This is a genomic window from Nonomuraea sp. PA05 (assembly GCF_008086045.1).
Taxonomy (GTDB): Bacteria; Actinomycetota; Actinomycetes; order Streptosporangiales; family Streptosporangiaceae; genus Nonomuraea; species Nonomuraea monospora.
In genome coordinates, this window is sequence record NZ_VSEY01000020.1 from 54,861 (window position 1) to 110,323 (window position 55,463).

Consider the following 55,463-nt stretch of genomic DNA (forward strand, 5'->3'; position numbering starts at 1 on the left):
CGAACCCGCCGAACAGGTCGAACTGCCCGACCAGCCCGAAGTCCGGCGCCGCGACCAGCGACTCCGGCATGCGCGGCGCGACCACGCCCCACGCCGCCGGGTCGATGGTGTTGACCGAGTTGACCAGGATGGCCAGCGCCGCCGTCACGGCGATGCTGATCAGGATGGCGGCGGGGACGCGGCGCACGTACAGGAGGATCATCAGGAGCAGGCCGAAGCAGAAGACCGCGACCGGCCAGCCCGTGAGGTGCCCGGTCGCGCCGAGTTGCACGGGGGTGCCCGAGCCCGGCGCGACGAAGCCCGCGTCCACCAGGCCGATCAGCGCGATGAACAGGCCGATCCCGACGCTGATCGCGTGCTTGAGCGCCAGCGGGATCGCGTTCATGATCAGGGTGCGCAGGCCGGTCACGGCCAGCAGGATGATCACGGCGCCTTCCAGCACGACCAGGCCCATCGCCTGGGCCCAGGTCATGTGCGGGGCCGCCTGGTAGGCGACGACCGCGTTCAGGCCGAGCCCGGCGGCCAGCCCGAACGGCGCGTTGCCGACGAAGGCCATGAGCAGCGTGGAGATCGCCGCGGCCAGCGCCGTGGAGGTGGTCAGCTCCGCGATCGAGAGCCGGGCGCCGGTGACGTCCCTGGCCCCCGCCAGGATGATCGGGTTGAGCAGGATGATGTAGGCCATGGCCATGAAGGTCGTCAGACCGCCACGCACCTCGCGGCCTGCGGTGGTGCCTCGCCCCGTCAGCTCGAAGAATCTGTCGAGCACCGCCATTCCCCCCTCGTGATCAGGGGGAATGCCGGGTTGCCTACCCCGCCGTGGGCGAGATCACGCCTTCTCGTGGCGGCCGTGGCCCACCAGGGCGACGAACTCCTCCAGCTTGATCGTGCCGTCGCCGTCGCTGTCGGCCGAGGCGATGAACGCCTCGACCTCGCTCTCGGACGCGCCCTGCCCGCCCAGCGCGTCGTTGGCCTGCCGGATCTCGTCAGCGGTCAGCCGGCCGTCGCCGTCGGTGTCGAAGCGCTTGAACTCCGCCTCTGCCGCCTCGCGTGCGGTTGTCATCGCGGTGCCCCCTTGTCTAGCCCTTGTCGAACAAGGCGATATCTTCCGGCCTAATCGGAACGCGAGTCAACCGAAGTCCCGTAGCCGCTCTGACGGCGGCGGCGATGGCCGGGGTGGAGGACAGCGTCGGAGGCTCGCCCGCCCCGCGCAGCCCGTACGGGGCCGCCGGGTCAGCGTTCTCCAGGATCTTCAGCGTCATGGGCGGCATGTCCAGGATCGTGGGGATGAGGTAGTCGGTGAACGACGGGTTCAGCACCTGGCCGTCGCGGACCTGGACCTCCTCCATCAACGCCAGCCCCAGCCCCTGCGCCGAGCCGCCGTGGATCTGGCCCTCCAGCGCCTGCGGGTTCAGTATCCGCCCGACGTCCTGCACCGCCGCCAGCTCCACCACCTTCACCAGGCCCAGCTCCACGTCCACGTCCACGACCGCCCGGTGCACGCACAGCGCGAGCTGCGTGTGCGAGTCGCCCTGGCCGGTGAGCGGGTCCATCGGGTACGTCGGCCGGTGCCGGTACTCGCGCGTCTCCTCGATCGGCCCGAACCGCTCCAGCGCCTCCCCGGGCGTCAGCCCCTCGAACCGCTTGCGCACCGCCTCGCAGGCGGCCTTGACCGCGCCGCCCGTGACGTACGACTGCCGCGAGGCCGACGACGAGCCCGCCGACCCGACCGAGGTGTCGGCGGTGGCCACCGTGACGTTCGCGATGCCCAGCTCGGTACGCGCGATCTGGGCCTGCACGGTCACCAGGCCCTGCCCCACCTCGGCGGCGGCGGTGTGCACGGTGACGTGCGGCTCGCCGCCGATCAGCTCCGCCCGCACCCGGGCCGTGGAGTAGTCGTCGAAGCCCTCGGAGAAGCAGATGTTCTTGATGCCCACGCCGTAGCCGACGCCGCGCCGCACCGACTCGCCGTGCGTGGTCTGCGAGACGCCGCCGGGCAGCCCGCGCAGGTCACCGTCCGTGGTGGCCGGGGGCAGCGGCATCGCCTCCAGGTCGCGCAGCATCTCCGCCAGCGGCGCAGGAGAGTCGATCACCTGCCCGGTGATCAGGTGGGAGCCCTGGGAGACGGCGTTGCGCATCCGGATCTCGATCGGCGACAGGCCGCACGCCTCCGCCAGCCGGTCCATCTGCGTCTCGTAGGCGTAACACGCCTGCACCGCGCCGAAGCCGCGCATCGCGCCGCACGGCGGGTTGTTGGTGTAGACGCCGGTGGCGTCCACCCGCACGTTCGGCACCTCGTACGGGCCCGCGCCCAGCGACGCCGCGTTGCCGACCACGGCGGGGGAGGACGAGCAGTACGCGCCGCCGTCGAGCAGGATGTCGGCCTTGACGTACACCAGCCTGCCGTCGCGGGTCGCGCCGTGCTCGTAGCGCATCCGCGCCGGGTGGCGGTGCACGTGGCCGAAGAACGACTCCTCCCGGCCGTACACGATCTTGACGGGGCGGTTCAGCCGCAGGGCCAGCATGCAGGCGTGGACCTGCATCGACAGGTCCTCGCGGGCGCCGAACGCGCCGCCCACGCCCGACAGCGTCAGGCGCACCTTGTCCGGCGGCAGGGCCAGGCAGGGCGCGAGCTGGTCGCGGTCCACGTGCAGCCACTGGGTGGCGATGTACAGGTCCACGCCGCCGTCCTCGGCGGGCACCGCCAGGCCGGACTCGGGGCCGAGGAAGGCCTGGTCCTGCATGCCGACCTCGTACTCGCCCGTCACGACGACGTCGGCCTCGAACGTGTCGCCGCGGCGTACCGGCTGGTGGCGCACGAAGTGCTGCGACTCGCGCGGGTCGGTGATGGCCGGGCGGGGCTCGTACGCGACGACGATGGCCGCCGCCGCCCTGCGCGCCGTCTCCGGATGGTCGGCCGCCACCAGCGCCACCGGCTCGCCCTGGTAGCGCACCTGGTCGATGGCCAGCACCGGCTGGTCCTTGTGCTCCAGGCCGTAGTACTTCTCGCCGGGCACGTCCTCGTGCGTCAGCACGGCCCGCACGCCGGGGATGCGCAGCGCGGGCGCCACGTCGATCGAGCGGACCCACGCCGACGGGTGCGGGCTGCGCAGCGTCGCGCCCCACACCATGCCGTCCAGCCACAGGTCGGAGGCGTAGGCGAACTCGCCGGTCACCTTGAGCGTCGCGTCCGGACGGCGCGCGCTCTCCCCGACACCGTGCAGGAGCGCATCAGAGGTCTGCGTCATTCTCCGAGTGAAGCACCGCGCCCGGGGCCCGTCCTATCCGCGCGACGTCAAATCGAGGTCATCGCTCGCAACATTGGGCTTGTACATTCCTACAGGTGCGCATCTCCGACCTGCTGACCATCGACGATCTGCGCCTGCGGCTGCTCACCGGCGACCCGGCCCGCGAGTTCAGCACCGTGCACATCACCGACCTGCCCGAGCCGGGCCGCTACCTCAGCGGCGGCGAGCTGGTGCTGACCGGGCTGATGTGGTGGCACGCGCCCGGCGACTCCGCCCGGTTCGTGGCCGCGCTGGCCGAGGCGGGGGTCGCCGCGCTCGGCGCCGGGCAGGCGTGGCTCGGGCACGTCCCCGGCGACCTGGTGACCGCCTGCGCCGACGCCGGGCTGCCGCTGGTCGAGGTGCCGGTCGAGGTCTCCTTCCGCACGCTGGCCGAGACCGTCGTGCCCCGCCTGGCAGGCGACGTGCGCGACGCGCTCGGCCGCCACCGCAGGCTCGTCGCCGCCATCGCCGAGGGCGCCGACCTGCGCGAGCTGTTCGAGCTGACCGCCGCCGAGCTGGGCGTCACCGGAGCGGTGGTGACCGCCTCCGGCGAGATGATCGTCGGCACGGCCGCCGACCCGATACGCCTGGCCAGGGCCTACCTCACCGCGCCGCGCCTGCCGGTCAAGGTCGGCGGGCACACGCTCTTCGCGGTCGGGCGCGGCCACCGCGCCGCCGGCTGGGCGCTGGCCTGCGACGGCGACCTCATGGACCGCGCCGACCTCGGCTACGAGCTGGCCGCCTGCGTCGGCCTCGAACGCAGCCGCGTGGAGGAGGGCCGCCGCGTCGAGCGCCGCCTGACCGAGCAGCTCGTCGTCGCCGCCCTCGGCGGGGCCGACGTGGCCGAGCTCAACGCCCGGCTGCGGACGTGCGGGGTGGACGCGGCGGAGCCGTACGCGATCGTGAACATCACCGCGCCCCGGCCGGGCGCCACCCGCGGCCCCGACCCCGCCACCCTCGGCGGGCAGGTCGTCGAGGAGCTGCTGGGCCGTGAGGTCGTCGCCGCGGCCGGCGCGGACGGTGCCGTCGCCGTCGTCCCGCTGCGCCGGAGCACCACCGCCGAGCTGGCCGACCGGCTGCGCGCCGGCGCCGCCGTCCTCGCCGCGCTGCCCGACACCCGCCTGTGCGCGGGGCTCAGCGGCGCGCTGACGGGCGCCGCCGCCGTCAAGGGCGGCGTGGAGGAGGCCGGCCACGCCAGGCGGCTGGCGGAGGCCCGTGGCGGCGGGGTGGTGACCAGCGACGAGATCTACACGCACGCGCTGCTGCTGGCGACGGTGCCGGGCGACGTCCGCCGCTCGTTCGCCGCCCGGCTGTTGTCGCCGCTGCTCGACTACGACCGCAGGCACCAGTCGGAGCTGGTGCGCACGCTCGGGATCTTCCTTGACTGCGCCGGGTCGTGGAACGCCTGTGCCGAGCAGCTCCACGTGCACGTCAACACCGTGCGCTACCGGGTGCGCAGGATCGAGGAGCTGACAGGGCGGGACCTGTCGACGATGGCCGACCGGGTGGACTTCTTCCTGGCGCTCAGGGACACGGCACCGCCGCGCTGAGGCCGGACCTCACGCGTGGACCGACCGCTGTCCCATCGCGGCCTCGCGCTCCCCCGCCGCCCGCTCCAGCCAGTACGCGCTGCCCATCCGCTCGGCCAGCACGAGCGCCTCGATGCTGTACCGCATGGCCTCGCTGGTCCGGCCGACGAGCCGGTAGGCACGCGCCAGATGCACCAGGCAGCTCACCTCGGTCATCTTCATGGACGTGGCGCGGGACGGCTCAAGGGCGGCGGCGAGCACGGCCAGAGCGGCGTCGTGCCGGCCCAGTTCGAGCAGGACGTGCCCCTGCGCCACCGCGAACTCCGCCTGCCGCAGGGCATCGCCCGCCTGCTCGGCCAGCGCCGAGCCCTCCTCCAGCGCGCGCGAGGCCTCCTCCAGCCGCCCCAGGCCGATGCAGGCCCGCCCCACCATGAGCAGGGCGAAGCGCTCTCCGGGCCCCGACGCTATCTCGCGGGCGATCACGCGCTGGGCCAGCGCGTGCTCCAGCGCCTGCGCGCACTGGTCCCACTTCAGCAGGGTGCCGGCCAGGTTGCCGCGCGCCCGCTGCTCGTTGAAACGGTCGCCAAGCAGGCGCGCCAGGCGCAGGTGCCCCTCATGGTGCTCGATGGACGCCGCCCAGTCGCCCTTCAGGTACAGCCCCGTGGCGAGGTGGGCGTGCGCCTCCATCGTGATGACCCGGTCGTCGAGACGCGTGCCCGTCGCGAGCAGCCGCTCACCCAGCGAGACCATGCCCGCCACCCGGTACGCGCCCTGCTGGTACCACCACAGGGCCAGCCCGATCCCCGCGCCGGCCCGCGCGATGTCGTCGTCCGGATCGGCCATCGCCTGGAAGGCGGCGGCGAGCAGAGTGGCCTCCTCCCTCCTGAGCCAGGCGCCCGCCTCCTGCGCGCCGCCGAAACCGCGGCCCCGCGCGTCGAGCTCCGGATACAGGCAGTGGACCCGGTGCGGATCGCTGGTCCGCGCCGCGGCCCTGGTGGACTGGGCGTAGTAGCCGATCGTCCGCTTGAGCGGCGCGTTGCGCTCGTCCGCGGGCAGCAGGTCCGCGGAGAAGAGCCGGACCAGATCGTGCGGGTGGTAGCGGCCCGGCTCGCCCGCCTCCAGCAGGTGGGCGTCGCAGAGCCGGTCGAGCGCTCGTTCGACGTCGAACGGCGAGGTGCCGGACAACGCCGTGGCCGCCTCCACGGTCACGTCGGGCACGTGCAGCAGGCCGAGCAGGGCCAGCAGGCGGGCCGCCTCCCCGTCGATCTCGCGGTTGCTGCCGCTGAGCGCGTTCCAGCTCGCCGCCAGGCTCGACCGCACCGCCAGGTCGCCCGCCTCCAGCTCCCGCAGCCGGCGCCGCTCATCGGTGAGCCGCGTCGTCAGCGCGCCGACGGTCCAGTCGGGACGATCGACCAACCGGGCCCCGGCCACCCGGAGCGCGAGCGGGAAACCGTCGCAGAGCCTGATGAGGCGGGTGGTCTGGCCGAGGTCGGCGGCGACGCGATCGGCCCCGACCAGCTTGGACAGCATGGCCGTGGCTTCGGCGTCGGAGAGGGGGTCGAGCCGGAGCTGGACGCAGTCGTCGCCGGCCGCCAGCGACTCCCGGCTCGTCACCAGCACCGCGGTGCCCCTGGGCGTCGCGATGAACGGCTTGACCTGGGCCAGATCGGCGGCGTTGTCCAGGACGAGAAGCAGCCGCCCGTCCTGCAGCCTGCTCCGCCACAGGGCCGCCGCCTCCTCCTCGTCCTCGGGCACGGCGCTGTCCGGCGTGCCGATGCCGCGCAGCAGCCGGCTGAAGATGTCGTAGGTGGACGGCCTGGGCACGTTCGGCGTGCCACCGCGGAGGTTGACGTAGAGCTGCCCGTCGGGGAACCGGTCGCGCACCATGTGCGCGGCCCGGACGGCCAGCGCCGACTTGCCGACCCCCGGCGGCCCGCAGATCACGACGAACGGGTGCGGAGGCTCGTCAGCCCAGGGATCCAGCAGGGACTTCAGGCGGACCGTCTCCCGCGTGCGCCCCACGAAGACGATCAGATCCCCAGGAAGCTCGCGCGGGATCACCTTGCCGGGGACCGAGGGCCGCTCGCTCCCGGCCAGGACGATGCCGTGCGCCCGCCGCAGGCCCTCGCCGGGGTCCACGCCCAGCTCCTCCGACAGCGCCTGCCTGGCCTGTTCGAAGACCGTCAGCGCCTCGGCCTGGCGCCCGCAGCCGTGCAGGGCCAGCATGAGCAGCTCGTACGGGCGCTCCCTGAGCGGATGGTGGTGGATCAGGTCGTAGAGCTCCGCGAGCGCCTCCTCGGAACGGTCGAGCCGCAGCAGGACATCGGCCCGCGCCTCCACGGCCATCAGCCGGGCCTGTTCGAGCCGGGCGCGCTCACCTTCCGCGAAGGGCCCGGGAACCCCGCTCAGCGCGGGGCCGCGCCATAAGGCCAGCGCCTCGTCGATCTCGCGTAAGGCGCCGGCGAGGTCCCCGGCCTTCCTGTCCCTGGCCGCCGCGTCCAGCCGGGCGGTGAAGACGTGCGCGTCGACCTGGAGGGGGTCGAGCCGCAGCAGGTAACCTCCCGAGGACCGGGAGATCGTGCTCGGCGGCTGGCGCCTGCGCCGATCCGGCTCGCACGTGCGGCGCAACCCGGCGACATAGGTGTAGACGCTCTGCGTGGCGCTGGGCGGGGGAGCGTCACCCCACAGACCCTCGATCAACTGGCTCAACGTGACGACCCGGCTGGAACGCATCGCGAGCATCGCCACGATCGCCTGCTGGAGCGGCGGCCCCAGATCTGTCTCCTCGTCATGGAACACCCCGAGAACGGGGCCCAGGAGGCCAACGGTCAGACCGGCGGCCAGAGAACGTTCATGATCGCGAGTCGGATCCACGTAGGGAGCTTAGTCCGGATGGCCACGGCCCAGAGAGAGCGGACGCCTCATGTAGAGGGAATGTAGACGCGGCGTCTAGGCTGGGAGTGACGTGAGCCGAAGTGCGGGGGCCGAGGTGCGGGGGCCGCTCACGCGGGCTCAGACTGATCAACGACTCAGGCCGTTCCATGGACGGCAGGCAGGGGCCCGACAGACCCCTTACCTGCCAGACCACCGATGTGACGAGCACGGAGTGCGGTTCGTACCCGTCGAGCCACTTCACTTGCTCGGTTCAGCAGCAGCCGATCTCCGCTGTCGCGCTCGAGATGGAGCTCGAGAGGGAAGACGTCGTGGCACTCGCCGCCGTACCATTACCTCCAAGGGCTACCGCGGTGCCAATCGCGACAGCCAGGATTGACAGGGCAATGCGCATGCGCATGGGGGCTCTCCCTCGCCTATGTGACTTGCTCGATTTCATCTTCTCAGGGAGCGGCAGCTGTGACCACATCTGACCTAGTCGGACTCCGCATCAAGACGGTTCGACGGCAACGCGGCCTGTCGCAGGCGCAGCTGGCACATCCCGAGCTGTCGGACAGCTACGTCTCGTTGATCGAGAGCGGTAAGCGTACCCCCACCCCCGCGGTCTTGGAGCTGCTGGCCAACAAGCTCGACTGCTCGCTGTCCTATCTGATCAACGGTGTCACCGCCGAGCAGATGGAGGACATCGAGCTGGCCCTCGGCTACGCGCGGCTGGCACTCGAGAACGGCGAGGTCGCCGAGGCCCGCACCCGCTTCGCCGAGCTGCTGGAAAACAGTAACTTGGCAGGTTTGACATCGCTTCGTCAAGAAGCCGAGTTCGGCCTGGCGCTCGCCACCGAGGCCGCCGGCGATCTCGGCCAGGCGATCTCCATCATGCTCAAGCTCCGCGAGGAGGAGCTGCCCGCCGAGCGCAACATCGAGGTCGCGGTGGCCCTGTGCCGCGCCTACCGCGAGAGCGAGCAGCTCAGCGAGGCCGTCGAGGTGGGCGAGCAGCTCCTGAGCGGCAACGCCCGCCAGCCCTGGAACGATCTGCTGGTCGAGCTGGCCGCCACCCTCCTCATGGCCTACTACGAGCGCGGCGACATGCTGCGCGCCAGGCAGTTCGCGGCCGAGCTGCTCAACGCCGCCGACGCGCTCGGCACCCCGCGCTCCGTCGTGGCGGCCAACTGGAACGCCTCCATCATCGCGCGCGTCACCGGCCACACCGACGAGGCGGTGACCTTCATCGAGCGGGCCCTTGCCGTGCAGATGGAGCACGGCAAGCCGCGCAACACCGCGCGGATGCGGCTCCAGGCCACGCGCACGCGGCTCAGGACCGGCCTCCAGGACCCGGTGAGCGCCCGCGAGACGCTGCGCGCGGCGATCACCGAGTTCGAGCAGACCTCGACCAGCACGATCGACGCGGCCACCCTCTACCTCGAACTGGCCTGCGCCGAGTACATGAGCCACGACTTCGACAGCGCCGCCGAGCACGCCGGCGCCGGCAGGAGCATGCTGCCCACGTTCGGCCACGTGCTGGGGGCCGAGGCCAACCTGCTGCTCGCCCGCGTCTACGGCAGCGTCGGCCGCACGGAAGAAGGCCGTGGGTTCGCCTCCGACGTGGAGAGCTGGCTCTCGCCGCTGCCCGACACCCGCCGCTCGGCCTCCCACTGGTACGCCACCGCCGAGACCATGGAGCAGCTCGGCGACGCCGACGGCGCCGTCGACGCCTACCGGCGGGCGCTGGCCTGCGCGGGATTGTAGGGCCCGGTTTGTAGAGCGACGTCCGGACCGGGCAGCGGCGTCGGTAGCCTTGGGGGTGCCATGAAGAGATCCCCGCTCGCGGCCCTCACCGCGATTCTCGCCGCCGCCCTGTTCGGGTTCGGGCTCGTGTTCGGCTCCGCCACGCCCGCGCTGGCGCACGACACGCTCAAGAGCAGCTCCCCGGCCAAGAACGCCGAGGTCAAGTCCCTCGACGAGGTCAAGCTGGAGTTCAGCGCCAAGGTGCGCATGCCGTTCGTCATCGTGCGGGGGGAGGCGGACGCCCAGCACCAGAGCGGCAAGCCCGAGGTCGACGGCGCCGTGGTGACGCAGGCCGTCAAGGGGCCGCTGCCCGATGGGAAGTACACGATCGCCTACCGGGTCGTGTCCTCCGACGGGCATCCCATCGAGGGAGAGATCCCGTTCCGGGTGAAGGGCGCTGAGACGCCGAGCCCGTCCCCCTCCGCGGTTGAGGAGAGCGCCGCGAGCGCCTCGCCCGCCGCGTCGTCCGCTGCCCCCGCCACGAGCGCGCCCGCGCCCGCCGCAGCCACCGGTGCGGCGACCGAGCAGGCGGCGGCCGAGCAGGGCGCCACCTTCCCCGTCTGGCTGATCATCGTCATCGGCGCGCTGGTCGGCATCGGGATCGGGTTCCTGCTGAGCGGACGGAAGAAGCAGCCATGACCCGGGCGGCGCGCCTCGCGATCGTGGCCGCGGTGGCCTCGATCGCCGCCCTGGCCATCGGCATGATCGCCGGAGGCAGGGCGTTCCCCAGGATCATCCCCGGGCTGCCCGACGCCGGCGCGGTCGTGCGGTGGGGGCTGCCGCTGTCCAAGCTGCTCATGGACGCCTCCGGCGTCATCACCGTGGGCCTGCTGCTGATGGCCGCCGCACTGCTGCCCAACGACAAGGGCGTGCTCGGCAAGAGCGCGGTCGAGTACGTCAAGGCCAGCTCGTGGGCCGCCCTGGTGTGGGCGGGGGCGGCGTTCCTTTCCATCGTGTTCGGCGTCGCCGACTCCATGGGCCGCACGGTGCCGCAGATCCTCGACCGCGCCTTCCTGACCAGCTACGCCACCCAGACCACGCAGGGCGTCGCGCTGACGCTGGTGGTGCTGTTCGGCGTGGCCATCGCGCTGTTCTCACGCGGCGCCATCACCGCGGGGGCCGCGGCGGGGCTGCTGGTGTTCGCGATGGTGACGCTGCTGCCCGCGCCGCTGACCGGGCACACCTCCTCCTCGCCCAACCACGACCTGGCCACCTCGTCGGTGTCGCTGCACCTGCTCTCGCTGGCGCTGTGGACGGGCGGGCTCGGCGTGCTGGCCCTGCACGCCCTGCGCAAGCAGCCGCAGCTCGACGTGGCGGCGGCGCGGTTCTCCCGGATGGCGCTGTGGTGCTACGCCGGGGTGGGGCTGTCCGGGGTCTTCGCGCTGGTCGCGCGGCTGGGCGCGATCTCCGACCTGTGGACCTCCGAGTACGGCCTGCTCGCCGTGGCCAAGATCGTGGCGTTCGTGCTGCTCGGCTACATCGGCTACTGGCACCGCCAGCGCACCCTCGCCGACCTGGAGGCGCGCAAGCCGCGCGCGTTCACCCGGCTGGCCGGCGGCGAGACGGTGCTCATGTTCGCCACCATCGGCATCGCCGTGGCGCTGTCGCGCACCCCGCCGCCCGAGTACAGCATCCCCGCCGACCGGGCGTTCGAGCTGCTCGGCTTCCCCATGCCGCCGCCGCTCACCATCGGCAACGTCTTCTCGCTGTGGTGGCTCGACCTGTTCTTCGCCGTCGTGGCGGCCGTGCTGGCCGGGCTCTACGGCGCGGGCGTGCTGCGGCTGCGCCGGCGCGGCGACAAGTGGCCGTGGAGCCGCACCGCCGCCTGGTTCCTCGGCGTCGCGCTGCTGGTGTTCTGCACGCAGAGCGGGCTGGCCAGGTACGCCAAGGTCATGTTCGACGTGCACATGATCGAGCACATGACGCTGTCCATGGTGGTGCCGATCTTCCTCGTCCTCGGCGGGCCCGTCACGCTGGCGCTGCGCGCGCTCAAGCCCGCCGCCCGCAGGGGCGACAGGGGGCCGCGGGAGTGGATCACCACGATCCTGCACAGCCGGTTCACCAAGGTCGTCACGCATCCCGTGGTCGCCACCGCCATCTTCGTGGCCTCGACGTACGCGCTGTACTTCACGCCGCTGTTCGAGTCGGCGATGAACGAGCACCTCGGCCACATCTGGATGACCTTGCACTTCCTGCTCAGCGGCTGCCTGTTCTTCTGGGTGATCATCGGCGTGGACCCGGGCCCGAACCGGCTGCCGCACGTCGGGCGGCTGCTGATGCTCTTCGTCACCATGCCGTTCCACGCCTTCTTCGGCATCGCGCTGATGATGATGGGCGGCGTGATCGCGTCCGGCTGGTACGAGCAGCTCGGGCGCACCTGGGGCGACACGCTGCTGCTGACGCAGCGCGACGGCGGCGCCATCGCGTGGGGTTTCGGCGAGATCCCCACGCTGATCGTGCTGCTGGCCATCGCCGTGCAGTGGTACAAGGACGACGACAGGCAGGCCAAGCGCGCCGACCGCAGGGCGGATCGCACCGGCGGCAAGGACCCCGAACTTGACTCCTACAACGACTACCTCGCCCGTCTCAACCGCGCAGACAAGGGCGAGTAGCCGATCGGACATGGCCTTCTACCTTCTGACTACACGTCTCTGGACCGGCAGGTAGCCTTTCTTGAAGGGGAGACGGGCATAACCTCGTCAGCTAGCGTGCGCAGGCCTTGAGGGGGGATGCGCACCGCGAGCTTGGGGGCGCCGGAGTGGGGACCGGCGCCGCGCCCGGGTGCCAAGGAAGGCGAGAACCAATTGTCGGAAGAGACGCGGATGCGCGGGGGGCAGAGCCTGGCCGAGGCGCTCGAAAGCTGTCTGGCCGAGTGGTCGGAGCGCACGGGAATCACGGTCGAGACGTGGGCGCTGCCCGCGACCGACGTGCCGGCCCGCGTGTCGAGCGGCGTCATGACCGCCATGGGCGAAGCCTTGTCCAACGTCGAGCTGCACAGCGGGGCCCGGGCCGTGTCGATCGCCGTGACGGTCGGGAAGAGCGGGCTGCGGATGACCGTCAGCGACAACGGGCAGGGCTTTCCCGCGGCGGGGGCCGGGCGCGGCATCGCCAGAATGCGGGCCGCCTTCGCCGAGATGGGGGGCACCCTGTCGGTGAACAGCGTGCACGGTGAGGGGACCACGGTGTCGGGGGTGGTACCCAGGCGGCGTTGAGCCGGACGGCCGTCGCACGACGACGGTGCGACGGCCGCCAGGGTGCTCATGGCAGGGTGAGGATCTCGCTGCCCGAGTCGGTGACCAGGATCGTGTGCTCGAACTGGGCCGTGCGCTTGCGGTCCTTGGTCACGGCCGTCCATCCGTCGGCCCAGATCTCGTACTCGATCGTGCCCAGCGTCAGCATCGGCTCGATCGTGAACGTCATGCCCGGCACCAGCTCCACCCGCAGCGACGGGTCGTCGTAGTGCGGCACCATGAGCCCGGAGTGGAAGGTCGTGCCGATGCCGTGGCCGGTGAAGTCGCGCACCACGCCGTACCCGAAGCGCTTGGCGTACGCCTCGATGACGCGGCCCACCACGTTGAGCTGGCGGCCGGGCGCGACCGCCTTGATGGCCCGCATCGTGGCCTCGTGGGTGCGCTCCACCAGCAGCCGCGACTCCTCGTCGACCTCGCCCACCAGGAACGTCGCGTCGGTGTCGCCGTGGACGCCGCCGATGTAGGCGGTGATGTCGACGTTGATGATGTCGCCGTCGCGCAGCACGGTGTCGTCGGGGATGCCGTGGCAGATGACCTCGTTGAGCGAGGTGCACAGCGACTTCGGGTAGCCCTTGTAGCCGAGCGTGCTGGGGTAGGCGTTGTGGTCGAGGAGGAACTCGTGGCCGATCCTGTCGAGCTCGTCGGTGGTGACGCCCGGCCGGACGTGCTTGCCGACCTCCTCAAGAGCCTGGCCGGCGATCCTGCCCGCCACCCGCATCCGCTCGATGATCTCGGGGGTCTTCACGTCGGACTCGCCGGTCCTGGGGCGCTTCTTGCCGACGTACTCCGGCCGCTCGATGTGGGCGGGGACCTTTCGCATGGGCGAAACTCGCCCGGGCTGGAGCAGTGTCGTCATGAAACACGAGTCTACGGGGCAGAATTGACCTCGTGAGCGAAGGCCAGTGGTGGTTCTGTCTCAAGCACATGCGGGTCGAGCCCGACAAGGGCTGCCCCAACAAGGACCGGATGGGTCCCTACGCCTCCGAACAGGAGGCGGCGGGGGCGCTGCAGCGCGCCGCCGACCGCAACAAGGCGTGGGACGAAGCAGACCAGGACGAGGAGTGACGGCAGCGAGCGGCGGCGGCGGGTGACGGTGGCGAGCGGGTGACGGTGGCGAGCGGGTGACGGGGCCGCCGAAGTAGGCTGAGCCGCGTGGAGATCGACCCCCGGCGGCTGCGCATCCTGTACGAGGTCGCCCGCCGTGGCGGCGTCATGCGGGCCGCGCAGGCGCTGCACCTCACCTCCTCGGCCGTCTCCCAGCAGCTCGCCCAGCTCGAACGCGAGGTCGGGCTGCCCCTCATCGACCGCTCGCAGCGCAGCGTGTCGCTCACCCCGGCGGGGCGGGTGCTGGCGGGCTACGCCGAGCGCGTGGAGGAGGAGCTGACCGAGGCGCGGCGCGAGCTCACCCGCTTCACCGAGCGGCTGGCGGGGCCGGTGCGCATCGCCGCGTTCGCCACCGTCATCAAGCACATCCTGGTGCCCGCCCTGCGGGAGCTGGCCGTACGCCATCCGAAGATCACGCCGATCGTGCACGAGATCTACGGGCAGCCCGCACTGCAGGAGTTACGCCTCGGGTCGGTGGACGTGCTCATCACCGAGCAGGACATGGGGCTGCCCGCGCTGTCGCAGCCGTCGCTGAGCACGCGGCTGCTCTTCGTGGACGAGTACCGCATCGTGCTGCCGCCCGGCTGGGCCGAACTGCCCGCCACGGTGGACGACCTCATGCGCTGCCCGTGGGTGGCCAGCGTGTCGTCCCACGCGGCCGGGCAGGCGCTCGACCGGCTGGCCGGGCTGCACGGGGCCGAGCCGCGCAAGGTGCACTTCGTCACGGAGTTCGACTCGGCGCTGGCGCTGGTGGCCGAGGGGCACGGGGTGGCGATCGTGTCGACGATGGCGCTGCTGAACGTGCCTGAGGGCGAGGTGCAGGTGAGCGACATCCGGGAGGTGGGGGCGCGCCGGGTGGACGTCGTCACGCGGGTCGGCGGCACGCGGTCAGGGGAGCCGGATCCGGTGCAGGCCGTGGTGATCGAGGCGATCGAGGAGGCCACGGCGGCGCTGGGGGCGTCCCTGCGCGGGAGGCTCGGCGAGGAGGAGCCGGTCGGCGGCCCGTGATCCTGCGGCCCGCCCCCGTGCCTGCGCCCCCGTGCCTGCGCCCGCCCCCGTGTTTGCCCGTGCCTGCGCCCCCGTGCCTGCGCCCGCCCCCGTGCTTGCCCATGCCTGTGCCCGCCCCCGCGCCCGTGCCTGCCCGTGCCCGCGCTCGGGCCTCGTGAGGCTGCGCCGCGCCCTGTGAGCCCGTGCCGCCCTTGGGTCAGTCGGTGATCTGGGGGCCGCTGACCTTGTCCAGAAGGCGGGCCAGGCGCTCGCGCAGTCGCGGGCGCTGCTCCAGCTCGCCCGCCGCCGCGCTCACCAGGTGTTGCGCCCCGTCGAACGTCACCAGCCCGTCGCGCGGCACCGCGATCGCGTCGTGCGCCAGCCCGGCCAGCTCCGGGTCGCCGCCCCCGATGCCCCCGGTGCCCTCGATCGCCAGGATGGTCGCACCCGTCCTGCGCGCGTCGTCCACGCGTTCCAGCAGCGGGACGGGAGCCTGCTGCTCCGACAGCACGAACAGCGTCTCCCCCCGGGCCGCCCGCTCCAGCCGGTCGAGGCCGACGCTCAGGTGCGCGGGCGCCCCAGGAGGAGGGTCCCACCGCACCAGGGTGGGTGTGAGCTGCGACAGGCCGGAGAGGCGGGCCTCGTCGGCGAGGTGCGCGGTCAGGTGCCAGGGCTCGTCGTCGGGCGTGCCCACCAGCAGCAGGCCCCCGGGCGAGCGCGTGGTGCGCAGGGCCAGGCCCAGCTGGCGGGCGCGGTCGAGCCAGCCCGTCTCGGCGAGGAGCTCGCGCAGGAGGGCGACCGATCCTGAGTCCATGTCTCCATGGTGCCTCACCCGAGGTGAGCGGGGTGATTGATTCGGGAGTGATGTGTTGACACGAGGTGTGTTTCTCCGTCATTTCAGGCCTTGACATTGAGTTACCCTCGGGTAACGATCGGCTCGCGGCGCCGCCGTCCCAAGTGGTTGATCCTCACGGAGAGGGGCGGCACATGAAGTCACGTGTGCGCGTCAGCATGTCCATGATCCTGTTATCGATCATGTCGCTTCTCATCGCGGCACCCGCTCGCGCCGCCGCACCAGGAGACGTCGTCTCCGCCCAGCCCACCACGGTCTACCTCCTTCCGGGCAAGCTGCTGGAGGTCCCCGTCAACGCCTGGCACCTGCGCTACAACTCCACATCCGCCACCGGCGCGCTCAACACCGTCTCCGGCACCCTCCTCGTGCCCAAGGCCGGCTACCCGCTCGGCGCCCGCCCCGTCATCGGCTACGCCTTCGGCACCCACGGGCTCGGCGACCAGTGCGCGCCGTCCGCCAGCATGAGTCAGGGCGGGGAGGCCGAGCTGGCGCTGGTCAGCCTGTTCCTGCTCAAGGGGTACGCGGTCGCGATGACCGACTACGAAGGGCTCGGCACGCCGGGGACGCACACGTACATGGTAGGGATCTCGCAGGGGCACGCCGTGCTCGACGCGATCAGGGCCGCCACCCGCGTGTCCGGCGCCGGGCTGTCGGCCCGCGCGCCCGTCGGCGTCATGGGCTACTCCCAGGGCGGCGCGTCCGCCGCCTGGGCCGCCCAGCTCCAGCCCTCGTACGCGCCCGAGCTGCGGCTGCGCGGCGTGGCGGCCGGCGGGGTGCCCGCCGACCTGCACGCCGTCGCCCAGCACCTGGACGGCGCCCCCGACTTCGGCCTCGCTGCCGCCGCCGGGGTCGGGCTCGACGCCGCCTACCCCGAGCTGGACCTCGAAGCCGACCTCAACGACCGGGGCCGCGCGCTGCTCGCCGACGCCGCCGACGACTGCGTGGGCGACCTGAGCAAGCTGGCCGGGCTCCGCTTCTCCGACCTCAGCCCCATCGACCTGCTCAACCAGCCCAAGTGGCTGACCCGCCTGGCCGAGAACCGGCTCGGCGCCACCACGCCGCGCGTGCCCATGTTCCTCTACCACGCGCGCGGCGACCAGATCATCCCGCTCGCGGTCGGGGCCACGCTGCGCACCGAGTACTGCGCGGCGGGCGCGCGGGTGCGCTGGCTCTCACTGCCGGCGCCCGACCACGTCACAGGAGCCATCGAAGGCGGCCCTGTCGCCATCGAATGGCTGGCCCTGCGGATCCTCGGCCTGCCCGCCTCCAGCAACTGCTGAGCCTTGCGGCGGATCTCGGGCCGCCCGCCACCTGCCACGGCTGAGGCCCGCCACGGACCCACCCGGCCCTCGTGCCGGGTGGGCCTGGCATGATCTGGATATGACAGACGTGAACGGACTTTCCATCGCCATCCTCGGCGGCACCGGTGACCAGGGCAAGGGGCTGGCGCGGCGGTTCGCGCTGGCCGGGCATCCGGTGCTGATCGGCTCGCGCAGCGCCCAGCGGGCCCAGGAGGCCGCCGACTCCATCGGGTCGGGCGCCACGGGCGACGAGAACGCGGCCGTCGCCGCGCGGGCCGACATCGTCATCGTGGCGGTGCCGTACGAGGGGCACAAGGCGCTGCTGGAGTCCCTGCGATCCGAGCTGGCCGGGAAGATCGTGGTCGACTGCGTCAACCCGCTCGGCTTCGACAAGCAGGGCGCCTACGCGCTGCCCGTCGAGGAGGGCAGCGCCGCCCAGCAGGCCGCCGCCGTGCTGCCGGACAGCCGGGTGGTGGCCGCGTTCCACCACGTGTCGGCCGTGGTGCTGATGGACCCGGCTGTGGACAAGGTGGACCTCGACGTGCTGGTGCTGGGGGACGATCGGGAGGCCACCGACACCGTGCAGGCGCTGGCCGAGGTGATTGCGGGGGTGCGGGGGGTGTACGGGGGGCGGTTGCGCAACGCTCACCAGATCGAGGCGCTGACCGCCAACATCATCTCGGTGAACCGCCGGTACAAGGCGCACGCCGGGCTGCGCATCACCGACATCTGACGGTCGCTCGACCGGACGCCGCACGCGTGGCGCACGCGTGGGCGAGCGCGCGCCGCACGTACGCCGCACGTACGCCGCACGTACGCCGCACGCAAGCCGCACCCATGGCGCGCACACACGCCGCGCGTGGCGTCAGGCGCGGTGCTGCTGGATGCCAGGCGTCGTTCGGGGCCGGGCTCGCAGGCGTTACAGCCAGCCCGCGTCCTCGGCGATCCGGATGGCGTCGATCTTGTTGCGGGCGCCCGTCTTCGTGATCGCCCCCGTGAGGTAGTTGCGCACGGTGCCGGGGGACAGGTGCAGGCGGGCGGCGATCTCCTCGGCCGACGCGCCCCTGGCGGCCTCCTTGAGTACCGTCGACTCCCGGGGCGTCAGCGGGCTCTCGCCGTACTCCATGGCCGAGGAGACCAGCTCCGCGTCCAGCACGCGCAGCCCGGCGGCGGTGCGCCTGATGGACTCCGCCAGCCGGTCGCCCGGCGCGTCCTTGACCAGGAACGCCTCGATGCCGGCGGCCAGCGCCCTGCGCACCTGCCCCGGCTGGCCCATGGCCGTGAGGACCAGGATCCGGCAGGACGGCAGGCGTTCGCGGAGCGTGGCGGCGGCGGTGATGCCGTCCATGACCGGCAGGTCGATGTCCACGACCGCGACGTCGGGACGGACCCGCAGTGCCTCGGGGACGATCTCGTCGCCGCGGGTGACCTCCGCGACCACCTCGATGTCGGGCTCCAGGCGGAGCAGGGCGGTCAGGGCGGCGCGGATCATGTGCATGTCCTCGGCGAGCAGCACCCTGATCATGTCGCGACCTCGACGGCCAGGAGGAAGCCGCCCTCGCCGGTCGGGGCGGCCGTGCAGGAACCGCCCGCCTGCGCCGCCCGCTCGGCCAGCCCCATCAGGCCGCTCCCCGTCAGGTTGTTTCCCGCTGGGCTGCTCCCCGCGAGGCCGGGCTCGCGGGCTGTGCTGCCGTCGGCCGCGTCACCGGTGGGGCCGGGGCCGGTGGGGGCGGGGTCGGTGGGGGCGCCGTCGTTGGCGACCTCCAGCCGCACCGTCCCGCCGTGCAGGGACGTGGTGATGGTGCAGGTGGTGGCCCGGCTGTGGCGCAGGACGTTCGTGACGCCCTCGCGTACGGCCCAGGCCAGCGCCTCCTCCGACCGCCTGGGCAGCCGCACGTCCGCCAGGTTCGCCTGCGCGCCCACCCCCGACGACTCCAGCAGCGCCACCGCCCGGTCCACCTCGCCCGCCAGCGACAGCTCCCGGTAGCCCCTGGCGACCTGCCGCACGTCCTGGGCAGCGTCCCTGGCCACCTGCGCCAGCTCGCCCACCTCCGTGCGCGCCGCGCCAGGGTCGCGGTCGATGAGGCGTCCGGCCAGGTCGCCCTTGAGGGCGATCGCGGTGAGGCTGCGACCCAGGCCGTCGTGCAGGTCGCGGGAGATGCGCAGCCGTTCCTTGAGGACCGCGGCCTCCGCCAGCTCGGCCCTGGCCTGCTCCAGCTCGACCGTCACCCGGACGAACCGGACCAGGGCGTAGATCATGGCGCCCGTGGTCGCGATGGTGGCCACGTAGAAGAACGTGACGTGCGCGGCCATCAGGCCCCACCACATCCGGGTGCCCTCGCTCAGCATCATCAGCCCGACCAGCGCGCCGCCCCAGCGCAGCGGCAGCAGCACCAGCACCGATCCGGCGAGCAGCGGCGCGGTCAGCGCCGACATGCCGCCGGGCAGGAGCAGGTCGGGCAGGTAGGTGGCGACGGCCTGCAGCACCAGCGTCGCGGGGAAGAACGGCGGGCGCACTCCGCGCAGGCCGGCCCGCATGTTCACGTAATGGGTGACGACGACCGCGGCCATGGACAGCACGGCCAGCACGCCGTAGTAGGCGCTCTGCAGGAAGTAGACGAGGGTGATCGCCGTGTACGCGCACGAGACCCCCGTGATGAGCACGCTCGCCAGGCGGCGGGCGGCGGAGGAGGAGAGCACGACGTCGATTATGACCTGCGGGGTTCCCAGCGGAACCACAGCCGTAGCGCCAGGACGCCCGCGACGGCCCAGCCGGCCAGCGCGGCGAACGGCACGAGGAGGTCGCCGGTCCTGACCGCGTCCACGACGAGGGTGGTGGGCAGCAGGTCGAGGACGGGACGCAGCCACGACGGCACCGGGATGGGCCCCATCGCGCCCGCCGACACGGCGGCGACCAGGAAGACCGGCATGGTGTAGGCGGCGGCCAGCTCCGCGCGCGGGATCGCCGCCGTGTAGGCGGCCCCGAGCAGGGCCATCACGGCGGAGCCCGCGATCGTGACGGCGGCGAACGCCAGGGGGTCGACGGGGAGCGGGACGCCGGCGGACAGCCGCACGGCCACCGTGCACGCCGCGATCAGCAGGATGGTCTGGGTGGCTGTGCTGGCGATCTGGCCCAGCAGGAGCTGTCCGTCGGTCAGCCGGGTGGAGCGCAGCCGCTTGAGGACGAGCTGGTCGCGGCGGGCCGTCAGGGCGACGGTGATGTTCATGAACGCGGTGATCGCCAGCAGGATCGCGATCGAGCTCTGGGCGAGCGCCGTGGCGTTGGCGGCGCCCTGCGCGGTGACGTGCCGCATCAGCGTGGGCAGGCCCACGGCCAGGCCGACCGGGGTGACGACCGAGGCGAACAGCATGGACTTGTCCCGCCAGAACAGGCGGGTGCCGAGCCGGTAGGTGGCGGTCAGGCTCATCGGGCGCTCATCTCCTGGAAGGTGGCCGGGCTCATCGGGCGCTCATCTCCAGGAACAGGTCCTCCAGGGTGGCGGCGCGGACCTCCAGGCCCGCCAGGCGCAGCCCGCGCTCGGCCGCCCAGGTCAGCAGGGTCTGGGCGGCCAGGTCGGGGTCCTCGGCGCGGCACACGGCGAGCCCCTGCTCGACGGTGACGGGCAGCGGCAGGGCGCCGGGGTTCACGTTCGCGGGCAGCCGGAAGGCCACCCGTCCGCTGCGGGCCGCGAGCGTCTCGGCCATCCCGCCGGAGGCCACGACGCGGCCCTCGTCCATGATCGCCATCGAGGAGGCCAGCCGCTGCGCCTCCTCCAGGTAGTGCGTGGTCAGCAGGACCGTGGTGCCCTGGCGGGCCAGGTCGCGGATGACGGTCCAGGTGGCGGCGCGCGCCTCGGGGTCCATGCCGGTGGTCGGCTCGTCGAGGAAGAGCAGGTCGGGGCGGCCCAGGAGGGCCAGCGCCAGGTCCAGCCTGCGCTTCTCGCCGCCGGAGAGCTGCCGCACCTTGGTGCCGGCCCTGGCGCGCAGCCCGGCCAGCTCCAGCGCCTCGTCGCGGGGCCTGGGCGCGGAGGTGAACTCGCGCCAGGTGTCGACGGTCCGGGCGACCGTCAGGTCAGGGAAGAACCCGGCCTCCTGCAGCATGACACCGGTGCGCAGGCGGACGGCGGCGCGGTCGGTGTGCGGGTCGAGGCCGAGCACCCGCACCGTGCCGGCGTCGGGCCGCTGGAACCCGGCCAGCACCTCGATCGTGGTGGTCTTGCCCGCGCCGTTCCTGCCGAGCAGCGCGAAGATCTCTCCCTCGGCCACCTCGAACGAGATGCCCTTCACCGCCTCGAAACCCTGATGGCTCTTGCTGAGCCCGCTCACGTCGATCGCTGTCATGCCTCCCACTGTCGCCAGGAGCGGGAACGGGCGACAGTGAAGAATTCACGACTTCCTGGAGAGTTTGAGCAGCGCGTCGGTGACGCCCTCGGGATCGACGATCTGGTGCAGGTGCATGCCGGGCACCCGGGTCACCGGCCAGCCGCGGCGGGCCGCCTCCTCGGCCACCCCGTCGTACGGCGGGCCGTACCACAGGCAGGAGCACCTGACGGAGTCCCATCCGGCGGGCACGGGGATCGGCTGCGTGTAGTAGTCGAGCGGCAGCCGCGGCTGCTCCGCGGCCACCCTGATCCGGACGACCGGGTCGGGCAGCATGGCCACCACGTCCTCCTCGTCCCACCAGTCGGTCCAGCGCGGCAGCACGCCCTCGGGGCCCGCCAGGTCGTGCAGGAACGGCAGGAACGACTCCTCCGCGGTCTTGACCAGCCCTTCGCCCGGCGGGATGTGCGCGTCCGCGAACACGCACGCCACCACCCGCTCACCCAGCCCTTCCTTGATCACCGGCAGGAAGAAGCCGGCGTTGCTGTGCACGACCAGCACGAGGGGGCCGTCGGCGGGGACGGCGGCGCGCACCGCCGCCACCACCCTCGGCCAGTAGGGCGCCCCGCCCGCCGACACGCCGGTCAGGTCGGGCACCACGGCGGCATGCCCGCGGCGCTCCAGCGACTCGGCCACCGCAGCCCACGTCGCGGGCCCGACGGAGGGGCTGTGCACGAGTACGAACGTCGTCTGCATGCATCCAGCCTTTCAGACGACGAGGGGGTGGCGGGAGACCGTTCTGCCCGCTCCGTCGTAGGAGGCCCAGGCCGCGGCCAGGTTGTTCACCGCCCGCGAAAGCTCGTCCTCGGGGAAGAGGAAGTGCAGCCGCATGTGATCGGCGTAGGCGCCCAGCGGGTCGAAGGAGCGGCCCGGCGGCACCGCGACGCCGTGCCTGAGCGCCACCTGGGAGAAGGAGTCGACGTCGCCGTGCGGGACGCGTACCCAGATGGTCTGGCCGCCGAGCGCGGGCTCGAACGTCCAGGACGGCAGGCGGGCGCGCAACTCGGCGCACAGGTGGTCGTGGCGGCGGCGCAGCGTGGCGAGCTGCCCGGCGCGCACCTCGTCCAGGCGGCGCAGCAGCGCGGCGGCGGCGAGCTGGCTGATCACCTCGCCGCCGAGGTCGTGCACGGCGCGCAGCCTGGCCAGCCGCGAGATCAGCGGCGCCGCCGCGCGGACCCAGCCGACCCGCAGCCCGCCCCACACCAGCTTGCTCAGCGAGCCGACCGTGATGACGTGCTCGCCCCGGTGGAACGCCGCCAGCGGCGCGGGCGTCTCGCCCGAGAAGCACAGCTCGGCGCGGACCTCGTCGTCGATCAGCGGCACGTCGTGCCCGGCCGCCAGCGTGGCCAGCCGCCTGCGGGACGGATTGTCCATGATCGCGCCGTCCGGGTTGCGCACCGAGGGCACGAAGTAGGCCAGCGCCGGCTGCTCGCGCACGTCCTCGACGCTCGCGGCCGGTTTGACGACCGCGGCCGCGTGCCTGAACGCCTCCAGCGCGCCGGGATAGGTCGGCGTCTCGGCCAGCACCGTGTCACCCGGCGCCACCAGCAGCCCGGTGAGCAGGGTGAGCGCCTGCTGGGCGCCCGTCGTCACGATGATCTCGTCGGGCGTCGTGGGCAGGCCGCGGCCGGTGTAGTACGCGGCCAGCGCCGCCCGCAGCTCCGGGTTGCCCGCCGGCTGGTACCCCATCTCGTGCAGCGAGGCCAGCCGGTGGGCGGCCTCGGCGTACGCCTCCTGCAGCGCGGGCGGCGGGTCGTGCGGGGCGGCGCACGTCAGGAGCTGCACGTTGTCCGGCGGATGCAGGATGTGCAGCAGCAGCGGGTTGACCGTCACGCCGTCGGCCGCGCGCGTGGCGGGCAGGTCGAGCGGGGCGACCCTGGTGCCGCTGCCCTGGCGGCGCACCAGCCGGCCCTCCTGCTGCAGCAGGTCGTACGCGGCCACCACCGTGCCCCGGCCCACCGCCAGCCGCCTGGCCAGCACCCGGTCAGGGGGCAGCGCCTCGTCCGGAGCCAGCACGCCGTCGTCGATCAGCGCCCGCAGGCGCACGGCGAGCAGCAGGTACAGCGGCCCGCGCCCGGACGCCCAGCGGCCGAGCAGATCGACCAGGTCATCGAGATTGGCCCCAATCATGGACCAATTCTGCCGCATTGGCTCTGATGTCGGATCTCCGGGCGATGGATCCTGAGAACATGAACGATTTCCGCCCCAGGACCGGAGCCGCGCACCACGACCTTCGCCCCGAGACCCGGGCCGTGCACCTTCCGCAGCCGCCCATCGAGGGCAGCCGCCCGATCGCGGTGCCGATCTACCAGACATCCGGCTTCGTCTTCGACGACCCGGCCGTGATGGCCGAGTCGATGGGGCGCCCCGACGGGGCGTACGTGTACGGGCGCTACAGCAACCCGACGGTGCGCTCGCTGGAGCTCGCCGTGGCAGGGCTGGAGGGCGGCGCGCACGCCATCGCCACCGGCTCGGGCATGGGCGCCATCAACGTAGTCCTGCTCGGCCTGCTCAAGCCCGGCGACCACCTCGTGGCCCAGAGCTCCCTGTACGGCGGCACCGCCGCCATGATCAACGAGCTGGTCGCCCGGTTCGGCGTCACCGTCAGCTACGTGCCGGAGAACGACCCCGCCGCCCTGCGCGCCGCCGTCCGCCCCGAGACCCGGCTCGTCTACCTGGAGACCATCAGCAACCCGATGACGCTGGTGGCCGATCTGCCCGGCATGTGCGAGGCCGCCCGCGACCTCGGCATCCTGTCCGTGGTCGACAACACGTTCGCCACGCCCCTGCTGTGCCGCCCGTTCGAGCACGGGGCGGACATCGTCCTTCACTCCACCACCAAGTACCTGTCCGGGCACACCGACGTGGTCGGCGGCATCGCCGTGTTCGCCGACCGGGGCCTGTACGACGAGCTGTGGCACTTCGCGATCGAGCTGGGGGCCTCGGCCGACCCGTTCGCGAGCTGGCTGACGCTGCGCGGGCTGCAGACGCTCGGGCTGCGCATGGAACGCCACTGCGCCAACGCCCGCCACCTGGCCACCCGGCTGGCCGAGCACCCCGCCGTCACGGCCGTGCACTGGCCGGGGCTGGCCACGCACTCTTCGTACGAGCTGGCGGGCAAGCTGCTGTCGGGGTTCGGCGGGGTGTTCTCGTTCGACCTGGCCGGCGGGCGGGAGGCGGGGGAGCGGTTCATGAGCTCCGTACGCCTGGCGCTGCTCGCCCCGTCGCTCGGCGGCGTCGAGACGCTCGTCCTGCATCCCGCCAGCACCTCCCACCGCTCCCTCAGCCCCGAGGAGCTGCGGCGCAGCGGCATCGGCGAGGGCACCGTACGCATCGCCGTCGGCATCGAGCACCCCGACGACCTGTGGGCCGACGTGTCCCAGGCCCTGGCATAGCCTTGACCGCCGTGACCACTGTTACCCACGCCCACGTGCGGGCGGCCGCTGAGCGGATCGCCGGGCACGTCCTGCGCACGCCCGTGATCGAGACCTCGCCCGGGAGGTTCATGAAGCTGGAGCTGCTGCAGCACTCGGGGTCCTTCAAGGTGCGCGGGGCGTTCAACCGGATGCTGTCCGCCGGTGAGGTGCCGGAGAGCGGGGTGATCGCCGCCAGCGGTGGCAACCACGGGCTGGCGGTGGCGTTCGCGGCGCGGGCCCTCGGGGTGCGGGCGGAGATCTTCGTGCCCGAGGTGACCAGCGCGGTCAAGGTGGCGGGGCTGAACGCGCTGGGCGCGCACATCACCCAGACCGGCGCCATCTACGCGGAGGCCGCCGAAGCCGCCGCGAAGCGGGCAGCCGAGACAGGGGCGCTGCAGGTGCACGCCTACGACCAGGTCGAGGTGGTGGCCGGGCAGGGCAGCACGGGGCTGGAGCTCGTGGAGCAGACCGGTGGGGTGGACACCGTGGTGGTGGCGGTCGGCGGAGGCGGGTTCGCGGCCGGGATCACCCTCGGGACGGCGGGCTCCTCCGGCGCGCCGAAGATCGTGGCCGTCGAGCCCGAGCTGATCCCGACCCTGCACGCGGCGCTCGAAGCGGGCTCGCCGGTGCAGGTGGGGGTCAGCGGGGTGGGGGCCGACGCGCTCGGGGCCAGCAAGATCGGCGGGCTGGCGTTCGAGGTGCTGGCCTCGCCGCGGGTCGAGAGTGTGCTCGTCCCCGACGAGGCGATCGTGGCGGCGCGGCGGGAGCTGTGGGAGCGGCATCGGCTGGTGGCCGAGCACGCCGGTGCCGCGGCCTATGCGGCGGTGATGTCCGGGGTCTATCGGCCGGAGCCTGGTGAGCGGGTGGCTGTGGTGGTGTGCGGCTCGAACACCGACCCGGCCACGCTGACCACCGGCTGACCGCGCGGGGTGGCCGTCCTTCAGCGCGGGACGGCCACCGGACGCGCGCCCGCCCCGCTCAGCTGTACGTGTGCTCCGCCGCCGGAAACGCCCCCGACACCACGTCGTCGGCGAACGCCCGCACCGCCCGATCCATCTCCCTGGCCAGATCGGAGTACTGCTTGACGAACCGGGCAGGCTGCGGCGTCAGCCCCATCAGGTCCTGCCACACCAGCACCTGGGCATCGGTCTGCGCCCCCGCCCCGATCCCGATGGTCGGGATCGCCAGCGACGTCGTCACCCGCTGCGCCAGATCGGCCGGCACGCACTCCAGCACCACCGAGAACGCCCCGGCCCGCTCCAGGTCCTTGGCGTCCGACATGAGCTCGTCGCCCGACTGCCCCCGCCCCTGTACGCGGTAGCCGCCCATGACGTTGACCGACTGCGGCGTCAGCCCGAGGTGCGCCATCACGGGCACGCCCGCCGAGACCAGCGCCTCGACCTGCGGCAGCACCCGCCGTCCGCCCTCCAGCTTGACCGCGTGGGCCCCCGCCTCCTTCATGAACCTCGCCGCCGACTCCAGCGCCTGCTGCGGCGAGGCCTGGTAGGAGCCGAACGGCAGGTCGGCGACGACCAGGGCGCGGGAGGAGCCGCGCACGACGGCGGCCGTCAGCGGCAGGAGGTCGTCGACCGTGACGGGGATCGTGGAGTCGTAGCCGTAGACGACCATGGCGGCGGAGTCGCCCACGAGCAGGACCGGGATGCCCGCCGCGTCGAACACCCGTGCCGTCATCGCGTCGTAGGCGGTGACCATCGGCCACCGCTCTCCGCGCTGCTTGGCGCTGGTGAGGTCGCGGACGGTGACGCGGCGCCCGGACGCGCCGCCGTACAGCGTGGTGGAAGAGGACATGCGTGAACCCTCCAGAAACGTCTCGAGGCGCCCCAGTGGCGTCCCCGGACTCATTCCGATGATGTCACGCGTGCCATAGCAGGAAAACCTGTGGCGAAACTGTCAGTGCCTCTTGCCAGAATCGACGTCGGAGGTAATCAACACCATGGCTCTCGACCCTTACCGACGTCTGCTCAAAATCCCCGGCGTCCCCACGCTGCTCCTGGTGGGGCTGCTGGCCCGCATGCCCGCCACGGCCGTGGGCATGGCGCTGACCTTGCACGTGGCGGAGGTGATGGGCCTGGGGTACGGCCCGGCGGGGCTGATCTCCATGGCCAGCACGATCGGCATGGCCGTCGGCTCGCCGCTGTCGGGCAGGTTCGTCGACAAGCACGGGCTGCGTCCGGTGCTCACGGTCACCACCGTGGCGCAGGCGGCGTTCTGGGCGAGCGCGTGGGCGATGCCGTTCCCCGTTCTGCTGGTGGCGGCGGTGCTGGCCGGGTTGCTGGCGTTGCCGGTGTTCAGCGTGACCAGGCAGTGCCTGGCGGCGATGGTGCCGGTCGAGCAGCGGCGCAGCGGGTTCGCGCTCGACTCGATGCTGGTCGAGATGTCGTACATGGTGGGTCCCGCGCTCGCGGTGGCGGGCATCACGGCGTTCGGCAGCGGTGTGACGCTGACCGCCATCGGCGTGGGCCTGACGCTGGCGGGGGTGGGGCTGATCCTGCTCAATCCGCCGGTCCGCTCGGTCGAGGAGCTCAAGGCGGAGACGGTGAAGGTGTCGAGGCGGCAGTGGCTCACGCCGGCGTTCGTGGCGCTGCTCGGCACGGCCGCGGCCGCCACCTTCGTGCTCACCGCGACCGAGCTCTCCCTGGTCGCGACCATGAACGAGGCCGGGCAGACGGTGTGGGTCGGGCTGGCGGTGGCCATCTGGTGCGTGTTCTCGCTCATCGGCGGCTTCGTGTACGGCGGGCTGTCGCGCGGCTTCTCGCCGCTGGCCCTGATCGCCGGCATGGGGCTGCTCACCATCCCGGTCGCGCTGGTCGGGGGCGGGTGGCACTGGCTGGTGCTGGCGCTCCTGCCCGCGGGGCTGCTGTGCGCGCCGGCGCTGTCGTCCACGGTGGACGCGCTCAGCCGGTGGGTGCCCAGTGCGGCCCGGGGCGAGGCCATGGGCTTCCACGGCACGGCCCTGCTGATCGGCGGGGCCGCGTCGGCTCCCATCGCGGGCGCGGTCATCGACGGGGCGGGGCCGGAGTGGGCGTTCGTGCTGGCCGGGGTGGTGGGGGTGGCCATGGTGGTGGTCGCCCTGCCGTTCTGGAGACGGCGTCCGGGGGCCGGTTCCGGGAGGTCGCTGGAGCAGGAGGTGGCTGAGCTGGCTGAGCGCGAGCCGGTCGAGCCTGTCAGGGGGATGGACGAGCCGGTCGAGCGGGGCGAGCGGGTCGGGACGGTGGAGTCGCCGCGGGAGTGAGCGGGGGCCGCTCCCGCGGCGTGCGGGCCTGCGCGGTGCCGCCGGCGGGCGAGGGGCGTCAGCGCCCCGACGGCCGGAGTTCACCGGAGATTTACGAAACGGGACCGTTGCGTATCGGAATACCTTCCGATACGGTGGCGTTGCGAAACTTACCCGTATCGAAATTAAGGACACCCCCATGGACCCGAACGCAGGACACCCCCGCCGCTGGGGCATCCTCGGCGTGCTCGTGTTCAGCCTGCTGGCGGTAGTGCTCGACAACACGATCCTGAACGTCGCGATGAAGACCATCGCCGACGAGACGGTCGGCTTGGGCGCCACCCAGAGCGAGCTGGAATGGGCGATCAACTCCTACACGCTCGTCTTCGCCGGCTTGTTGTTCACCTTCGGCGTGATCGGCGACCGGACAGGTCGCAAGCGCATGTTGTTCATCGGCATGTTGCTGTTCGGCCTGGCCTCGCTGGCCAGTGCCTACGCGCAGGACCCGATGCAGCTGATCCTGGCCAGGGCGGCGATGGGCATCGGCGGTGCGGCCATCATGCCGGCCACGCTGGCGATCATCTCCAACGTGTTCCCACCGGCCGAGCGAGGCAAGGCGATCGGTGTGTGGGCCGGTGGCGTGGGGCTCGCGGTGGCGATCGGCCCGATCACCGGCGGCCTGCTGATCGAGCACTTCTGGTGGGGCTCGGTCTTCCTGATCAACGTGCCGATCGTGGTGATCAGCATGATCCTGATCTCGATCGTGGTGCCCGAGTCGCGTGACCCGAAGCCGTCCAGGCTGGACCCGGTCGGCGTGGTGCTGTCGATCATCGGCTTGGTGGCCCTGGTGTACGGCATCATCCGCGGCGGCGAGCTGGCCACGCTGGCGAGCGCCGAGGTGCTGGTCCCGACACTGGTCGGGGTGGCGGTGCTGGGCGTGTTCGTGTGGTGGGAGCGGCGCATCGACCACCCGGTGTTCGACGTGCGCAGCTTCAGCAACGTGCGGTTCAGCTCGGCCATCGGCATGATGGGCATCGTCTTCTTCGCGATGATGGGCGGGATGTTCTTCCTCACGTTCTTCCTGCAGATCGTGCGGGGGTTCACGCCGATCCAGGCGGGCGCGCTGATGATCCCGTTCGCCGCCGCGCAGCTCATCTTCGCGCCGCTCAGCCAGCGCATCAACGAGCGGTTCGGCGCCAAGCTGTCGGCGACCGTCAGCATGGTCGTGGTGACGCTGGCCCTCGGCAGCTACGCGCTGATGGACATGAACACCCCGATCCTGCTCATCGAGATCATCTTCTTCGTCCAGGGCGCCGCGATGGCCAACATCATGCCGCCCGCGACGACGGCCATCATGGAGTCGCTGCCCAGGGAGAAGGCCGGTGTCGGTTCGGCGATGAGCAACACCGTCCGGCAGGTGTCCGGCGCGCTCGGCGTGGCGGTGCTCGGCTCGGTGCTGTCGTCCAGCTACCGGGGCGGGATGGAGCCCGCGCTGGCCGTCCTGCCCGAGGGCGTGCGGCACGCGGCCGGTGAGTCGATCATGGCGACCATGGCCGTCGTGCAGGAGCTGGGCGCGCAGGGGCAGGCGCTGGTGCGGCCCGCGTTCACCGCGTTCGTGGACGGCATGCACGTCACCGCGCTGGTGTCGGCCGTGATCGGGCTGATCGGCATCGGGGTGGTGGCCCGGTGGATGCCCGGCAAGCCCAGCTCCGCCAAGCACGCGGAGCAGAAGGAGCCGGTGCTGACGTCGTCCCGAGGATGAGGGGCGGTCCGGCCGATGGAGCGATCAGCGGGCGGCGCGTACGCGACCTGCCGCCCTGAAGTCCGGCGCGCACGCGTCGGCGAGGTATGGTGAGGCCGCGATGACCATCCAGGAATCCGGGACTGCCCGCCCCGCGGGCCGTCCGCGCAGCGAGAAGGCCGAGAAGGCGATCGTCGAGGCGGTGCTCGACCTGATCGGCGAGGGCATGGGCGTGTCCGAGCTGACCATCGAGGCGATCGCGGCGCGGGCGGGCGTCGGCAAGACCACGATCTACCGCCGCTGGGGCAACAAGGAAGACCTGGTCGTCGACGCGCTGTCCACGCTCAAGGCGCCGCTGCCGCCGCTGGCGGGCACGTCCGTGCGTGACGACCTGGTCGCCCTGGTCGACGCCATGCGCAGGGAGCACGGCCAGGCCCGCAGCCGCTGCGTGATGAACATCGCGATGAGCGAGGCCGACCGTTATCCGCAGCTCTTCGAACGCTTCCTCAAGCGGGCCGTCGAGCCACGCCGCAAGGCGATGCGCGAGGTGATCGAGCGTGGCGTCGCCTCCGGCGAGCTCCGGGCCGACCTCGACGTGGACATGGCGCAGGCCATGATCTCCGGCACCATGCTGTGGCACACCAAGTGGGGCCCCGCGGGCGACCTCTCGCCCGACCTGGCCGGGCGGGTCGTCGACGCGGCCCTGGCCGGCATGGCCCCGTGAGACCTCTGCAGAAGAAATGTAGGCGCGCGGGCTAGCATCCTGGTTCGCCCCACGAAGTCGCTCGGATGGCCGGCTTCGCGGGGCGCCATTGTTTCCGGATCTTTCGGCCTAGGCAGAACGTGAGCCTTGTTCTAATCTCCGGCCATGGGCCACTTGCGGAAGCTCGCGTCCATCGTCGCGCTCGCGTCGGGCCTGCTGGTGGCAGGCGCCGGCGCGGCCCTGGCCCACGAGGAGCGCCCGGTCACGTTCCCCGACGGCACGGGCTCGGTGCCGGTCCTGCGGCAGGGCGAGCCGGATCTGCTCGTCTGCAAGACCGACAAATCTGATTTTGAACGTCGTATCGCCCAATTTCCTGCCGACCTCAAAGCGCGCAATCTCGACTTATTCGCGAAATGTCAGGAAACAGGGCTTCGGCATGTGCAGGAGGCCGTCGACCGGGTGAACCGGCCCGGGATGACGATCGCCATCCTGCCCGGCCTCTACCGCGAGGAGCCCAGCCGCCCCGCCCCCACCGGCGCCTGTGCCCGCCTGCCCGCCCGCTGGTCCGACTGGGGCTACCAGATCCTCAGCTACGAGCAGCAGCTCCAGTGCCCGCACAACCAGAACCTGGTCGCCGTCCTCGGCAAGCAGGACCTCCAGATCGAGGGCACCGGCGCAGGCCCGCTCGACGTCGTCATCGACGCCGAGTACAGCAAGCTGAACGCCGTCCGCGCCGACCGTGCCGACGGCGTCTACTTCAGGAACCTCACCGCCCAGCGCACCACCTTCAACTCCCTGTACGTGCTGGAGACCGACGGCTTCGTCATCGACCGCGTCCTGACCCGCTGGAACGACGAGTACGGCTTCCTCACCTTCGCCAGCGACCACGGCCTCTACACCGACTGCGAGGCGTACGGCAACGGCGACGGCGGCCTCTACCCGGGCAGCGCCTCCAACCTGAACGAGGGCCGCGGCCACGATGTCCCCCGCTACGCCATCGAGATCCGCCGCTGCAAGAGCCACGACAACGCGCTCGGCTACTCCGGCACCGCGGGCGACTCGCTCTGGGTGCACGACAACGAGTTCTACGACAACATGGTCGGCGCCACGATGGACAGCCTCTGGCCGTCCCACCCCGGCCTGCCGCAGAACCACGCCAAGTTCGAGAACAACAAGATCTACGACAACAACCGCGACTACTACCGCCACACCCGCGACGGCACCTGCGCCAAGCCGCCCGCCGAGCGCGGCTACGAGCGGGGCGTGGTGTGCTCGCAGGTGGGGGTGCCGCCGGGCACGGGCGTCATCGTGGCGGGCGGCAACTACAACGTGTTCTCGAACAACCAGGTCTGGGGGCACCGGCGGGCGGGGTTCCAGCTCTTCGGGGTTCCCGCGTTCATCAGGGGTGAGGAGGACCTCGCCAAGCAGGCCGACACGTCCGACTTCAACCGCTACGAGCGCAACGTCTTCGGCGTCAGCCCGACGGGCGAGCTGCGGCCGAACGGGCTGGACGTGTGGTGGGACGGGCAGGGGAGCGGCAACTGCTGGCAGGCGGACGCGGGGCCGTCCTCGCCCGTGGTGCTGCCCGTCTGCGCCGCTACGGCGCCCGAGCTGTCGGGCGGGACGCGGCGGCTGCTGGCCGAGCCGGTCAAGCTCGTCAAGCTGTACCTGTGCGCCGACTTCAGCGCCGCGCAGGCGCGGCTGCCCGCCGGATGCGACTGGTTCGGGGCGTCGGGGCTGGGCAAGGTGGAGACGCAGCTCGCGCTGGGGGGATCGCTGGTGCTGGGGCTGGTGGCGGGGTTGTTCTGGTGGCGGTCGCGGCAGACGGTCCGGCAGGCGGCCCGGCAGGCGGTCCCGCAGACGGTCCCCCAGCGGGACGGGGGGAGCGGAGTGCGGCGGCGGCACCGGCTGATCCTGGCCGGGACCGTGGCCGGTGGGCTCGGGCTGGTGCTCGACGTCGTGGCGGCGGCCGTCGGCAGCCCGGCGCAGACCGGGGCGGCGTTGCTGCTGATGGGGGCGTGGTGGCTGTGCCTGGGGTCGGCGCTGCGGGCGGGGCGGCCGGTGTTCGGCTGGTTCACGATCGTGGTGGGGGTGCTGGCCTGCTTGGATGCGTTCGATCGACTGGTTTATCTGATTCCGGTCATTCCGCTGGGGCCTGGGTGGATCCGGGGGCTGGTCACCGGCGTCTGGGTGTTGTGGGCGGTGGTCGTGCTGGCGCCGAGGCGGGCGCGTGCGGTGGCCGAGCAGCCCGCCGAGGCCGAGGTGCCCAGGTGAGGCTCGCGCTACAGGGCCGGGCGCGGCTTATGGGCAGGGGATGGGGCGGGGGTGTGGTGGCGTGCTGCCTCGTTCTGGCGGCCCTGTCCGTCACCGGCTGCGGGCCGCTGTCGCGAACGCACCGCGACCCGGGCAACAGCCACGCGGTGGCGACCGGCGCGCCCAGCGAACGGGCGAAGGCCGAGATCACCATCGCGAACGGCCGGGTCGATCCGCCGCCCGGCTGGCTGGAGGTGCGCCAGGGGCGGCAGGTCAGCATCACCGTCACCAGCGACGTGCCCGACGAACTGCACGTGCACGGCTACGACCTCGCGGCCGAGCTGCGCCCGGGGGTGCCCGCGACGGTCCGGTTCACGGCGGACCTGACCGGCGTGTTCCAGGTGGAGACCCACCGCGCCGAACTGGTCCTCACCCAGCTGGCGGTCCGGTGACGGGCTGGCCGGCGGCGGGCGGGCCGGCCGGCGGCCGGGTGACGGCGGGCGTTGTGGTGCACGGGGTAGGCGAGCGGTCGGACCTGCCGATCCCGATCTTCTACGCCTACGCGGGCGCGTTCGCCGCGCTGGTCGTCTCGTTCCTGGCGCTCGCCCTGCTCTGGGCCGACTCCCGCTTCCGCGGCGACCACGCCGGCCGCCCCCTCACCCTGCCCGCGTCCGGTGGCAAGGCGACGAGGACGGCCCGCGTCCTGACCCTGCTGGCCGCCGTCTACACCCTGGCCTGGCTCATCCTCGGCCCCGCGACAGAGAACGCGGCCCCGTACCTGGTGTACGTGCTGTTCTGGGTCGGCCTGGTGCCCGCGTCGCTGCTGCTCGGCCCCGTGTGGCGGGCGCTGAACCCGTTCCGGCTGCTGCCCGACCGCCCGCGCCGCCCGTACCCCGCCGGGCTGGGGTTGTGGCCCGCGGCGGCGGGCCTGCTCGCGTTCACCTGGATGGAGCTGGTCGCGCCCGAGCCCGCCGCACCTCCGACCCTGCTGATCTTCCTCACTCTGTACGCCGCCGCCCAGCTCACCGGCACCTTCGTGTACGGCCACGCCTGGCTGGAGCGCGGCGACCCGTTCGAGGTGTATTCAACCCTGATCGGCCAGATGTCTCCCTTCGGCAGGCGAGCGGACGGCGGTCGGGTGCTGCGCAACCCGTTCGACGGCCTGGACGCCGTCGCCCCCGCCCCCGGCCTGGTCGCCACGGTCTGCGTGCTGCTCGGCAGCACCGCCTACGACGGCTTCTCCACCAGCCCCGCCTGGGTGAACGCCCTGCAGTCCGGCCCGTTCGGCGGGCGCGCGGGGCTGGGCACGATCGGCCTGCTGGCGGCCGTCGCCGGCGTGGCCGTGCTGTACACCGCCTGCCTCTTCGCGGCCGGAGTGATCGGCGGCGCGAAGGGGCTGGCGGGCCGCTTCGCGCACTCGTTGCTGCCCATCGCCGCCGGCTACCTGATCGCGCACTACTTCTCGCTGCTGGTCATCGAGGGCAGGCACGCGATCATCCTGGCGCTGGGCCTGGACGCCGAGGTGACCCAGAACGCCGTCGCCCCCGGGACCATCGCCACCGTGCAGGTGCTGGCCATCGTGCTCGGCCACGTCGCGGGCGTGGTGGCCGCGCACGACCGGTCGGTCAGGCTGCTGCCGCCCGCGCGGGCGGTGGCGGGCCAGATCCCGCTGTTCGTGCTGATGATCTGCTACACGACAGGCGGCCTGACCCTGCTGCTGGCGTAAGGGCTGCGGGCGGTCAGCGTGCGGCGGTCCTGCGGCGGAACAGCAGCGCCGCGACCGGTACGCAGAGCGCGACCGTCCCCGCCAGCCACGCCGTGGCCACCGCCCCCGACGACCCCATCGGCAGCCCCAGCAACAGCGACCGCATGGTCTCGATGATCGGGGTCAGCGGCTGGTTGTAGGCGAAGTCCCGAAGCACGCCCGGCATGGTCTGGGCCGGGACGATGCCGTCCGACACGTACGGCAGGAACAGCACGAAGAAGCTGAACGCCCCGGCCGCCTGGGGCGAGCTGACCAGCAGCCCCCAGACCGCCGCCAGCGCGGACATGGCCAGCACGTACCCGGTCACCAGGGCCAGCACCAGCGCCCAGTCGGCGAGGGAGGCGTCGGGACGGAAGCCGAGCAGGAGCGCGGCGGCCAGCGCGATGGCCGAGGACGCCACGTTGCGGATCACCGAGGCCACCACGTGCCCGGCCGGGACGACCCAGCCGCTGATCGGCAGGGTGCGGAAGCGGTCGATCATGCCGCCGGTCATGTCGTCGGCGATGGTCACGGCGGTGAGCGCGGCGCCGTACCCGCCGGACATGAGCAGGACGGCGGGGACGACGAAGTCGATGTAGGCCAGGCCGCTGGAACCGGTCGTGATCGCGCCGCCGAACACGTACACGAACAGCACCATGATGATCACGGGCAGCGCCGTGTTGACGATCAGGCCGTCCAGGACGCGCATGTCGCGGCGCAGGTCGCGGACGACGAGACGGCGCAGGTCGCCGGCGGCGGTGATGGGAACGCTCATGCCGCGGCCGCCGTCAGCTCGAAGAAGACGTCGTCCATGGTGGGGGTGCGCAGCTCGACGCGTTCGACCTGGATGCCCGCCCCGTGCAGCAGCTCCAGCGCGTGCCGCAGGTGGTCGGGGCCGTGGAGGGCCAGGGTCAGCTCCCCGGCCTCGGTGTCGACGTGCGCTCCCGGCAGGGCGGCGCCCGCGCGGGGCAGGTCCGCGGGGAGTGCGGGGCGCAGGGCCAGACGTTCCCTGCCGACCTGACGCTTGAGCGCGGCGGGGGAGTCGTCGGCGACGACCCGTCCGCCGTTGATGACCACCACGCGGTCGGCAAGCTGGTCGGCCTCCTCCAGGTACTGCGTGGTCAGCAGAATGGTGGTGCCGGAGGCGAGCAGCTCGCGGATCACCGACCACAGCTCCGCCCTGCTGCGCGGGTCGAGGCCGGTGGTGGGCTCGTCCAGGAACAGGATGGGCGGCGCCGACACCATGCTGGCGGCCAGGTCGAGCCGCCGCCGCATGCCGCCGGAGTACGTGTCCGCCCGGCGGTCGGCGGCGGCGGTGAGGTCGAAGCGCTCCAGCAGCTCGTCCGCCCGCCGCCTGGCCCGGTCGCGGCCCAGGTGGTAGAGCCCGGCGAACAGCTCCAGGTTCTCCCTGCCGGTCAGCAACGCGTCCACGGTGGCCTGCTGCGAGGTCAGGCCGATGGCGCGGCGCACCTGCGCGCCCTCGCGGGCCACGTCGTGCCCCGCCACCGTGGCGGTGCCGCCGTCCGGGGCGAGCAGCGTGGTCAGGATGCGCACGGTCGTCGTCTTGCCGGATCCGTTGGGGCCGAGCAGTGCGAGCAGCGAGCCGGTGGGCACGGTCAGGTCGATCCCGGCCAGCACGCTGTTGCCGCGGAACGACTTGGTGAGCCCTCTGGCAAGGATGGCATCTGTGAATACTCTACTGTGTATGACGTTCATAGTTTCAAGGTAATGCAGAATCCTAGGAGCGAGTCAAGGAGGAATGCGATGGCCGAGGACCGGTTGCCCCCCATGCTGCGGCGGATGTGGGGGCGCGAGCCGGCGCCGCGCAGGGGCCCCAGACCCCGGCTCGACCTGGCCACGATCACCGCCGCCGCCATCGAGCTGGCCGACGCGGAAGGGCTCGCCGGGGTGTCGATGAACAGCGTGGCCACGAAGGTGGGAGTGGCGGCGACCGCGCTGTACCGGTACATCGGCAGCAAGGACGACCTGCTCATCCTGATGGCCGACGCCATCGCCCCCGAGCCGCCCGACCCGTCCGGCCAGCCTTGGCGCGACTACCTCGCCCTGTGGACGCGGCTCCAGCGCGACCTCGTGCTGCGGCACGCCTGGGTGCTGCCGATCACCCAGTTCGCCCCGCCGCTCGGGCCGCGGCGGCTGCTCTGGCTGGACCGGGCGCTGGCCGCGCTCGACGGCACGGGCCTCGACGAAGGCGAGGTGATCAACGTCGCCAGCACCCTGACGGGTTACGCGATCACCGATGCGGCCATCACCCAGGCGGCGGGCAGCGGCTTCCAGGAGATGGCCGAAGCCGGCATCGAGGGCGCCTTCGACTACGGCGAGGTGCTGGTGGACCTGCTCGACCCCGCCGCCTACCCGGCGCTGTCGGCCGCCGTGCGCGGCGGCGCCTTCCGCGGCGCCGAGGGCTGGATCCACGACGAGGACTTCCGCTTCGGGCTCGACCTGCTGCTCGACGGGGTGGAGCAGCTCATCGCGCGACGCGCTTCAGGCGGCCGCGTCGGCGGGCAGTAGCTGCTCGGTGAGCAGCCGCCGCCACCTCGTCGTCCCCGTAGAGCGACCACCGCCCCAGATATGCGGCGATCTCCGCTTCGTTCCGTCCCTTGTCCGCGAGGAACGCCGCGTTGCCCCAGACGCCCCACAACACGTTTTTGGCCCGGTGCACGGCCGCCAGATCGCTGCCGTCCGGCCGGATGCCCAGCTCTGGCAGGACGTTCGCGCTCAGCCACGCCTGCGCCTCGTCCCCGGGGAACACCAGCTCCTCCGCCAGTAGCCCCAGCCCCTCGCTCAGCACGAACGACGGCGACAACATGAACCGCACGTCCTGCGCCTGCCCGAGCCGCAGCCGCGCGGCTGGGTGCGGGGACGATGTCGCTCTACGAGTACGTCCAGAGCAAGGAGGACGTGCTTGATCTGGCCCTGGACGAGGTCATCGGCGAGATCGAGATGCCCGGGGAGACCGGCGCGTCCGAGGGCGCCGGGGCGTGGCGTGACTTCCTGATCGGGCAGCTCACGCAGAGCCGCGCCGTCATGCGCCGCCACCCCTGGGTGCCCGCGCTCACCGCCACCCGGCCCCTCGTCGGGCCGCGGGCGCTGGCCCGCTCGCGGGTGTTCTACGAGGCGCTGGCGGCGGCGGGGCTGGAGGGCGAGTTGCTCACCGCCGCCGTGGGGACGTTGTCGTCGTACGTCAACGGGTTCGTCGCCGCCGAGAACATCTGGTGGCAGACGGTGCGCACCCCCGCCGCGGACGCCGAGTTCCGGGCCCGGGTCGCCGGGCACCTGGAAGGGCAGCTCGCCCAGCTCAGCCGGGTGCGGGACGGGGACTTCGACCGGCAGTTCCTGCTGGGGCTCGGGCTCATCCTCGATGGGATCGAGGGCCGGCTGGGAGGAGCAGGGCCGTGACGTTGTCCTGGCCGCCTTCGGCCAGAGCGTGGCTGACCAGGGCGCGGGCCGCTTCCACGGGGTGGTCGCGGGGTCCTGCGGTGCGGGACTGTAAGGAACCGGGGGTGGGGAGGTGGCGCCACAGGCCGTCCGTGCACAGGAGCAGGAGGCCTGGGGAGTGGGGGCGGTAGCTGCGCAGGTGCGGGTCGGGGTGGGTGGCGTCGGCGCCCAGCCAGGCGGACAGGGCTTCGTGGTCGCCTGTGTCGTCTTCTGTGAGGGTCATGGGGACGCCCTCGTGCGGGAGCCAGTAGGCGCGGCTGTCGCCTATCCAGCACGTCCAGATGCCGGCCGGGGTCGTGATGCCGGCGACGTAGGTGCAGGCGGGAGAGACCGCGAACGGGTCGCTCGGGGGTGTGGAGGCGGGCGGGGCGGTGGCCGGCGTTTCGGTGGCTCTGAGCGGGCCGGCGAGGGCTGAGACGGCGCGGCCCGCCCGGATCGCGCCCTCCACCAGCGCCGTCTCCGGCAGGGCGCCCGCGCGCAGCGACGCGACCGTCGCCGCAGCGCCCGCCTCGGCCGCCACCTGGGCGGCGCGTTCGGGGCGGGCCGACATCGACACGCCGTCGCACACCACACCGACCGTCCACTCACCCACCCGGGACAGGGCCATCGCGTCCGCGTTCACGGCCCGCCGTAAGCCACGGTCGCTGACACCGGCCGCGCCGCCGTCCGCCGTGAGCTCGACGTGGGAGCGGAAGGCCGGTTGCGAGGTGCCGCAGTCCCAGCAGTGGCCGTCGGGGGCCACGGTGCCGCCGCATGAGACACAGGGGGTCGGTTCCGTCATGGCCCCACGATCGTCTCAGATCCGGCAGAGCGGGGAAGCCGGGCGGTCAGCCGGGCTGCTTCAGGACCGTCGCGAGCATGCTGTCGAGCGCCTCCTGAGACGTCCGCAGCCGTGCGATCGACTCGGCGATCCGGCGGCGCTCCCGCCGCAGGCTGGCGACCATCCCCGGACAGGCGGCCGGCACCATCCGCTCCCCGTCGTCATGCACGCAGTCGAGCAGCCGCGCGATGGCCGCCGTGGGCAGCCCGGCGGCGAGCATCGTGCGGATGTGGCGGACGGCGGTCACGTCCGCGTCGCCGTACTCGCGATAGCCGTTGGGCAGCCGCGCCGGCCGCAGCAGGCCCTGCTCCTCGTAGTAGCGCAGCAGCCGCCTGTTCACCCCGGTCTCGCGGGCCAGGTCACCGATCCTCATGAGCTCCTTGACCTTCACATCGATGTGACGCCTTACCGTCGCGAGCGTCATGCAACGCAACAACATGAAGGAGCGGATCCATGCCTGCAGCGGTGATCGTCGGGTCGGGGCCGGGAATCGGGCGGTCTGTGGCGCGCCGGTTCGCGAAGGAAGGGCTGGAGGTGGGTCTCGTCTCGCGTAGCGGCAGCGATCTGGGGCTGGGCGGCGTGCGTACGTACCGGGCCGACTGCGGCGACGAGGGTGAGCTGCGTGCGGCGCTCGACGCGGCGGCGGGCGAGCTGGGGACGCCGGACGTGGTGGTGTACAACGCCGCGATCATCCGTCCGGACACGCTGGGGGAGGTGGACGCGCGGGCGCAGCTCGACGCCTGGTCGGTGAACGTGGTGGGGGCGCTGGTGACGGCCTCGCAGGTGGTGCCCGCGATGGCGCGGCGGGGGAGCGGCACGTTCATCGTCACCGGCGGGATGCCCGAGCCGAAGGCGGCCTATGTGAGCCTTTCGCTGGGCAAGGCCGGGGTGCGGACGGTGGTGGCGATGGTGGATGAGGAGTTCGGGCCGTCGGGGGTTCATGCGGCGAGCGTCACCGTGGCAGGGGCCGTCGCGCCGGGGACGGCGTTCGATCCGGACGACATCGCTGAGCACTACTGGCGGTTGCACGTCCAGCCGAGGCAGGCGTGGGAACGGCAGGTCGTGCACGCGGGCACCGGTGGATGAGTCAAGTGGTCAGGTGCCAGAACCAGCCCAGGGGACGCAGGCCCAGGCGCTGGGCCACCCGCTGCGACGAGTGGTTGTCCGCGCTCGTGCTGTAGAACACGGCAACCCCTTGCAGCATGCCGGCCCAGGCGGCCGTGGTGGCGGCGGCGTAGCCGCGGCCACGGTACGGCGGGGAGGTCCAGGTGCCTGCCTCGGCTCCCAGCGAGGTGAGGCGGGCGCTGTGGCAGATCGAGACCACCTGCCCGTCCTCGGCCACCATGGCCCAGGGCGTTCCCGCGCTGCAGGTGGTGAGTTTGTCCCACTCGTCGGGTTCCCAGGAGGAGGGGCGCGGTAAGGAGCGTGCGAGCCGGACGTGTTCGGCCGAGTCCGACCTGAGGACGTTCGCGGCGACGGAGGGCCTGAGGGGCGGGGTCACGAGGTAGGTGGGGCCGCCCGTCACCGACACCCGCTCGCCGCCGAGGAGCTCGCGGCAGGCCCCGAGTACGTCCGGCGGTGTGCTGAGAGCCGGGGGCGATGGCGGGGTGACGAGGGAGAGGAGGCGGGTGGCGAGCTCGTCCGGCACGGCGGATGAGACGGCCGCCGTGATGCCGTCGGACGCCACGGCGATCACCATGTCCTCGGGGCCCGGCAGGCGGCCGCGTTCGTCCAGGCGCCAGACGACGCCCAGCTCGATCCGGAGCAGGTCGATGTCCCGCGTCTCGTCCGTCACAGAACCCCTTCCGGCCGCAGGCCCCCGGCCCCGGTCAACGTGAAGGGGACCGTCGCGGCCACCCTACCGTTGACGATCACATCAAGCTCCCGCTCGCCCGGCGGCTCGTCGCGGGTGGTGACCGGGCGGAAGGAGTGGCTCTTGCGCAGGGTGAACGTGTCGCCGGCACCGCCGGCGTCCCGCTGCCCCAGGTGGAACACGCGGCGCGAGCCCGCCCGCCGCACGGCGTACTTCAGCAGCACCGGCCCCGCGGCCCCCGCTCTCACCGTGACCGTGAAGGACAGCTTGCCGCCGACGGCCACGGTCGGGGAGTCGAGGGACAGCTTGTCGACCGCGCCGCTGCCCGGCGTGGCGCCGACCAGGGTGAGGGCCTCCGGGTGGCCGGCGCGCAGCAGGCCGCGGACGGCGTGCCGGAGCACCCGTTCGACGTGGGAGCCGCCCGCCGCGCGCCACCCCGCCAGCAGCTCCAGCGCCACCTCGGGGTGGTCCTTGGCCAGGTCGTTGACGTGGTTGGCGACCGAGCGGCGGACGTACTCGCTGGGGTCGTCGCGCAGCCGGTCGAGGAGGGGCAGCGTCGGGCCCGGCGTCATCAGCCAGCCGACGCGGCCCGCCCAGGGGAGGCGGGGCCGCGAACCCTCCGAGGCGAGCCGGCGCAGGTGCTCGTCGGGCGACTCCGCCCAGCCGTACATGATCTTGATGGCGTCGTCGCGGTAGCGTTCCAGGTAGGGGCGGACGGCGAACTCACCCGTCGCGTACGGGGTGAGCGCCGCCAGGGTCTCCATCGCGGCGTCCAGGTGGCCGAGGCCCCTGGCGGCGGTGTGCTCGGTGGCGGGCCAGCCGCTCCACATGTTCAGCCTGGCCGCGCACTCCCTGACGTACGCCGCGGCCTGCGGGTAGGGCAGGGGCAGCGCGTCGTGCAGGGCCGTGGAGACGTGGGTGACGCGGGCCTTGAGCTCCAGGCCGTCGAGGCCGGTCAGGGCCTGCGAGGTGAAGCGGGCGTGGGGGAACGCGGGCCAGGCGGCGGCCAGCCCGTCGGCGAGCACCGAGACCGAGTGGGCGTTGATCATGTCTTTGAGCGGTTGAGCCACGCGGTAACTGTGCCAGGAGCCACCGACAATCCCGGGGTCAGAGGCTCTGGTAGTACTCCCGCATCGACGGGTAGTAGTCGTCGAAGCTCACCCCGCCGGAGCCGTCGCGGGAGGCGACGAGCAGGTCCAGGTAGTACTCCCAGCCGGGCCCGATCTCCCCGACGCCCTCCTCCGTCTCCAGATGCTGGACGAACCGCAGCTCCGTCACCCCGTCCACCTCCTCCAGCAGCAGCTCCAGCCGCCAGGCCCCGTGCTCGTCCGTCGACGAGACGGCCAGGCGGCGGGGTGGTTCGCAGGCGTCGATGCGCAGGTCGTACCAGGGCTGCTGGTCCTCGAAGACGAGCCGCACCTTGATCGTGTGGCCGGGCGCCGCGTCGCCCTCCCACGGCCCGAACCAGCGGGCGGTGCGCTCGGGCTCGGTGACGCCGGCCCACACGTCGCCGGCGGGGGCGCGGAAGGTGCGGGTGAGGACGAGGTCGGTGCCGTCGCCGGTCCTGAACAGCCGGCCTGTGGGGATGGGGCTCATGCGGTGCTCTCCTGTCCGGTGACGTCATGCGAGGCTGCGGTACGGCGTTCCCTGCGCGTGCGGTAGACCTCGGTTTCGAGCGCGTCGAAGCGGTGCTCCCAGCCGGTGGGGCGGGCGAACCGGCCGAGCCAGGTGATCAGCTCTGCGAGTGGAGCCGGGTCGAGAGTGTAGAGGCGCTGACGGCCGACGAGTTCGGCGTTGAGCAGCCCGCTCTGCCTGAGCACGCGCAGGTGGCGGCTGACGGCCGGGCGGGTGATCGCGAAGCGTTCGGCGATGTCGCCGGCCGGTAGCGGGCCGTCGCGCAGCAGCAGCATGAGGATCTGCCGCCGCACGGGATCGGAGATCGCCCCAGCCGTCTGGTCCAGGGGCGACGGCGACTCCGGTTGTGCCGCCTGATCCGGACGTGCTCGCTCCGCCTCGTTCACACCGGGAAGCGTAACCTACTGGTTACGCATTCTCAAGACAGTGCCCGGCCGCCCCCATCGCGGGGGCGGCGGGGCAGGGTCAGCCGGTGCTCTCCCGCCACCGGTTGGTGATCGGCAGGCGGCGGTCACGCCCGAAGTTCTTGGGCGTGATCTTCGGGCCGGGCGGATACTGGCGCCGCTTGTACTCGGCCAGGTCCACCAGCCGGATCACCCGTGTGACCAGCGCGGGATCGTGCCCGGCCGCGATCAGCTCCTGCGACCCCATGTCCTTCTCGACGTAGTCGTCCAGCAGCCGGTCCAGCACCTCGTACGGCGGCAGCGAGTCGGTGTCCCGCTGGTCGGGACGCAGCTCCGCGCTCGGCTCCTTGGTGATCGACTCCTCCGGGATCGGCCGCTCGGCGTCGAGCAGGAAGCCGGGGTCGGAGTGGGCGTTGCGCCACCGCGACAGCTCCCACACCATCGTCTTGGGCACGTCCTTGATCGGCGCGAACCCGCCGGCCGAGTCGCCGTAGAGGGTCGAGTACCCGGTGGCGAGCTCGCTCTTGTTGCCGGTGGTCAGCACCAGGTGCCCGTTCTCGTTCGACAGGCCCATGAGGATCATGCCGCGCACCCTGGCCTGGAGGTTCTCGGCGGCCAGGCCGGACAGGTCGATCTCCTTCTCGAAGGCGTTGACGATGTCGGCGATCGGCACCACCTGGGCGTTGACGCCCTGCCTGCGTACCAGCTCCTGGGCGTCGGCCAGGGAGTGGTCGGAGGAGTAGCGGGAGGGCATGAGCACCACGTTGACGCGGGAGGGGCCGATGGCGTCGGAGGCGATGGTGGCGGTCAGCGCGGAGTCGATGCCGCCGGACAGGCCGAGGATGACGGACTGGAAGCCGTTCTTGGCCACGTAGTCGCGCACCGCGAGGACCAGCGCCGAGTAGACCTCGGCGTGCACGTCCAGCGGTTCGGGGATGACGGCGGGCACGGCGGGGTAGGCGGCGACGGGCTCGGAGGACAGCACGAGGCGCTCGACCGTGATCGTGGAGCCGTCGCCCGCGTCGTACGGGTACGTGCCCGGCTCGGCCTCGGAGACCGGCAGGTCGTCGAGGTCCACGACGATCAGTTCCTCCTTGAACTGCCGTCCGCGCGCGACCAGCTCGCCCGCCGCGTCCACCACGATGGAGTCGCCGTCGAAGACCAGCTCGTCCTGCCCGCCGATCTGGTTGACGTAGACGAGGCCGCATCCGGCCTCGCGGGCCCGGCGCGCGCACAGCTCCAGCCGTACGTCGTCCTTGTCCTTCTCGTACGGCGAGGCGTTCGGCGCCACCAGCAGCCCGGCCCCCGCCTGCCCGACGACGGACACGGGGCCGCCCTCCTGCCAGAGGTCCTCGCACACCGCGATCGCGACGTCCACGCCGTGCAGCCGGAAGATCGGCAGCCGGTCGCCGCGGACGAAGTAGCGGTACTCGTCGAACACCCCGTAGTTCGGCAGGTGGTGCTTGGCTGTGCGGGTGACCACCTCGCCCTTGTGCAGCAGCGCGGCGGCGTCGAGCGGGGCGCCCTTGGGCTGGCCCACCCGGGGCGCCAGGCCGGCGCGGTCCACGTAGCCGACGACCACGGGCAGGTCGCCCAGGCCCTCGTCGTGGAGCCTGCGCGCCACCTCCTCCAGCGTCCGGATGCTGGCGTCCACGAAGGAGGTGCGCAGCACGAGGTCCTCCACCGGGTAGCCGGTGAGGAACATCTCGGTGAAGACCACGAGATGGGCCTCGCGCTCCGCCGCGTCGCGGGTCCACGCGATCAGTTTGTCGGCGTTGGCGCTCAGGTCGCCGACGGTCGGGTTCGTCTGTGCCAGGGCAATGCGGAGTTGAGCCACGTCAACAGCCTAGTACGCTCCGATTTTTATCGTCAAAGCGACGAAAAGCAGCTCATTTCCCTCCCGGGGTGACCAGGCCGGACTCGTAGGCCGCCATCACGAGCTGCGCCCGGTCGAACAGCCCGAGGTGCTCCAGCAGCGACTTCACGATCAGGCCCACCTCCTCCTCCGGCAACGCCAGGGTCTGCCCGATCTGCCGGTTGGTCAGCCCCCGGGCGACGAGTTTGAGCACGTCCAGCCGGTCGTCAGGGAGCCCGGCCAGCGCCGGCGGCGAGGCCGGGTCGGTACGCCCGGTGAACGCCGAGATCAGCCGCGTGGTCACGGCGGGGTCGATGAGCGCGTCCCCGGCCGCCGCGGCCCTGATCGCGGCCAGGATCTGCTCGGGCGGCGACGTCTTCAGCACGAACCCGCTCACCCCGGCGCGCAGCGCCGCGTACAGGTTCTCGTCGCTGCCGAACGTGGTCATCATCACCACCTTCGGCGGCTGCTCGCCGGCCAGGATCCTGCGGGCGGCGGCCAGGCCGTCGAGGCGCGGCATCTGGATGTCGAGCAGCACCACGTCGGGCCGCGTCTCGCGGACGCCGGTGATCGCCTCCTCGCCGTTGGCCGCCTCGCCCGCCAGCGCGAACCCGGCCTCGCTGTCCAGCATGGCCTTCAGCCCGGTACGCACCAGCGCCTGGTCGTCGGCCACCAGCACGCGCAGCACCCCGCCGCCGGTCACCACCACGGGATCGGCGGCGGGCTCCTCCAGGCGCTGGGCCAGCATGTCGGCCTCCAGCCGCTTCAGCCCGGCCGACAGGTCCAGCCCCAGCTCGTCCCGCCACACAGCGCGCGCCCTGCGCAGCGCCGCCAGCGCGTCGCCCTGACGCCCCATCCGGTAGAGCCCCACGGCCAGCAGCCGCCACGCCTCCTCCCGCAGCGGGTACGCCGACGCGTGCGCCTCCAGGTCCGCCACCAGCGACGTGGCCCTGCCCAGCGCCAGCCCGGCGTCCGCACGCCGCTCCACGGCGATCAGCCGCAGCTCCTCCAGCCGCCCGGCCTCGGTCGCGGCCCAGCTCAGCTCGGCGAACTCGGCCAGCGCGGGGCCGCGCCACAGCTCCAGCGCGGTGTCCATGGCCGCCCACACCTGCGCGGGCGTGCCGTCGGACTTGACCAGGCCCTCGAAGTGCCAGGCGTCCACCTGCTCGGTACGCGCGCGCAACGCGTACCCGGGCGGCGCGGACACCAGCACCCCGGCCTCCTCGCGGGGCGCGCGGCCGGGCTCCAGGGCGCGGCGCAGCCGGGAGACGTAACCCTGGATGGTGGACAGGGCCTGCGCCGGCGGGTCACCCGGCCACAGCTCGTCGATGAGGGTGTGCACGGGCACGGCGCGGCCACCGGCGACGAGCAGGCGGGCGAGCACCGCTCGCTGCCGCTGGCCGCCGAGGTCGAGGGGGGCGCCGTCGGCCCAGGCCTGGAACGGTCCGAGAGCGGTGAAGGTCAGCATGTCAGGCGTAACTGTAGAGGCAGAACGGGCCGGGGTATATGGGGAAATGTCACAGAGGTAACTCGGCGTCGACAACGGTGCCCCCTCCGTCCGCCTCACGTACGACACAGGCGCCGCCCAGCTCGGCGGCCCGCTCGCGCATCGAGCCCAGCCCGACGCCCGCCCGCGCGTCCCCCGGGATCCCGCTGCCGTCGTCGGTGACGGTGATCCGCAGCGTCTCGGCGCGCCGCAGCGCGATGGTGATCGTGGCCGCGCCCGAGTGCTTGCGGGCGTTGGTGAGCGCCTCCTGCACGATCCGGTACGCGGCCACCTCGACGGCGGCCGGCAGCCCGTCGAGCCCGCCGGAGACCTCGACCGGCGTGCCCGCCAGCTCCGCCACGGCCCCCGCCAGGCCCAGCTCGTCCAGCGCGGGCGGGCGCAGGCCGTACACGAGCTGCCTGATGTCGCCGCTCACCGCGTCCATGCCGGCGCGCAGCTCGGCCAGCAGCAGGTCGGCGCTCTCCGGCGAGCTGCGCACGGACTGGCGGGCGGCGTTGATGGACATCGCCATGCCGGTCAGCGACTGGCCGAGCCCGTCGTGCAGGTCGCGGCGCAGCCGCCGCCGCTCCTCCTCGCGCGCGGTCAGGATGCGCTCGCGTGAGCGCTGCAACGCCGCCGTCAGCCGCACCGCGTGCGCCGCGTCCGCGATGTACGGGGTGAGCGTGGCGATCACCCGCTCGTCGTGCGCCGCCGGGAACCTGCGCCGGTCGGTCGGCCCGACGAGCAGCAGCCCCACCGGCTCCCCGTGCCACACCAGGGAGATCACCCGCTCGGGAGGGCCGGGGGAGCCCGAGACGGTGGTCGTGCCGTCCAGCTCGACCGCCACGCCCGTCACCGACAGGCCCTCGCGCAGCGTGTCGAGGGTGGCCAGCAGCCCGTGCACCGGGTCGGCGTGCTGCAACCGGTGCCGCAGCCGCCTGGCCAGCGTGCCCGGCACTCCGGTGCTGCCGTACAGCAGCCGGTCCACGCCGCGCTGCATGCCGCGCCGCATCGGCTGGAAGGCCGCCCCGGCGAACACCGCCGCCGCGATCCCGGCCACCCGGTCCACCTCGGCGAGGAACAGGCTGCTCGCGGCGCTGGCGGCCACGTACACGCCGGTGATCACGATGAGCAGCCCGGTGCCGACGAGCGCGCGGCTGATCAGCGTGTCGATGCCGAACAGCCGGTAACGCAGCACCGCCAGCGCGATGGCCGCCGGGATCAGCGGGATGAACAGCGTCGCCAGCCACCAGAACGGGTCGCCCAGCATCCACGGCACCAGCAGGCCGGGCAGCGTCACCATCACCCACAGGAGCTGGCGCCGCTCGGTCGCGTCGCCGCGCTTGAACCGCACCACCAGCGACACGAACGCCAGCGCCATGGCCGCCGACACCAGCCAGTGCGCGGGGTCACGGAACGCTCTCTGGCCGCTCAGCGCGCCCGCCCAGTCGAGCGCCATGCCCAGCACGGCCGGCGCGACCACCCAGCGCCAGCGCCTCGACAGCAGCCTGCCGACCGGGTAGAGCAGGGGGAGCAGCACGCCGAGCGTGAGTTGCAGCACGTGCCAGGCGAGGTTGACGATCGGCCAGCCCGCGGCGGGGCTGCCGTACAGCAGGTGGAAGGTGTTGGCCGACAGGATGTTGGCGGCGGCGCTCAGCCCGCCGACGCACAGCAGCCAGCCGATCACCAGCCGGGGCCTGCTGTAGACGAGGATCGCGCCGAAGACGGAGAACGCCGTGCCCGCCATGTCCTCGGGGGCCAGCGGCAGCGGCGTCCAGGAGGGTTGCGGCAGTTGCGCCGTCACCCAGATGTCGGTGAGCTCAAAAATGACGGCGAGCGTGGCCATGCCGATCGCCACGCTTCGCGCCAGACCTGCGCGGCGCATCCCACCCGCCCTTCCCACCCCATGATCGAGGTGAAAATTATCGGTGGGCTGCCAACGTCCGATCAAAATTTTCTCAACGCGCTCCGCACCTGGTCAGAGCAACGATAGCGGGCGTTCCCGGCAGCCTCAGCGGCGTCTGATCGCCGGGCCGAGCAACAGCAGCCCGGCCGCCGAGACCACGCCGACCGCGGCGGTCGTGAACCACAGCGCCTTCGGCCCCAGCTCCAGCAGCGGCCCGCCGAGCAGCGGCGCCAGCACCGCCGCCAGCGACCACGCGAACCCGAACAGCCCCGAGTACCGCCCGCGCAGCTCGGCGGGCGCCAGGGAGGCCACGATGGCGCCCGCGATCCCGGCCGTGGCGATCTCCCCGGCCGTCCAGATCGCGATCGTCACCGCCAGCCCGGCCACGTTCGTCACGTACGCGGTCATCGCGAACCCGGCCGACATCACGACCAGGCCCAGCGCCAGCATGCGCGCCGGGTCCCTGCGTCCCAGCCAGCCCGACACCAGCGGCTGCACGACGACGATCAGCACCCCGTTCAGCGCCATGGCCAGGCCGAACTCCTTGGAGGTCAGCTTCACCACGTCCGTCATCGCCACCGGCAGCATGGTCATCGTCTGCGAGTAGACCAGCGCGTTGCCCAGCGCGACGAGCGTGAACCCGACCATGACCCGGTCGCGCAGCACCATCCCGAACCCGCCGGTCGCCTGCCTGACCTCCGGCCTCGTCTCCGGCACCGCCCGCCACACCAGCACGGCGAAGAGCACGCCCGAAAGCGCGTCGATCCAGAACAGCCAGAGGAACCCCTGCCCGGCCAGCCATCCGCCGGCCGTCATGCCCACCGAGTAGCCCAGGTTGATCGCCCAGAACAGCAGCCCGTACGCCCGCGGCCGCTCCTTCGCCGGGACCAGGTCGGCGACCAGCGCGGTGGAGGCAGGGCGGTAGACGTCGATCACCAGGCCGAGCGCGAACATCGAGGCCAGGATGGCGGGCAGCGAGGTGCTGTAGCCCAGCGCCAGCATGCACACCGCGGTGGCCAGCATGCCGCCCGACAGCGTCGCGCGGCGCCCGATCCGGTCCGCGAGCACGCCCGCCACGAGCTGGGAGAGCAGCGATCCCGCACCGAACACGCCCATCACCAGGCCCGCCGCGGTGATGGACAGGCCGCGGCTCTGGGTCAGGTAGACGCCGGTGAAGGGCATCACCATGGTGCCCAGGCGGTTCACCAGCGTGCCGCCCCACAGGGCCCAGAACGGGCGGGGCAGCCCGCCGATCTGGGCCTTGAGGAAGGAGGGTCTCTCGACAGTCGTGCTCGTCACGCTCATAGCGTGAGATTTCCGGTTTCGTGGTGCGAACGATTTAGCGCAGACTAAAAGCATGTCCATCACCTGGGTGCTGAGGCCGGAGGACGTGGCGCGCATCCGGTTCGCCTTCTCCCCGATGTGGGAGCTGGTGGCCAGCCTGCGCACCCTCCAGCAGCCCGCCAGGCAGTCGATCCACCTGCCCTGGCTCAAGGCCGTGCGGCCGAGGCTGGCCGGGCTCGACCTGACCGAGCTGCTCGCTCTCGTCCCGCCGACCGGCTACCTCGCCGACTTCATCACCCCGCCCCCCGACACGCCGATGCCCGACTTCGCCGCCGAGCTCGACCGGGTCAGGCGCGCCGACCCCGCACGGGCCCGCGAGGAGGCGGCCAAGGTCGAGGGCACCGACAGGGCCGTCATCGCCCGGTTCACGGCCGACCCCGAGGCGGGCGTGCTCAGGGTGGCCGACGCGCTGGAGGCGTACTGGGAGGTCGGCCTCGCCGAGTTCTGGCCCCGCGTGTACGCGCTGCTGGAGCGGGACGTGCTGCGCCGCTCACGGCAGCTCGCCCAGGGCGGCGCGCGCGAGCTGTTCGCCGGGCTCGGCCCCGCCGTGCGGTGGACGGGGGAGAAGCTGATCATCGACCGGCCCTGGTGCGACGCGGGCGGGCTGCACGGCGACGGGCTGGTGCTGGTGCCCAGCGCGTTCTACTGGCCGGCCGTGGCCGTGATGACGGCGCCGTACCAGTCGATGCTCGTCTACCCCGTGCAGGGCGTCGGCACGCTGTGGGAGCAGGGCCCGCCGCCCGCGCCCGGCGCGCTCGGCGCGCTGATCGGCAAGAGCAGGGCCGCGATCCTGATCGCGCTCGCCGAGCCCGCCACCACCTCCGCGCTGGCCACCCGCATGGCGCTCACGCCCGGCGCGGTCAGCCAGCACCTCGGCGTGCTCAGCGGCGGCGGGCTGGCGGTGGGCCTGCGGATCGGCAAGCAGGTCGTCTACCGCCGCACCCTGGCCGGCGACATGCTCGCCGCCGGCCCGGGACCTCACGCGTAACGCTGCGACTCCAGCAGCCAGTCCAGGTGCGCGCGCGGCGCCGCCAGGTACGCGCAGGCCACCTTGCTGACGTCCCTGGCCGTCTTCGGCTCCAGATCGTCCAGCGGCAGCCGCCTGGCCGCCTTGCGCATGTCCTGGCAGCGCCCGGTGATCCGGTCCAGCACCCAGGCCGTCGCCTCCCGCTCGCTCAGGCCGAGCTGCCGCATCGCCAGCACCACGAAGTTGTGCACGTCGCCGCGCTCCTTCGGCCGCGAGGCGACGTCGTTGCACCAGGCCGTGACATCGCTGCAGGCGTTCACGAGTTGCTGCCACGGGTCCGACTCGTGTACCCAGACCGGCACCTCCACCCGCAGGCACGGCTCCACCAGGTCGTACAGGTACGGGCCGACCGTGCCCCTGCGCAGCGCCGGATACTCCTCCAGCGTCGGCATCCGGCCCGCCGCCCGGTTCTCCGCCTCGGCGCGGCAGGCGTCGTACTGGCGCTGCAGCCCCACCGCGAACCTGGCCCGCCAGTGGTCGCTCATCCGCACGCTCGTCACCCGCCACAGGTCGGCGAAGGCCGACTCCAGCGGATGGCAGGAGGTCCCCTTGAGCATGCCGTGGAAGATCTCCAGCGGGCCCGAGCGCTCGTCCAGCTCGTCGTCCAGGTGGAACAGCCAGGTCAGCCACTGCGCGAACAGCGCCGCCGCGGCGGCGTCGAACTCGGCGAACGCCCGGCCGGCCATCCGGTGGTAGCCGACGCCCGGATCGGCGCGCAGGCCGGTGCGCCTGGCCCAGTCGATGACCGCGGCCTCGATGGCGTACACGGCCGGATGCATCCTGCACGGCGCCGCCATCGCGGGCACCCGCTCGGTGAGCGGCAGCAGCGCCAGCGCGGCGCAGCCGCCCCTGCGCGGCAGCGGCAGCAGGGACGACAGGGCCGAGCGCAGGGCGGTACGCACCGTGGTACGCACCGTGGCGAACACGGTGGTGGTGGCGGTCACGCTGTCCTTGGACGCGCTCTTCACTGGAGTGTTCTTCACCGTGCTGTTCACAGGGGCCCGAAGAGCCAGTTGCCGGCGGCGCTGGGGTCGTCGCCGCGGTAGTAGTCGGCCGCGGCCAGGACCAGCTCGTCCACGGTGATCGTGCCCCTGCCCGTCCGGTCCAGCCGGTCGAACGCCTCGTCCACGTCGTCGTAGGCCACCCCGAACGCGCACAACATCGTGCGGAAGTCACCCGGCCCGATCTGCCCGTCGTCGTCGCCGTCGCACAGCTCCGCCACCGCGACCGTGGCCGGTTTGAACACCGCGTCGTACTGGTCGCCCGTGACGAACGCCGCCGTCATCCCGCGCAGGAAGTCCTGCCGCACGATGCCGGAGTCGCCGTCGCGCTCCAGCGTCCGCGACAGGGTGGACCAGATGCGGTCGAAGCCGTCCACGAGACTCGCCCCGGCGACCGAGGTGGGGGACTCCCCGAAGCCCACCAGGATACGGGCGCCCAGCCCCAGCAGGTCCTCGCGCTCGACGACGCCGTTGCCGCTCGCGTCGATGTGGTCGAACGCCCGATCGAGCTTGTGATTGAGCAGGTCGATAGCCACCAATGCCTCCCCCGAGACTGACTGCGTGATCACAGTAAGTCGGGGCGGGCCCTTTGTCAGCGAGGCTCGCACCGGCACCCCCCGTAACGTGTGCGAAACACGGACACGGCATGCTGGTGTGTACGCCTGTACTGTCCGTACGAACGAGGGGAAGCCGTGGACCGCCAGCAGGAGTTCGTGCTCCGCACGCTCGAGGAACGCGACATCCGGTTCATCCGGCTGTGGTTCACGGACGTGCTCGGCTTCCTCAAGTCCGTCGCGATCGCGCCGGCCGAGCTGGAGGGGGCCTTCGCCGAAGGCATCGGGTTCGACGGCTCGGCCATCGAGGGCTTCGCCCGCGTCTACGAGTCCGACATGCTCGCCAAGCCCGACCCGGCCACCTTCCAGATCCTGCCGTGGCGCAGCGAGACGCCGGGCGCCGCGCGCATCTTCTGCGACATCCTGATGCCCGACGGCACGCCGTCGCACGCCGACCCGCGCTGGGTGCTCAAGCGCACGCTCGCCAAGTGCGCCGACATGGGCTTCACCTTCTACACCCACCCGGAGATCGAGTTCTTCCTGCTGAAGAACCGTCCCGAGCCCGGTGTGCGGCCCGAGCCGATCGACTCGGGCGGCTACTTCGACCACACGCCGCACAGCTCCGGCCACGACTTCCGCCGCCAGGCGATCATGATGCTGGAGTCGATGGGCATCTCCGTCGAGTTCAGCCACCACGAGGGCGCGCCCGGCCAGCAGGAGATCGACCTGCGTTACGCCGACGCGCTCACCACGGCCGACAACATCATGACCTTCCGCCTGGTCATGAAGGAGGTCGCGCTGGAGCAGGGCATCTGGGCCTCGTTCATGCCCAAGCCGTTCACCGAGCACCCCGGCTCCGGCATGCACACCCACATGTCGCTGTTCGAGGGCGACCGCAACGCCTTCTACGAGGCGGGCTCCGAGTACCGGCTGTCCAAGATCGGCCGCTCGTTCATCGCGGGGCTGCTGCGGCACGCGGCCGAGATCACCGCCGTCACCAACCAGTGGGTCAACTCCTACAAGCGGCTGTGGGGCGGCGCCGAGGCCATCGCCGGGCTGGGCGGCGAGGCCCCCTCCTACGTGTGCTGGGGCCACAACAACCGCTCCGCGCTGGTCCGGGTGCCGATGTACAAGCCGCACAAGGGCGGCTCGACGCGCATCGAGTTCCGCTCGCTCGACTCGGCCTGCAACCCGTACCTGGCCTTCGCGCTGATCCTGGCCGCCGGGCTGAAGGGCATCGAGGAGAGCTACGAGCTGCCGGCCGCCGCCGAGGACAACGTCTGGACGCTGACCAGCGCCGAGCGGCGCGCCCTCGGCATCCAGCCGCTGCCCGGCTCGCTCAACGACGCGATCGAGGTCATGGAGCGCAGCGAGCTGGTGGCCGAGACGCTGGGCGAGCACGTCTTCGACTTCTTCCTGCGCAACAAGCGCAGCGAGTGGCGCGAGTACCGCCGCCACGTGACGGAGTTCGAGCTGGGCCGCTACCTGCCGGTCCTCTGACAGCGGTGGGTGAGGCCCCGCCGGACGCTCCGGCGGGGCCTCGTCCGATCAGCCCCAGAACTCCCGCACCTCGATCGGCAGCGTGGCGGCGGCGGCCATCCTGCGGCCCCACGCCAGCGCCGCCTCCCGGCCGGGCGCCTGGATCACGGTGAAACCGCCGACGTGCTCCTTGCCCTCGGTGTACGGGCCGTCCACGGTGAGCACCTCGCCGTCGCCCGCCCGCAGCACGACCGCCTCCTCCGGCGGACGCAAACCGCCGGAGAAGAGCCAGGCGCCGGCGGCCTTCAGCTCCTCCTCCAGCGCGCCCAGCTCGCGCATGACCGGTTCGAGCACCTCGGGGCCGGGCGGCTCGCCGTCGGGCTGGTAGATGGTGAGCACGTATCGCTGCATCACATCGCTCCTTTCTCTCAGCCCTTGTACGAACGGCGCCGCCGCGGATCGACACCCCCGGCCGAATCGAACACGATCGCCTCCAGCAGCCCGGCCTCGGCCCGGTTCACGATGCGCGCCCCGGCCGCCGGAGCGGGGTCGCCGCCCTTGACCCGCGTGAGCAGGCTGTCCCACCTGCGCTGGTGCCGGGCGAACGTCCTGGCCGCCACCACCCGCCCCCTGGCCCGCTGCCCCGCCAGCGCCTCCTCGGCGGGCGCGTCCAGCAGGAGCAGGTGGAAGTCGGCGCCGTGCCGGCGCGCCAGCCAGGCGAAGCCGCGCAGCACGTACGGAGCGCAGCCCCGGTTGTGCGCGAGCACGGAGTGGCCCTGGGTCAGCGCCTGCCGGATGCGGGTCAGGTGGGTGACGAACACCACAGCCCGGCGCACCGGGTACGGCGCCCAGGTCAGCCTGCCGTTCCAGTGCCGTCTGGACTGCGCGGAGTCGATCACCACGGCCGTGCCCGAGTTGATGGGCAGGCTCTCGGCGCCGTCCATGCCGTACAGGCGGCGCAGCAGCGTGGTCTTGCCCGCCCCCGGCAGCCCCGTCAGGATGACCAGGGCTCCCGGCGGATACCGCAGCCTCGCCCCGTCCACAGCAACACCCTTCCCCGCCCGGTCCGCCGTCGCAATCCCTGCCGCGCCAGCATAGGCGCGTCCTACCAGCTTGACCGAGGACGGGCCCGGACGCGCACCCCTCGTGTGCCGGACGGTCCGTGATCAGCGAGAATCGGCGGATTGGTCGCGGCGGGCGGGAAACATCGTTAAGGTAGCGCCGACGCCTTGATCGGCCTCACTCCCGGAGCGGTTCGGAGTGAGGCCGATTTTCGTTGCTTCTGACCCCCGAGTCACATCCGAGCGATGTGCGGCGCCTAGCGTCTCGTTACTCGGTGGGGGGAAGTTTCGGCCCCCTTCAAGGCGTTATGGAGACGTACCGAGCTGCCACCGGACCCCCGCATCCTAGGTAAACCGGGTGTCCAGTAAAATCGGCTAGCTCTTTATGATATTTCCGGACTTTTCGCCTGGCGTGGCGATATAGGAGGGTGTGGCATGACGACGGCTGCCCTGCAGACCGTGTTGACCGTTCCCGAGCGCTTCCGTGGCCCCGTGGGCGTCGCCAACGGCGGCTGGATCGCGGGCACCATGGCGGAGGCGCTGAACGGTGGCCGATCAGCCGTCGAGGTCACGCTGCACGCCCCCACGCCGCTGGAGACCGAGCTGCGGCTGGAGCACGTGGCCAACACGGTCTCCCTCTCCCACGGCGACAAGCTGCTGGTCGAGGCGATCCCCGTGGCCGAGGAGCTGCAGGGCCCGGGGTTCGTGCCGTTCAACGACGCGGCCCGCGCCGAGGCCGGGTTCGCCGGGCTGAAGGCGCACCCGTTCGCGGAGTGCTTCGCCTGCGGCCTGCGCGAGCCGGGCGACGGCCTGCGCATCTTCCCCGGCCCGGTGGAGGGCACCGACCTCGTGGCGGCCGGCTGGCGCGTGCCGTTCACCGTGAGCGGCGAGGACGGCGTGCCCGCCTCGATCGTGGGCGCGGTGCTCGACTGCATCACCGGCTGGGCGCACTTCGGGCCTGGCGAGAGCGCGCTGCTCGGCCGCCTGGCCGTGCAGATCCACCGCCCGGTGCTGCCGGGCGGCCGCTACTCGGTGGTGGCCCGCCCGACCGGGCGCGACGGCCGCAAGATGTTCGGCCAGAGCGCCATCTACGAGGTGGACGGCACGCTGGTGGCCGCCGCCCGCGCCACGTGGATCGCTCCACGCTGACACCCCTCGCTTCAAGGCCCC

53 protein-coding genes (1 of these 53 only partly in view) are annotated in these 55,463 nt (G+C 72.4%); 23 read left to right on the forward strand and 30 right to left on the reverse strand.

All coding sequences use genetic code 11. The features are described from left to right. The 3 genes in view from FXF51_RS29460 to FXF51_RS29470 are tightly spaced (at most 54 nt apart) and all read right to left on the reverse strand, a layout consistent with a single transcriptional unit that may run on beyond the window. Positions 1-772, reverse strand: the 5' portion of a protein-coding gene (locus FXF51_RS29460) for an NCS2 family permease (protein ID WP_148437947.1). Its footprint begins 614 nt before the window's first position; the window shows 772 of its 1,386 coding nt (coding positions 1-772); it begins with the start codon at positions 770-772; its stop codon lies beyond the left edge, outside the window. Positions 773-826: 54 nt separating this feature from the next. Beyond that, complete coding sequence (locus tag FXF51_RS29465; RefSeq protein ID WP_148437948.1) at positions 827-1,060, reverse strand: EF-hand domain-containing protein; 234 nt, start codon at positions 1,058-1,060, stop codon at positions 827-829. Between the two features lie 16 nt (positions 1,061-1,076). Then, complete coding sequence (locus FXF51_RS29470; RefSeq protein ID WP_148437949.1) at positions 1,077-3,245, reverse strand: molybdopterin cofactor-binding domain-containing protein; 2,169 nt, start codon at positions 3,243-3,245, stop codon at positions 1,077-1,079. Positions 3,246-3,340: 95 nt separating this feature from the next. Between FXF51_RS29470 and FXF51_RS29475 the strand changes: the two genes are divergently transcribed. Next, the gene (locus tag FXF51_RS29475; protein WP_148437950.1) at positions 3,341-4,834 is read left to right on the forward strand and encodes a helix-turn-helix domain-containing protein; all 1,494 of its coding nucleotides are present in this window, start codon (positions 3,341-3,343) and stop codon (positions 4,832-4,834) included. A gap of 9 nt (positions 4,835-4,843) precedes the next feature. On the opposite strand, the gene FXF51_RS29480 is transcribed toward FXF51_RS29475, so the two are convergent. Continuing rightward, positions 4,844-7,687 (reverse strand): AfsR/SARP family transcriptional regulator, encoded by a 2,844-nt coding sequence (locus FXF51_RS29480; protein ID WP_148437951.1) that lies wholly within the window; start codon positions 7,685-7,687, stop codon positions 4,844-4,846. A 477-nt stretch (positions 7,688-8,164) separates the two neighbouring features. On the opposite strand from FXF51_RS29480, the gene FXF51_RS29485 reads away from it, so the two are divergent. The 4 genes from FXF51_RS29485 (at position 8,165) to FXF51_RS29500 (ending at position 12,699) form a co-directional block, all read left to right on the forward strand. Then, the gene (locus FXF51_RS29485; protein ID WP_148437952.1) at positions 8,165-9,448 is read left to right on the forward strand and encodes a helix-turn-helix domain-containing protein; all 1,284 of its coding nucleotides are present in this window, start codon (positions 8,165-8,167) and stop codon (positions 9,446-9,448) included. A 60-nt stretch (positions 9,449-9,508) separates the two neighbouring features. Continuing rightward, a complete protein-coding gene (locus FXF51_RS29490) occupies positions 9,509-10,126 on the forward strand; it encodes a copper resistance protein CopC (protein ID WP_148437953.1) in 618 nt (205 codons plus the stop codon). After that, positions 10,123-12,099 (forward strand): cytochrome c oxidase assembly protein, encoded by a 1,977-nt coding sequence (locus FXF51_RS29495; protein WP_148437954.1) that lies wholly within the window; start codon positions 10,123-10,125, stop codon positions 12,097-12,099. Before FXF51_RS29490 ends, FXF51_RS29495 begins: the two co-directional genes overlap by 4 nt. A 210-nt stretch (positions 12,100-12,309) precedes the next feature. Then, on the forward strand, positions 12,310-12,699 hold the full coding sequence (locus FXF51_RS29500; RefSeq protein WP_148437955.1) for a sensor histidine kinase: 390 nt from the start codon (positions 12,310-12,312) through the stop codon (positions 12,697-12,699). Between the two features lie 46 nt (positions 12,700-12,745). Here FXF51_RS29500 and map read toward each other — a convergent pair whose 3' ends face one another. Further along, positions 12,746-13,594 carry a type I methionyl aminopeptidase gene (gene map, locus FXF51_RS29505; RefSeq protein ID WP_148437956.1) on the reverse strand — a complete coding sequence of 283 codons (849 nt, stop codon included), beginning with the start codon at positions 13,592-13,594 and terminating at the stop codon, positions 12,746-12,748. A 32-nt stretch (positions 13,595-13,626) separates the two neighbouring features. On the opposite strand from map, the gene FXF51_RS61035 reads away from it, so the two are divergent. Both FXF51_RS61035 and FXF51_RS29510 read left to right on the forward strand, forming a co-directional pair. Continuing rightward, the gene (locus tag FXF51_RS61035) at positions 13,627-13,803 is read left to right on the forward strand and encodes a hypothetical protein (protein ID WP_187414650.1); all 177 of its coding nucleotides are present in this window, start codon (positions 13,627-13,629) and stop codon (positions 13,801-13,803) included. Between the two features lie 87 nt (positions 13,804-13,890). Beyond that, positions 13,891-14,850 carry a LysR family transcriptional regulator gene (locus tag FXF51_RS29510; protein ID WP_148437957.1) on the forward strand — a complete coding sequence of 320 codons (960 nt, stop codon included), beginning with the start codon at positions 13,891-13,893 and terminating at the stop codon, positions 14,848-14,850. Between the two features lie 196 nt (positions 14,851-15,046). Here FXF51_RS29510 and FXF51_RS29520 read toward each other — a convergent pair whose 3' ends face one another. Next, positions 15,047-15,643, reverse strand: a complete 597-nt coding sequence (locus tag FXF51_RS29520; RefSeq protein WP_148437958.1) for a hypothetical protein — start codon at positions 15,641-15,643, stop codon at positions 15,047-15,049. Between the two features lie 173 nt (positions 15,644-15,816). Between FXF51_RS29520 and FXF51_RS29525 the strand changes: the two genes are divergently transcribed. After that, positions 15,817-16,962: a lipase family protein gene (locus FXF51_RS29525; RefSeq protein WP_148437959.1), complete on the forward strand. Its 1,146-nt coding sequence runs from the start codon at positions 15,817-15,819 to the stop codon at positions 16,960-16,962. 100 nt (positions 16,963-17,062) lie between these two features. After that, the gene (gene npdG / locus FXF51_RS29530; RefSeq protein WP_148437960.1) at positions 17,063-17,716 is read left to right on the forward strand and encodes an NADPH-dependent F420 reductase; all 654 of its coding nucleotides are present in this window, start codon (positions 17,063-17,065) and stop codon (positions 17,714-17,716) included. 186 nt (positions 17,717-17,902) lie between these two features. Here npdG and FXF51_RS29535 read toward each other — a convergent pair whose 3' ends face one another. Genes FXF51_RS29535 through FXF51_RS29560 form a run of 6 tightly spaced genes read right to left on the reverse strand, consistent with a single transcriptional unit; the run spans position 17,903 to position 23,493 of the window. After that, complete coding sequence (locus FXF51_RS29535; RefSeq protein ID WP_148437961.1) at positions 17,903-18,508, reverse strand: DNA-binding response regulator; 606 nt, start codon at positions 18,506-18,508, stop codon at positions 17,903-17,905. Beyond that, positions 18,505-19,683, reverse strand: coding sequence for a sensor histidine kinase (locus tag FXF51_RS29540; protein ID WP_148437962.1), 1,179 nt, complete (start codon positions 19,681-19,683; stop codon positions 18,505-18,507). The genes FXF51_RS29535 and FXF51_RS29540 overlap by 4 nt, the downstream gene beginning before the upstream one ends. 8 nt (positions 19,684-19,691) lie before the next feature. Continuing rightward, on the reverse strand, positions 19,692-20,411 hold the full coding sequence (locus FXF51_RS29545; RefSeq protein WP_148437963.1) for an ABC transporter permease: 720 nt from the start codon (positions 20,409-20,411) through the stop codon (positions 19,692-19,694). Between the two features lie 31 nt (positions 20,412-20,442). Continuing rightward, the gene (locus FXF51_RS29550; protein ID WP_148437964.1) at positions 20,443-21,324 is read right to left on the reverse strand and encodes an ABC transporter ATP-binding protein; all 882 of its coding nucleotides are present in this window, start codon (positions 21,322-21,324) and stop codon (positions 20,443-20,445) included. Between the two features lie 45 nt (positions 21,325-21,369). Beyond that, on the reverse strand, positions 21,370-22,059 hold the full coding sequence (locus FXF51_RS29555; RefSeq protein ID WP_148437965.1) for an alpha/beta hydrolase: 690 nt from the start codon (positions 22,057-22,059) through the stop codon (positions 21,370-21,372). A gap of 12 nt (positions 22,060-22,071) precedes the next feature. Next, positions 22,072-23,493 carry a PLP-dependent aminotransferase family protein gene (locus FXF51_RS29560; protein ID WP_148437966.1) on the reverse strand — a complete coding sequence of 474 codons (1,422 nt, stop codon included), beginning with the start codon at positions 23,491-23,493 and terminating at the stop codon, positions 22,072-22,074. A 59-nt stretch (positions 23,494-23,552) separates the two neighbouring features. On the opposite strand from FXF51_RS29560, the gene FXF51_RS29565 reads away from it, so the two are divergent. Next, entirely contained in the window at positions 23,553-24,758 is a 1,206-nt protein-coding gene (locus FXF51_RS29565; RefSeq protein WP_148437967.1) for a trans-sulfuration enzyme family protein, read from the forward strand. 11 nt (positions 24,759-24,769) lie between these two features. Continuing rightward, positions 24,770-25,699 carry a serine/threonine dehydratase gene (locus FXF51_RS29570; RefSeq protein WP_187414638.1) on the forward strand — a complete coding sequence of 310 codons (930 nt, stop codon included), beginning with the start codon at positions 24,770-24,772 and terminating at the stop codon, positions 25,697-25,699. Positions 25,700-25,757: 58 nt separating this feature from the next. Here FXF51_RS29570 and panB read toward each other — a convergent pair whose 3' ends face one another. Then, a complete protein-coding gene (gene panB / locus FXF51_RS29575; protein WP_148437969.1) occupies positions 25,758-26,588 on the reverse strand; it encodes a 3-methyl-2-oxobutanoate hydroxymethyltransferase in 831 nt (276 codons plus the stop codon). A 145-nt stretch (positions 26,589-26,733) separates the two neighbouring features. Between panB and FXF51_RS29580 the strand changes: the two genes are divergently transcribed. From FXF51_RS29580 to FXF51_RS29605, 6 genes are all read left to right on the forward strand, one after another. Next, entirely contained in the window at positions 26,734-28,032 is a 1,299-nt protein-coding gene (locus FXF51_RS29580; protein WP_148437970.1) for an MFS transporter, read from the forward strand. A 178-nt stretch (positions 28,033-28,210) separates the two neighbouring features. Next, the gene (locus tag FXF51_RS29585; RefSeq protein WP_148437971.1) at positions 28,211-29,773 is read left to right on the forward strand and encodes an MFS transporter; all 1,563 of its coding nucleotides are present in this window, start codon (positions 28,211-28,213) and stop codon (positions 29,771-29,773) included. A gap of 100 nt (positions 29,774-29,873) precedes the next feature. Continuing rightward, entirely contained in the window at positions 29,874-30,476 is a 603-nt protein-coding gene (locus FXF51_RS29590; RefSeq protein ID WP_148437972.1) for a TetR/AcrR family transcriptional regulator, read from the forward strand. A 144-nt stretch (positions 30,477-30,620) separates the two neighbouring features. Continuing rightward, complete coding sequence (locus FXF51_RS29595; RefSeq protein ID WP_148437973.1) at positions 30,621-32,729, forward strand: right-handed parallel beta-helix repeat-containing protein; 2,109 nt, start codon at positions 30,621-30,623, stop codon at positions 32,727-32,729. Beyond that, positions 32,726-33,160: a hypothetical protein gene (locus tag FXF51_RS29600; RefSeq protein WP_148437974.1), complete on the forward strand. Its 435-nt coding sequence runs from the start codon at positions 32,726-32,728 to the stop codon at positions 33,158-33,160. The genes FXF51_RS29595 and FXF51_RS29600 overlap by 4 nt, the downstream gene beginning before the upstream one ends. Beyond that, a complete protein-coding gene (locus tag FXF51_RS29605; protein ID WP_262379917.1) occupies positions 33,157-34,434 on the forward strand; it encodes a hypothetical protein in 1,278 nt (425 codons plus the stop codon). Before FXF51_RS29600 ends, FXF51_RS29605 begins: the two co-directional genes overlap by 4 nt. Before the next feature lie 13 nt (positions 34,435-34,447). On the opposite strand, the gene FXF51_RS29610 is transcribed toward FXF51_RS29605, so the two are convergent. Further along, a complete protein-coding gene (locus FXF51_RS29610) occupies positions 34,448-35,227 on the reverse strand; it encodes an ABC transporter permease (protein ID WP_148437975.1) in 780 nt (259 codons plus the stop codon). Continuing rightward, on the reverse strand, positions 35,224-36,168 hold the full coding sequence (locus FXF51_RS29615) for an ATP-binding cassette domain-containing protein (protein WP_148437976.1): 945 nt from the start codon (positions 36,166-36,168) through the stop codon (positions 35,224-35,226). The genes FXF51_RS29610 and FXF51_RS29615 overlap by 4 nt, the downstream gene beginning before the upstream one ends. A gap of 48 nt (positions 36,169-36,216) precedes the next feature. Between FXF51_RS29615 and FXF51_RS29620 the strand changes: the two genes are divergently transcribed. Then, on the forward strand, positions 36,217-36,981 hold the full coding sequence (locus FXF51_RS29620) for a TetR/AcrR family transcriptional regulator (RefSeq protein WP_148437977.1): 765 nt from the start codon (positions 36,217-36,219) through the stop codon (positions 36,979-36,981). On the opposite strand, the gene FXF51_RS29625 is transcribed toward FXF51_RS29620, so the two are convergent. Beyond that, positions 36,938-37,288 (reverse strand): hypothetical protein, encoded by a 351-nt coding sequence (locus tag FXF51_RS29625; RefSeq protein WP_187414639.1) that lies wholly within the window; start codon positions 37,286-37,288, stop codon positions 36,938-36,940. The genes FXF51_RS29620 and FXF51_RS29625 overlap by 44 nt on opposite strands. Before the next feature lie 47 nt (positions 37,289-37,335). Between FXF51_RS29625 and FXF51_RS29630 the strand changes: the two genes are divergently transcribed. Next, positions 37,336-37,869, forward strand: coding sequence for a TetR/AcrR family transcriptional regulator C-terminal domain-containing protein (locus FXF51_RS29630; RefSeq protein WP_148437978.1), 534 nt, complete (start codon positions 37,336-37,338; stop codon positions 37,867-37,869). Here FXF51_RS29630 and FXF51_RS29635 read toward each other — a convergent pair. Next, positions 37,823-38,689 carry a PP2C family protein-serine/threonine phosphatase gene (locus tag FXF51_RS29635; protein WP_148437979.1) on the reverse strand — a complete coding sequence of 289 codons (867 nt, stop codon included), beginning with the start codon at positions 38,687-38,689 and terminating at the stop codon, positions 37,823-37,825. The two genes, FXF51_RS29630 and FXF51_RS29635, sit on opposite strands and share 47 nt — an antisense overlap. A 46-nt stretch (positions 38,690-38,735) precedes the next feature. Further along, positions 38,736-39,101 carry a MerR family transcriptional regulator gene (locus FXF51_RS29640; RefSeq protein ID WP_148437980.1) on the reverse strand — a complete coding sequence of 122 codons (366 nt, stop codon included), beginning with the start codon at positions 39,099-39,101 and terminating at the stop codon, positions 38,736-38,738. Positions 39,102-39,181: 80 nt separating this feature from the next. Between FXF51_RS29640 and FXF51_RS29645 the strand changes: the two genes are divergently transcribed. Continuing rightward, positions 39,182-39,814, forward strand: a complete 633-nt coding sequence (locus FXF51_RS29645; protein WP_187414640.1) for an SDR family NAD(P)-dependent oxidoreductase — start codon at positions 39,182-39,184, stop codon at positions 39,812-39,814. A gap of 1 nt (position 39,815) precedes the next feature. Here the strand turns inward: FXF51_RS29645 and FXF51_RS29650 are convergent, their stop codons facing one another. The 8 genes from FXF51_RS29650 to FXF51_RS29685 all read right to left on the reverse strand — a co-directional run bounded on the left by FXF51_RS29650 (position 39,816) and on the right by FXF51_RS29685 (position 49,132). After that, positions 39,816-40,523 (reverse strand): GNAT family N-acetyltransferase, encoded by a 708-nt coding sequence (locus tag FXF51_RS29650; protein WP_148437981.1) that lies wholly within the window; start codon positions 40,521-40,523, stop codon positions 39,816-39,818. Further along, positions 40,520-41,611, reverse strand: a complete 1,092-nt coding sequence (locus FXF51_RS29655) for a DNA alkylation repair protein (RefSeq protein WP_148437982.1) — start codon at positions 41,609-41,611, stop codon at positions 40,520-40,522. The genes FXF51_RS29650 and FXF51_RS29655 overlap by 4 nt, the downstream gene beginning before the upstream one ends. Before the next feature lie 37 nt (positions 41,612-41,648). After that, positions 41,649-42,137, reverse strand: coding sequence for an SRPBCC family protein (locus FXF51_RS29660; RefSeq protein WP_148437983.1), 489 nt, complete (start codon positions 42,135-42,137; stop codon positions 41,649-41,651). Continuing rightward, positions 42,134-42,562 carry an ArsR/SmtB family transcription factor gene (locus FXF51_RS29665; protein ID WP_262379918.1) on the reverse strand — a complete coding sequence of 143 codons (429 nt, stop codon included), beginning with the start codon at positions 42,560-42,562 and terminating at the stop codon, positions 42,134-42,136. The genes FXF51_RS29660 and FXF51_RS29665 overlap by 4 nt, the downstream gene beginning before the upstream one ends. A gap of 79 nt (positions 42,563-42,641) precedes the next feature. Continuing rightward, positions 42,642-44,417 (reverse strand): NAD+ synthase, encoded by a 1,776-nt coding sequence (locus FXF51_RS29670; RefSeq protein ID WP_148437984.1) that lies wholly within the window; start codon positions 44,415-44,417, stop codon positions 42,642-42,644. Positions 44,418-44,469: 52 nt separating this feature from the next. Beyond that, positions 44,470-45,903: a BTAD domain-containing putative transcriptional regulator gene (locus FXF51_RS29675; protein WP_148437985.1), complete on the reverse strand. Its 1,434-nt coding sequence runs from the start codon at positions 45,901-45,903 to the stop codon at positions 44,470-44,472. Positions 45,904-45,952: 49 nt separating this feature from the next. Continuing rightward, on the reverse strand, positions 45,953-47,806 hold the full coding sequence (locus tag FXF51_RS29680) for a sensor histidine kinase (protein WP_148437986.1): 1,854 nt from the start codon (positions 47,804-47,806) through the stop codon (positions 45,953-45,955). A gap of 126 nt (positions 47,807-47,932) precedes the next feature. Beyond that, the gene (locus FXF51_RS29685; RefSeq protein WP_148437987.1) at positions 47,933-49,132 is read right to left on the reverse strand and encodes an MDR family MFS transporter; all 1,200 of its coding nucleotides are present in this window, start codon (positions 49,130-49,132) and stop codon (positions 47,933-47,935) included. A gap of 52 nt (positions 49,133-49,184) precedes the next feature. On the opposite strand from FXF51_RS29685, the gene FXF51_RS29690 reads away from it, so the two are divergent. Then, entirely contained in the window at positions 49,185-50,159 is a 975-nt protein-coding gene (locus tag FXF51_RS29690) for a DUF5937 family protein (RefSeq protein WP_148437988.1), read from the forward strand. Here the strand turns inward: FXF51_RS29690 and FXF51_RS29695 are convergent. Further along, positions 50,150-51,181: a terpene synthase family protein gene (locus FXF51_RS29695; protein ID WP_148437989.1), complete on the reverse strand. Its 1,032-nt coding sequence runs from the start codon at positions 51,179-51,181 to the stop codon at positions 50,150-50,152. The genes FXF51_RS29690 and FXF51_RS29695 overlap by 10 nt on opposite strands. An 8-nt stretch (positions 51,182-51,189) precedes the next feature. After that, positions 51,190-51,735, reverse strand: coding sequence for an EF-hand domain-containing protein (locus FXF51_RS29700; RefSeq protein WP_148437990.1), 546 nt, complete (start codon positions 51,733-51,735; stop codon positions 51,190-51,192). A gap of 156 nt (positions 51,736-51,891) precedes the next feature. Between FXF51_RS29700 and FXF51_RS29705 the strand changes: the two genes are divergently transcribed. After that, on the forward strand, positions 51,892-53,253 hold the full coding sequence (locus FXF51_RS29705; RefSeq protein ID WP_148437991.1) for a glutamine synthetase family protein: 1,362 nt from the start codon (positions 51,892-51,894) through the stop codon (positions 53,251-53,253). Between the two features lie 48 nt (positions 53,254-53,301). Here FXF51_RS29705 and FXF51_RS29710 read toward each other — a convergent pair whose 3' ends face one another. Further along, complete coding sequence (locus FXF51_RS29710) at positions 53,302-53,643, reverse strand: YciI family protein (protein WP_148437992.1); 342 nt, start codon at positions 53,641-53,643, stop codon at positions 53,302-53,304. A gap of 17 nt (positions 53,644-53,660) precedes the next feature. Next, positions 53,661-54,275, reverse strand: coding sequence for an AAA family ATPase (locus FXF51_RS29715; protein WP_148437993.1), 615 nt, complete (start codon positions 54,273-54,275; stop codon positions 53,661-53,663). Between the two features lie 453 nt (positions 54,276-54,728). On the opposite strand from FXF51_RS29715, the gene FXF51_RS29720 reads away from it, so the two are divergent. After that, positions 54,729-55,442, forward strand: coding sequence for a PaaI family thioesterase (locus tag FXF51_RS29720; protein WP_148437994.1), 714 nt, complete (start codon positions 54,729-54,731; stop codon positions 55,440-55,442). Positions 55,443-55,463: the final 21 nt, after the last annotated feature.

Excerpts from the sequence above, each read along its gene's own strand:
- FXF51_RS29525 (WP_148437959.1), top strand. The coding sequence starts at position 15,817 with ATGAAGTCACGTGTGCGCGTCAGCATGTCCATGATCCTGTTATCGATC.
- FXF51_RS29710 (WP_148437992.1), bottom strand. The coding sequence starts at position 53,643 with ATGCAGCGATACGTGCTCACCATCTACCAGCCCGACGGCGAGCCGCCC.
- FXF51_RS29495 (WP_148437954.1), top strand. The coding sequence starts at position 10,123 with ATGACCCGGGCGGCGCGCCTCGCGATCGTGGCCGCGGTGGCCTCGATC.
- FXF51_RS29640 (WP_148437980.1), bottom strand. The coding sequence starts at position 39,101 with ATGAGGATCGGTGACCTGGCCCGCGAGACCGGGGTGAACAGGCGGCTG.
- FXF51_RS29555 (WP_148437965.1), bottom strand. The coding sequence starts at position 22,059 with ATGCAGACGACGTTCGTACTCGTGCACAGCCCCTCCGTCGGGCCCGCG.
- FXF51_RS29635 (WP_148437979.1), bottom strand. The coding sequence starts at position 38,689 with ATGACGGAACCGACCCCCTGTGTCTCATGCGGCGGCACCGTGGCCCCC.
- FXF51_RS29565 (WP_148437967.1), top strand. The coding sequence starts at position 23,553 with ATGAACGATTTCCGCCCCAGGACCGGAGCCGCGCACCACGACCTTCGC.
- FXF51_RS29490 (WP_148437953.1), top strand. The coding sequence starts at position 9,509 with ATGAAGAGATCCCCGCTCGCGGCCCTCACCGCGATTCTCGCCGCCGCC.
- FXF51_RS29690 (WP_148437988.1), top strand. The coding sequence starts at position 49,185 with ATGTCCATCACCTGGGTGCTGAGGCCGGAGGACGTGGCGCGCATCCGG.
- npdG (WP_148437960.1), top strand. The coding sequence starts at position 17,063 with ATGACAGACGTGAACGGACTTTCCATCGCCATCCTCGGCGGCACCGGT.
- FXF51_RS29680 (WP_148437986.1), bottom strand. The coding sequence starts at position 47,806 with ATGCGCCGCGCAGGTCTGGCGCGAAGCGTGGCGATCGGCATGGCCACG.
- FXF51_RS29630 (WP_148437978.1), top strand. The coding sequence starts at position 37,336 with ATGTCGCTCTACGAGTACGTCCAGAGCAAGGAGGACGTGCTTGATCTG.
- FXF51_RS29595 (WP_148437973.1), top strand. The coding sequence starts at position 30,621 with ATGGGCCACTTGCGGAAGCTCGCGTCCATCGTCGCGCTCGCGTCGGGC.
- panB (WP_148437969.1), bottom strand. The coding sequence starts at position 26,588 with ATGTCCTCTTCCACCACGCTGTACGGCGGCGCGTCCGGGCGCCGCGTC.
- FXF51_RS29720 (WP_148437994.1), top strand. The coding sequence starts at position 54,729 with ATGACGACGGCTGCCCTGCAGACCGTGTTGACCGTTCCCGAGCGCTTC.
- map (WP_148437956.1), bottom strand. The coding sequence starts at position 13,594 with ATGACGACACTGCTCCAGCCCGGGCGAGTTTCGCCCATGCGAAAGGTC.
- FXF51_RS29550 (WP_148437964.1), bottom strand. The coding sequence starts at position 21,324 with ATGACAGCGATCGACGTGAGCGGGCTCAGCAAGAGCCATCAGGGTTTC.
- FXF51_RS29620 (WP_148437977.1), top strand. The coding sequence starts at position 36,217 with ATGGCCGAGGACCGGTTGCCCCCCATGCTGCGGCGGATGTGGGGGCGC.
- FXF51_RS29615 (WP_148437976.1), bottom strand. The coding sequence starts at position 36,168 with ATGAACGTCATACACAGTAGAGTATTCACAGATGCCATCCTTGCCAGA.
- FXF51_RS29520 (WP_148437958.1), bottom strand. The coding sequence starts at position 15,643 with ATGGACTCAGGATCGGTCGCCCTCCTGCGCGAGCTCCTCGCCGAGACG.
- FXF51_RS29465 (WP_148437948.1), bottom strand. The coding sequence starts at position 1,060 with ATGACAACCGCACGCGAGGCGGCAGAGGCGGAGTTCAAGCGCTTCGAC.
- FXF51_RS29585 (WP_148437971.1), top strand. The coding sequence starts at position 28,211 with ATGGACCCGAACGCAGGACACCCCCGCCGCTGGGGCATCCTCGGCGTG.
- FXF51_RS29535 (WP_148437961.1), bottom strand. The coding sequence starts at position 18,508 with ATGATCAGGGTGCTGCTCGCCGAGGACATGCACATGATCCGCGCCGCC.
- FXF51_RS29545 (WP_148437963.1), bottom strand. The coding sequence starts at position 20,411 with ATGAGCCTGACCGCCACCTACCGGCTCGGCACCCGCCTGTTCTGGCGG.
- FXF51_RS29685 (WP_148437987.1), bottom strand. The coding sequence starts at position 49,132 with ATGAGCGTGACGAGCACGACTGTCGAGAGACCCTCCTTCCTCAAGGCC.
- FXF51_RS29590 (WP_148437972.1), top strand. The coding sequence starts at position 29,874 with ATGACCATCCAGGAATCCGGGACTGCCCGCCCCGCGGGCCGTCCGCGC.
- FXF51_RS29645 (WP_187414640.1), top strand. The coding sequence starts at position 39,182 with ATGCCTGCAGCGGTGATCGTCGGGTCGGGGCCGGGAATCGGGCGGTCT.
- FXF51_RS29500 (WP_148437955.1), top strand. The coding sequence starts at position 12,310 with ATGCGCGGGGGGCAGAGCCTGGCCGAGGCGCTCGAAAGCTGTCTGGCC.
- FXF51_RS29580 (WP_148437970.1), top strand. The coding sequence starts at position 26,734 with ATGGCTCTCGACCCTTACCGACGTCTGCTCAAAATCCCCGGCGTCCCC.
- FXF51_RS29470 (WP_148437949.1), bottom strand. The coding sequence starts at position 3,245 with ATGACGCAGACCTCTGATGCGCTCCTGCACGGTGTCGGGGAGAGCGCG.
- FXF51_RS29610 (WP_148437975.1), bottom strand. The coding sequence starts at position 35,227 with ATGAGCGTTCCCATCACCGCCGCCGGCGACCTGCGCCGTCTCGTCGTC.
- FXF51_RS29675 (WP_148437985.1), bottom strand. The coding sequence starts at position 45,903 with ATGCTGACCTTCACCGCTCTCGGACCGTTCCAGGCCTGGGCCGACGGC.
- FXF51_RS29560 (WP_148437966.1), bottom strand. The coding sequence starts at position 23,493 with ATGATTGGGGCCAATCTCGATGACCTGGTCGATCTGCTCGGCCGCTGG.
- FXF51_RS29660 (WP_148437983.1), bottom strand. The coding sequence starts at position 42,137 with ATGAGCCCCATCCCCACAGGCCGGCTGTTCAGGACCGGCGACGGCACC.